The 56,819-nt window shown below is 69.3% G+C and carries 48 protein-coding genes (1 of these 48 only partly in view); 30 read left to right on the forward strand and 18 right to left on the reverse strand.

Annotated features, from left to right (window positions below; all coding sequences use genetic code 11):
* Positions 1-199: 199 nt before the first annotated feature.
* The 3 genes from NJQ99_RS04620 (at position 200) to prfB (ending at position 5,372) form a co-directional block, all read left to right on the forward strand.
* Positions 200-1,468, forward strand: a complete 1,269-nt coding sequence (locus NJQ99_RS04620) for an N-acetylmuramoyl-L-alanine amidase (protein ID WP_269331619.1) — start codon at positions 200-202, stop codon at positions 1,466-1,468.
* A gap of 156 nt (positions 1,469-1,624) precedes the next feature.
* Positions 1,625-4,183, forward strand: a complete 2,559-nt coding sequence (locus NJQ99_RS04625) for a penicillin-binding protein 1A (RefSeq protein ID WP_269331620.1) — start codon at positions 1,625-1,627, stop codon at positions 4,181-4,183.
* Between the two features lie 58 nt (positions 4,184-4,241).
* Positions 4,242-5,372 carry a peptide chain release factor 2 gene (gene prfB, locus NJQ99_RS04630; RefSeq protein WP_269331621.1) on the forward strand — a complete coding sequence of 377 codons (1,131 nt, stop codon included), beginning with the start codon at positions 4,242-4,244 and terminating at the stop codon, positions 5,370-5,372.
* 43 nt (positions 5,373-5,415) lie between these two features.
* Here prfB and NJQ99_RS04635 read toward each other — a convergent pair whose 3' ends face one another.
* The 4 genes from NJQ99_RS04635 to NJQ99_RS04650 form a co-directional block, all read right to left on the reverse strand.
* Positions 5,416-5,838 carry a bactofilin family protein gene (locus NJQ99_RS04635; protein WP_269331622.1) on the reverse strand — a complete coding sequence of 141 codons (423 nt, stop codon included), beginning with the start codon at positions 5,836-5,838 and terminating at the stop codon, positions 5,416-5,418.
* A 19-nt stretch (positions 5,839-5,857) separates the two neighbouring features.
* A complete protein-coding gene (locus NJQ99_RS04640) occupies positions 5,858-7,519 on the reverse strand; it encodes a peptidoglycan DD-metalloendopeptidase family protein (protein WP_269331623.1) in 1,662 nt (553 codons plus the stop codon).
* A 108-nt stretch (positions 7,520-7,627) separates the two neighbouring features.
* Complete coding sequence (locus tag NJQ99_RS04645; RefSeq protein WP_269331624.1) at positions 7,628-8,500, reverse strand: ferritin-like domain-containing protein; 873 nt, start codon at positions 8,498-8,500, stop codon at positions 7,628-7,630.
* Positions 8,497-8,970, reverse strand: a complete 474-nt coding sequence (locus tag NJQ99_RS04650) for a peroxiredoxin (RefSeq protein ID WP_269331625.1) — start codon at positions 8,968-8,970, stop codon at positions 8,497-8,499. Before NJQ99_RS04650 ends, NJQ99_RS04645 begins: the two co-directional genes overlap by 4 nt.
* A 220-nt stretch (positions 8,971-9,190) precedes the next feature.
* Between NJQ99_RS04650 and NJQ99_RS04655 the strand changes: the two genes are divergently transcribed.
* Positions 9,191-12,535: a YhdP family protein gene (locus NJQ99_RS04655; protein ID WP_269332076.1), complete on the forward strand. Its 3,345-nt coding sequence runs from the start codon at positions 9,191-9,193 to the stop codon at positions 12,533-12,535.
* 27 nt (positions 12,536-12,562) lie between these two features.
* On the opposite strand, the gene tyrS is transcribed toward NJQ99_RS04655, so the two are convergent.
* Entirely contained in the window at positions 12,563-13,816 is a 1,254-nt protein-coding gene (gene tyrS, locus NJQ99_RS04660) for a tyrosine--tRNA ligase (RefSeq protein WP_269331626.1), read from the reverse strand.
* An 80-nt stretch (positions 13,817-13,896) separates the two neighbouring features.
* On the opposite strand from tyrS, the gene NJQ99_RS04665 reads away from it, so the two are divergent.
* Positions 13,897-15,066, forward strand: a complete 1,170-nt coding sequence (locus tag NJQ99_RS04665) for an anhydro-N-acetylmuramic acid kinase (RefSeq protein WP_269331627.1) — start codon at positions 13,897-13,899, stop codon at positions 15,064-15,066.
* A gap of 57 nt (positions 15,067-15,123) precedes the next feature.
* Positions 15,124-15,927, forward strand: coding sequence for a class I SAM-dependent methyltransferase (locus tag NJQ99_RS04670; protein WP_269331628.1), 804 nt, complete (start codon positions 15,124-15,126; stop codon positions 15,925-15,927).
* Positions 15,928-15,933: 6 nt separating this feature from the next.
* Here the strand turns inward: NJQ99_RS04670 and NJQ99_RS04675 are convergent, their stop codons facing one another.
* A complete protein-coding gene (locus tag NJQ99_RS04675; RefSeq protein ID WP_269331629.1) occupies positions 15,934-16,596 on the reverse strand; it encodes an alpha/beta hydrolase in 663 nt (220 codons plus the stop codon).
* A 210-nt stretch (positions 16,597-16,806) separates the two neighbouring features.
* Here NJQ99_RS04675 and NJQ99_RS04680 point away from each other — a divergent pair, with 210 nt between their 5' ends.
* The 12 genes from NJQ99_RS04680 to NJQ99_RS04735 all read left to right on the forward strand — a co-directional run bounded on the left by NJQ99_RS04680 (position 16,807) and on the right by NJQ99_RS04735 (position 26,463).
* Positions 16,807-17,286 (forward strand): Rrf2 family transcriptional regulator, encoded by a 480-nt coding sequence (locus NJQ99_RS04680; protein ID WP_269331630.1) that lies wholly within the window; start codon positions 16,807-16,809, stop codon positions 17,284-17,286.
* A 5-nt stretch (positions 17,287-17,291) separates the two neighbouring features.
* Complete coding sequence (locus tag NJQ99_RS04685) at positions 17,292-18,422, forward strand: cysteine desulfurase family protein (RefSeq protein ID WP_269331631.1); 1,131 nt, start codon at positions 17,292-17,294, stop codon at positions 18,420-18,422.
* 93 nt (positions 18,423-18,515) lie between these two features.
* Positions 18,516-19,991 carry a Fe-S cluster assembly protein SufB gene (sufB, locus tag NJQ99_RS04690; RefSeq protein WP_269331632.1) on the forward strand — a complete coding sequence of 492 codons (1,476 nt, stop codon included), beginning with the start codon at positions 18,516-18,518 and terminating at the stop codon, positions 19,989-19,991.
* 3 nt (positions 19,992-19,994) lie between these two features.
* Positions 19,995-20,342, forward strand: a complete 348-nt coding sequence (locus tag NJQ99_RS04695) for a hypothetical protein (RefSeq protein ID WP_269331633.1) — start codon at positions 19,995-19,997, stop codon at positions 20,340-20,342.
* A 5-nt stretch (positions 20,343-20,347) separates the two neighbouring features.
* The gene (gene sufC / locus NJQ99_RS04700; protein ID WP_269332077.1) at positions 20,348-21,100 is read left to right on the forward strand and encodes a Fe-S cluster assembly ATPase SufC; all 753 of its coding nucleotides are present in this window, start codon (positions 20,348-20,350) and stop codon (positions 21,098-21,100) included.
* Positions 21,100-22,392, forward strand: coding sequence for a Fe-S cluster assembly protein SufD (gene sufD / locus NJQ99_RS04705; RefSeq protein WP_269331634.1), 1,293 nt, complete (start codon positions 21,100-21,102; stop codon positions 22,390-22,392). The genes sufC and sufD overlap by 1 nt, the downstream gene beginning before the upstream one ends.
* Positions 22,389-23,639, forward strand: coding sequence for a cysteine desulfurase (locus NJQ99_RS04710; protein ID WP_269331635.1), 1,251 nt, complete (start codon positions 22,389-22,391; stop codon positions 23,637-23,639). The genes sufD and NJQ99_RS04710 overlap by 4 nt, the downstream gene beginning before the upstream one ends.
* Positions 23,639-24,127: a Fe-S cluster assembly sulfur transfer protein SufU gene (gene sufU, locus NJQ99_RS04715; RefSeq protein ID WP_269331636.1), complete on the forward strand. Its 489-nt coding sequence runs from the start codon at positions 23,639-23,641 to the stop codon at positions 24,125-24,127. The genes NJQ99_RS04710 and sufU overlap by 1 nt, the downstream gene beginning before the upstream one ends.
* Positions 24,124-24,510 carry an SUF system Fe-S cluster assembly protein gene (locus NJQ99_RS04720; protein WP_269331637.1) on the forward strand — a complete coding sequence of 129 codons (387 nt, stop codon included), beginning with the start codon at positions 24,124-24,126 and terminating at the stop codon, positions 24,508-24,510. Before sufU ends, NJQ99_RS04720 begins: the two co-directional genes overlap by 4 nt.
* A 20-nt stretch (positions 24,511-24,530) precedes the next feature.
* Complete coding sequence (locus NJQ99_RS04725; RefSeq protein WP_269331638.1) at positions 24,531-24,884, forward strand: HesB/IscA family protein; 354 nt, start codon at positions 24,531-24,533, stop codon at positions 24,882-24,884.
* 13 nt (positions 24,885-24,897) lie between these two features.
* The gene (tenA, locus tag NJQ99_RS04730) at positions 24,898-25,563 is read left to right on the forward strand and encodes a thiaminase II (RefSeq protein WP_269331639.1); all 666 of its coding nucleotides are present in this window, start codon (positions 24,898-24,900) and stop codon (positions 25,561-25,563) included.
* Between the two features lie 156 nt (positions 25,564-25,719).
* Positions 25,720-26,463, forward strand: a complete 744-nt coding sequence (locus NJQ99_RS04735; RefSeq protein WP_269331640.1) for a DUF502 domain-containing protein — start codon at positions 25,720-25,722, stop codon at positions 26,461-26,463.
* 9 nt (positions 26,464-26,472) lie between these two features.
* Here the strand turns inward: NJQ99_RS04735 and recG are convergent, their stop codons facing one another.
* Complete coding sequence (recG, locus tag NJQ99_RS04740; RefSeq protein WP_269331641.1) at positions 26,473-28,560, reverse strand: ATP-dependent DNA helicase RecG; 2,088 nt, start codon at positions 28,558-28,560, stop codon at positions 26,473-26,475.
* A gap of 127 nt (positions 28,561-28,687) precedes the next feature.
* On the opposite strand from recG, the gene NJQ99_RS04745 reads away from it, so the two are divergent.
* Entirely contained in the window at positions 28,688-28,978 is a 291-nt protein-coding gene (locus tag NJQ99_RS04745) for an FAD assembly factor SdhE (protein ID WP_269331642.1), read from the forward strand.
* A 5-nt stretch (positions 28,979-28,983) separates the two neighbouring features.
* Positions 28,984-32,460 carry a transcription-repair coupling factor gene (gene mfd, locus NJQ99_RS04750; protein WP_269331643.1) on the forward strand — a complete coding sequence of 1,159 codons (3,477 nt, stop codon included), beginning with the start codon at positions 28,984-28,986 and terminating at the stop codon, positions 32,458-32,460.
* Between the two features lie 9 nt (positions 32,461-32,469).
* Here mfd and NJQ99_RS04755 read toward each other — a convergent pair whose 3' ends face one another.
* Positions 32,470-33,144, reverse strand: a complete 675-nt coding sequence (locus NJQ99_RS04755; RefSeq protein WP_269331644.1) for a DsbA family oxidoreductase — start codon at positions 33,142-33,144, stop codon at positions 32,470-32,472.
* A gap of 72 nt (positions 33,145-33,216) precedes the next feature.
* Here NJQ99_RS04755 and NJQ99_RS04760 point away from each other — a divergent pair, with 72 nt between their 5' ends.
* Positions 33,217-33,978 (forward strand): SDR family oxidoreductase, encoded by a 762-nt coding sequence (locus NJQ99_RS04760; protein WP_269331645.1) that lies wholly within the window; start codon positions 33,217-33,219, stop codon positions 33,976-33,978.
* A gap of 13 nt (positions 33,979-33,991) precedes the next feature.
* Positions 33,992-35,125, forward strand: a complete 1,134-nt coding sequence (locus tag NJQ99_RS04765) for a CaiB/BaiF CoA transferase family protein (protein ID WP_269331646.1) — start codon at positions 33,992-33,994, stop codon at positions 35,123-35,125.
* Positions 35,126-35,144: 19 nt separating this feature from the next.
* On the opposite strand, the gene NJQ99_RS04770 is transcribed toward NJQ99_RS04765, so the two are convergent.
* The 4 genes from NJQ99_RS04770 to NJQ99_RS04785 all read right to left on the reverse strand — a co-directional run bounded on the left by NJQ99_RS04770 (position 35,145) and on the right by NJQ99_RS04785 (position 40,158).
* Entirely contained in the window at positions 35,145-36,959 is a 1,815-nt protein-coding gene (locus tag NJQ99_RS04770; RefSeq protein WP_269331647.1) for an extracellular solute-binding protein, read from the reverse strand.
* A 79-nt stretch (positions 36,960-37,038) separates the two neighbouring features.
* Positions 37,039-38,826, reverse strand: coding sequence for a monovalent cation:proton antiporter-2 (CPA2) family protein (locus NJQ99_RS04775; protein ID WP_269331648.1), 1,788 nt, complete (start codon positions 38,824-38,826; stop codon positions 37,039-37,041).
* Positions 38,827-38,944: 118 nt separating this feature from the next.
* Positions 38,945-39,604, reverse strand: a complete 660-nt coding sequence (locus NJQ99_RS04780) for a ChrR family anti-sigma-E factor (protein ID WP_269331649.1) — start codon at positions 39,602-39,604, stop codon at positions 38,945-38,947.
* On the reverse strand, positions 39,601-40,158 hold the full coding sequence (locus NJQ99_RS04785; protein ID WP_269331650.1) for a sigma-70 family RNA polymerase sigma factor: 558 nt from the start codon (positions 40,156-40,158) through the stop codon (positions 39,601-39,603). Before NJQ99_RS04785 ends, NJQ99_RS04780 begins: the two co-directional genes overlap by 4 nt.
* Positions 40,159-40,437: 279 nt before the next feature.
* On the opposite strand from NJQ99_RS04785, the gene NJQ99_RS04790 reads away from it, so the two are divergent.
* Genes NJQ99_RS04790 through NJQ99_RS04805 form a run of 4 tightly spaced genes read left to right on the forward strand, consistent with a single transcriptional unit; the run spans position 40,438 to position 44,534 of the window.
* Positions 40,438-41,790 (forward strand): NAD(P)/FAD-dependent oxidoreductase, encoded by a 1,353-nt coding sequence (locus NJQ99_RS04790; protein WP_269331651.1) that lies wholly within the window; start codon positions 40,438-40,440, stop codon positions 41,788-41,790.
* Positions 41,787-42,602 carry a DUF1365 domain-containing protein gene (locus NJQ99_RS04795; RefSeq protein WP_269331652.1) on the forward strand — a complete coding sequence of 272 codons (816 nt, stop codon included), beginning with the start codon at positions 41,787-41,789 and terminating at the stop codon, positions 42,600-42,602. Before NJQ99_RS04790 ends, NJQ99_RS04795 begins: the two co-directional genes overlap by 4 nt.
* Positions 42,599-43,924 carry an MFS transporter gene (locus tag NJQ99_RS04800; protein WP_269331653.1) on the forward strand — a complete coding sequence of 442 codons (1,326 nt, stop codon included), beginning with the start codon at positions 42,599-42,601 and terminating at the stop codon, positions 43,922-43,924. The genes NJQ99_RS04795 and NJQ99_RS04800 overlap by 4 nt, the downstream gene beginning before the upstream one ends.
* Before the next feature lie 19 nt (positions 43,925-43,943).
* The gene (locus tag NJQ99_RS04805; RefSeq protein WP_269331654.1) at positions 43,944-44,534 is read left to right on the forward strand and encodes a DUF3833 domain-containing protein; all 591 of its coding nucleotides are present in this window, start codon (positions 43,944-43,946) and stop codon (positions 44,532-44,534) included.
* A gap of 4 nt (positions 44,535-44,538) precedes the next feature.
* Here NJQ99_RS04805 and NJQ99_RS04810 read toward each other — a convergent pair whose 3' ends face one another.
* From NJQ99_RS04810 to NJQ99_RS04835, 6 genes are all read right to left on the reverse strand, one after another.
* Positions 44,539-44,979, reverse strand: a complete 441-nt coding sequence (locus NJQ99_RS04810) for a nuclear transport factor 2 family protein (RefSeq protein ID WP_269331655.1) — start codon at positions 44,977-44,979, stop codon at positions 44,539-44,541.
* Positions 44,976-45,758 carry an SDR family NAD(P)-dependent oxidoreductase gene (locus tag NJQ99_RS04815; RefSeq protein ID WP_269331656.1) on the reverse strand — a complete coding sequence of 261 codons (783 nt, stop codon included), beginning with the start codon at positions 45,756-45,758 and terminating at the stop codon, positions 44,976-44,978. Before NJQ99_RS04815 ends, NJQ99_RS04810 begins: the two co-directional genes overlap by 4 nt.
* The gene (locus tag NJQ99_RS04820; RefSeq protein ID WP_269331657.1) at positions 45,755-46,477 is read right to left on the reverse strand and encodes a DUF6134 family protein; all 723 of its coding nucleotides are present in this window, start codon (positions 46,475-46,477) and stop codon (positions 45,755-45,757) included. Before NJQ99_RS04820 ends, NJQ99_RS04815 begins: the two co-directional genes overlap by 4 nt.
* Before the next feature lie 88 nt (positions 46,478-46,565).
* The gene (locus tag NJQ99_RS04825) at positions 46,566-49,841 is read right to left on the reverse strand and encodes an error-prone DNA polymerase (protein WP_269331658.1); all 3,276 of its coding nucleotides are present in this window, start codon (positions 49,839-49,841) and stop codon (positions 46,566-46,568) included.
* Positions 49,838-51,463, reverse strand: a complete 1,626-nt coding sequence (locus NJQ99_RS04830; protein ID WP_269331659.1) for a Y-family DNA polymerase — start codon at positions 51,461-51,463, stop codon at positions 49,838-49,840. The genes NJQ99_RS04825 and NJQ99_RS04830 overlap by 4 nt, the downstream gene beginning before the upstream one ends.
* The gene (locus NJQ99_RS04835) at positions 51,348-52,232 is read right to left on the reverse strand and encodes an ImuA family protein (protein WP_269331660.1); all 885 of its coding nucleotides are present in this window, start codon (positions 52,230-52,232) and stop codon (positions 51,348-51,350) included. The genes NJQ99_RS04830 and NJQ99_RS04835 overlap by 116 nt, the downstream gene beginning before the upstream one ends.
* Before the next feature lie 186 nt (positions 52,233-52,418).
* Between NJQ99_RS04835 and NJQ99_RS04840 the strand changes: the two genes are divergently transcribed.
* The 4 genes from NJQ99_RS04840 to NJQ99_RS04855 form a co-directional block, all read left to right on the forward strand.
* A complete protein-coding gene (locus NJQ99_RS04840; protein WP_269331661.1) occupies positions 52,419-53,267 on the forward strand; it encodes a hypothetical protein in 849 nt (282 codons plus the stop codon).
* Between the two features lie 74 nt (positions 53,268-53,341).
* Positions 53,342-54,814, forward strand: a complete 1,473-nt coding sequence (locus tag NJQ99_RS04845; protein WP_269331662.1) for an aldehyde dehydrogenase family protein — start codon at positions 53,342-53,344, stop codon at positions 54,812-54,814.
* Between the two features lie 323 nt (positions 54,815-55,137).
* A complete protein-coding gene (locus NJQ99_RS04850; protein WP_269331663.1) occupies positions 55,138-56,481 on the forward strand; it encodes a substrate-binding protein in 1,344 nt (447 codons plus the stop codon).
* 100 nt (positions 56,482-56,581) lie between these two features.
* Positions 56,582-56,819: the 5' portion of a branched-chain amino acid ABC transporter permease gene (locus NJQ99_RS04855; RefSeq protein ID WP_269331664.1), read on the forward strand. The gene runs 791 nt beyond the window's last position; the window shows 238 of its 1,029 coding nt (coding positions 1-238); it begins with the start codon at positions 56,582-56,584; its stop codon lies beyond the right edge, outside the window.

Consider the following 56,819-nt stretch of genomic DNA (forward strand, 5'->3'; position numbering starts at 1 on the left):
AAGCCATGCAGTCTGCCACCAATGAGCCCCATTGGAAGCCGCGGCACTATAGCGAGTGCAATGCCGCCGTCACAACGATCTTCTGCACTGTTGCAGCAACAGGGTGAAAAAATCGTGATTATCCGGGCGGCAGACGGTTGCCTGCATTGCCGAATGTCGGCACGTTCCGATGTCGGTTCAAGGGGTTGCGAATCAGGTGATGCTTCTTCGCAGGTGGCTCGTGCGCGCGGTTTTCGCGCTGGCAATGATGGCCGCGGCCGTTCCGGCGGCGGTTTCGCAGGCCGCGATCCCCGTGCCTCAGCCCAAGCCCGCGAGCGAGGGGCCGGCAGTCCCCAGGGCAAAGCCGGTCACGGGTGGCGAGGCAGCCAGCATCGCGGTCCAGGACGCCCGCCTCGGCGTTAGCGGGGGACGCACGCGCTTCGTTCTCGACCTCAGCGGGCCGGTGCCATACCGGGTTTTCCAGCTCGCCGACCCCTACCGCGTCGTCATCGACATGCCGGAGATCGTCTTTCTGCTCCAGACCGGGGCCGGGGAGCAGACGGGCGGCCTCCTGAAGCGGTTTCGCTACGGTCTCTTCCGGCCGGGGAATTCGCGTGTCGTGCTCGACCTCGACGGTCCGGCCGAGGTCGCCTCGGCCTTCGCCCTGCCGCCGAAGGAAGGCAATGGACACCGGCTTGTGCTCGACCTGAAGCCGACCGACCGGGAAACCTTCATGAAGGCCGCGGGCTGGCCCAGCGATCCACCCTTCGCAACGCCGGGCCAGGACGTGCCGCTGGGCATGGAACCGATCCGCCGGCTGGTTGTCCTCGATGCCGGACACGGCGGCGTCGACCCGGGGGCGGTCTCTCCGCGCGTCGGTTACGAGAAGCACATCGTGCTCGACTTCGCCCGTGCGCTGCGCACGGCGCTGGCGCGCCGCGATGTCGAGGTCGTGATGACCCGCGACGAGGACGTGTTCATACCGCTGGCCGACCGGGTGCGGATCGCGCGGGAAGCGCGCGCGAGCCTGATGCTCTCGATCCATGCCGACGTGATCGAGGATCCCGACATTCGCGGCGCCTCCGTCTACACCATCTCCGAGCAGGCTTCGGACGCAGAGGCTGCCGCTCTCGCCAGTTCGGAGAACCGCTCCGACGTGATTGCGGGCGTGGATCTGCGGGAGGAGGGCGACGAGGTCGCGAGCATCCTGATCGATCTCGCCCGCCGCGAGACGAAGAATGCCTCGGTCGATTTCGCGCGCCACCTCGTCCCCGCGCTGGAGCCGGTCACGCCGCTGCTCAGCAAGCCGCACCGGGAGGCAGGATTCCGGGTGCTGAAGGCCCCCGACGTGCCGTCGGTTCTCATCGAACTCGGGTTTCTTTCGAACCACCAGGATGCGGAGCAGCTCGTCCAGGAGGCGTGGATGACGGACACCGCCGAGGTGATGGCCGACGCCGTCAGCGTCTGGCTCGAGACGCGGCCGCAGTAGCACGCGCGCATTGCCTGCGTGGCCCGGGTGCCACAAAATGACCGCAGATTGCGTGCGATATCAGCCTCTGGGGCGCCTCGGCGATTGGCAGCGGTGGCGTGCTCGGCTATGGCTTGCCGGGGCCGCGACGGCGGGCAGGCTTGGGTGGAGACGGTGATGAGTGATGCTGGCGACAATGCCCTGATCCCCGAACCGCGCGAGGATCGCGGTCCGGCAGCCGGGGCCGCGCCGGACCGCGCCGCCCGAAAGGCTGCCAGGACAGCGGCCCGCAAGGAGAAGCGCCCCCGCAAGGCGAAGCGCCGCGGCGGCGGACTCCTGGGGTTTCTCGGATGGGCGTTCGGGCTCGCCTGCCTCATGGTGCTGGGTGGCGCGATCATCGGGCTCTTCATGGTCTGGCACTATGAGGAGGACCTGCCCGATTACGCACAGCTTGCAGAGTACGAGCCGGCGGTGATGACTCGCGTCTACGCGGGCGACGGTGCGCTGATCGGCGAGTTTGCGCGCGAACGGCGGCTCTACACGCCCATCGACGCGATACCGCGCCCACTGATCCATGCCTTCCTCAGCGCCGAGGACAAGAATTTCTACGAGCATCCGGGCGTCGACTTCGTCGGCATCGCGCGCGCGGCGTTGCAAAACGTGGAGAACGCACTCGAAGGCCAGCGGATGCAGGGCGCATCCACGATCACGCAGCAGGTCATCAAGAACTTCCTGCTGTCGAGCGAGCGCAAGCTGGAGCGCAAGATCAAGGAGGCGCTGCTGGCCCTGCGGTTCGAGCGGGCGTTCACCAAGGACCGCATCCTCGAGCTTTACCTGAACGAGATCTATCTCGGCGCCGGGGCCTATGGCGTGACGGCGGCGGCGCTGACCTACTTCGACAAGCCGCTGGACGAACTGACGCTCGAGGAGATCGCGTTCCTCGCCGCGCTGCCCAAGGCGCCTTCCGACTACCACCCGGTACGTAACCGCGACCGCTCCGTCGCCCGGAGGAACTGGGTGATCGAGCGGATGCTCGAGAACGGTTACGTGACGGCAGACGCCGCACGCGCCGCCCGGGCGCGTCCGCTCGAGGTGACGCTCGGACTTGGCCGAGACAGCCTGGAAGCGACCTATTTCGTCGAGGAGATCCGACGCCAGCTGGCGGACCGGTTCGGCAGCGAGACCCTGTATGGCGGCGGCCTCGCCGTGCGCTCCACGTTCGATGCCCGCGTGCAGGACGTGGTCGGGGCCGCGCTGCGCAAGGGGCTGATCGACTATGACGAGGCCGCCGGCTGGCGCGGTCCGCTGGCAAATGTCGGAACCGCCTCCGATGCGCGGGCGGCCCTGGAGGCAGCGGAACTCAGGGTTCCCGCGGACCTCAAGTCTTGGCGCCTGGCGGTCGTGCGGGAGACGGCGCGCGATGCCGCACGCATCGCGGTGATCGGGCGCGATGGCGTGAGCGACGGCCGGATTTCCCTGGAGACCACCGGCTGGGCGAACCCGGTGGATGCGGAGGGCAACCGCGGGCCGGCGCCCAGGTCCATGGCGGATGTGCTGAGCGCGGGCGACGTGGTCTATGTCGAGGCCGCGGAAAAGGAGGGCGCATGGCTTCTGCGCCAGGTGCCGGAGGTGAATGGCGCCGCGGTCGCCATGGACCCGGAAACGGGCCGGGTGATCGCGCTTCAGGGCGGCTTCAGCTTCGGCGTCAGCGAGTTCAACCGTGCAACCCAGGCCGCGCGCCAGCCGGGCTCCTCGTTCAAGCCGTTCGTCTATGCCGCCGCGCTCGACAATGGCTACACGCCGTCGAGCATCATCGTCGACGCGCCGGTCGTGATCGACCAGGGCGAGGAACTGGGCGCGTGGAAGCCGTCGAACTACGGCAACCGGTTCTATGGTCCCTCGACATTGCGCCTCGGCGTGGAAAAGTCGCGCAACCTGATGACTGTGCGCCTGGCGCAGGCAGTCGGCATGGACAAGGTGGTCGACTATGCACGCCGCTTCGACATCGACCGGAAGATGGAGCCGGTGCTCTCGATGGCCCTGGGGGCCGGGGAGACGACGGTGATGCGGATGACCGCGGCCTATGCCGCGCTCGCCAATGGCGGGAAGAAGGTGACGCCGACGCTGATCGACCGCATCCAGGACCGGTACGGGGACACGATCTGGCGGCACGATCCCTTCGTGTGCGAGGGGTGCGACGGGCAGGCGGTCCCGCAGACCGTCGACCGTCGGGAGCGCATCCTGGATGCGCGCACGGCCTACCAGATGGTGTCGATCCTCGAAGGTGTGGTGCAGCGGGGGACGGCGACGAGCCTGAAGCGCCTGGGGCGCCCGGTCGCGGGCAAGACCGGCACGACGAACGAGGCCAAGGACGCCTGGTTCGTGGGCTTCACGCCTGAACTGGTGATCGGCGTCTATGTGGGCTTCGACGAGCCGCGCACGCTCGGCAAGAATGCGTCCGGCGGCTCGATCGCCGCGCCGATCTTCGGCGATGCCATGGCAGGGGCGATGGAGGGTGTGCCGCCGAGCGATTTCGCGGTGCCGCCCGGGGTCGACCTGCTGACCGTGGACGCCCGGACGGGGCAACTCGCCAGGGAGGGCGCGAAGGGCACGCTCGTCGAGGCCTTCAAGGAAGGCGAGAAGCCCGGCGACGGCATCTCGCTGGAGAATTACACGTCCGAACGGGTCGGCGGCTCCGACGTGCTGCTGACGACCGGATCGGGAGGGCTTTACTGACGGCGCGGGCTTCGCTACGCAAGGCGCAAATCCGCTCCAACACACGGTTCCCGATCCAATGCGTGCCGAAGCCGAAACCCTCGCCCACGACATCCGCCAGTCGATCACGCTCTTGAAGAAGCGGCTCGACTGGGACCGCGCGCTCGACCGGCTGGAGGAGTTGAACGCCCGGGTCGAGGATCCGTCGCTCTGGAACGACCCCACCCAGGCGCAGGAGATCATGCGCGAGCGGCAGCGGCTCGATGCGGCCATTGGCGCCTGCAAGCGGATCGAGGCGGAGCTGGACGACCAGATCGGCCTGATCGAGCTGGGCGAGGAAGAGGGCGACCAGTCCATCGTCTCCGACGCCGAGAACATGTTGCGGAGCCTCAAGGACGATGCGCGCCGCCGCGAACTCGAGGCGCTGCTCTCCGGCGAGGCGGACGCCAACGACTGCTACCTCGAAGTTCATGCGGGGGCTGGCGGCACGGAGAGCCAGGACTGGGCCTCGATGCTTCTGCGCATGTACACGCGCTGGTCCGAGCAGCACGGCTACAAGGTCGAGTTGATCGAGGAGACGGACGGCGAGGAAGCCGGCATCAAGTCCGCGACGATCCAGGTCAAGGGCGACAACGCCTATGGCTGGCTGAAGACGGAATCGGGCGTGCATCGTCTCGTCCGCATATCGCCCTACGACAGCCAGGCCCGCCGGCATACTAGCTTTGCGAGCGTCTGGGTCTATCCGGTGATCGATGACCGGATCGAGATCGAGGTGCAGGACAAGGACGTGCGCATCGACACCTACCGGGCAAGCGGCGCGGGCGGCCAGCACGTCAACAGGACGGACTCCGCGGTGCGCATCACGCACATCCCGACGGGTATCGTCGTGCAGTGCCAGAACGACCGCTCCCAGCACAAGAACCGGGAGCGGGCTTGGGAAATGCTGCGCGCCCGCCTCTACGAGCGCGAGCTGCAGATCCGGGAGGAAGCCGCGCAGGCGGTCGAGGACACCAAGACCGAGATCGGCTGGGGCCACCAGATCCGGTCCTATGTGCTGCAGCCCTATCAGATGGTGAAGGATCTGCGCACGGGCGTGGAGAGCACGAGTCCGTCCGACGTGCTGGACGGCAAGCTCGACCCCTTCATGGCGGCGGCGCTCGCGGCGCGGATCGAGGGCCAGACGGCGGCGGTGTCGGAGGATCTCGACTGAGGTTTACACGGGGCTGACGGCCCCGCGCCCGGCGTGCGGTCTGTCAGCCCTGCTGATCGCGGGTGGCGAGGCGTGCAACGGGGGCGGGGGCCGCGGCTGCAGCCGGGACGTCGCCAGCCTGTGCGTCGCGGGCGGCCACGGTCTTGGCGTTCGACACATTGCCGGAGAAATGGGCGCCATCCTCGATGGTGATGGATTCGTTGATCACGTCGCCATCCATGTGCGCGGTCGCCGTAAGCCGCACCTTTCGGCCGGTAATGCGCCCGTCCACACGGCCATGGATCATGACCTGCTCGGCGGTGATCTCACCCTCGACGGTGCCGGACTTGCTGACGGTCAGCACGGCGCAGCGGATGTTGCCCTTGACCGCGCCATCGATCTGAACCTCGCCCGCCGACAGGATGTCGCCATGCACGGCCATGTCCGCGCTGACGATCGAGGGCGGTGCGTTGCGCACTGCCGACACGCCGGAAGCCTTCCCGGACCTAGCGTCCTGTCCCGCTGGCTGCGGCTTGCTGGACCTTGAAAACATCGCGCCCTGCCTTGATGAAGTCCTCGGGATCGTAGAACTCACCGTTGAAGGTGACCTCGTAATGCAGGTGGACGCCCGTGCTGCGGCCCGAGGTGCCCATCTTGCCGATGGCCTGCATGTAGCCGACCTCGTCACCGACCTCCACGCTGATGGAATCGAGGTGCGCATAGCGCGTTGTGATCCCGTGCCCGTGGTCGATCTCGACGAAGCGGCCATAGGCGCCCTTGCGCCCGGCGTGGACGACCTTCCCCGGTGCCGTCGAATGAACGGGCGTGCCGCGCGCCGCGGCGAAGTCGAGGCCGGAATGGAAGGCGCTGCGCTTCGTGAACGGGTCCTTGCGGTACCCGAAACGGCTGGTCAGGCGGTATTCCTCGACCGGCACGGCGAGTGGCAGGCTGTTCAGCGCGATCCGCAGCCACGAGAGCCGGTTGAGCTTCACGGTCAGGCGGTTGATGCGGGCGGAAAACTCGGGGCTTTCCTCGTTGATCTCCCGGATGCGGCGCATTTCGGACAGGTCCATGAACGGACCGCCCAGCGCGGCCGCCGTCGGCTCCAGCGAGTTCAGAAGTTCGCCCACCTTGAGGCCCGTCCGCTCGATCACGCCCTCGAGCATGGAGAGGTTGCCCTCGGCGGAGGATTCGAGCTGCGCGATCAGGCCGCGCTGCACGTCCATCAGCGTGTCGAGGCGCGTTTCCATCTCCGAAACCTCGGCCGCATTTCGCGGACTGTCTTCGGACGCCTTGCGGTGCTGCGTCGACGAGATCTGCTGGCTGACGCGCTTCAGTTCGCTTTCCAGCAGGCCGGTGTGAGCGAGCTGCGTGCTCATGTCCTCGCTCATGATCGAGACGCGCGCACCCAGTTCCTTGACCTTCTGGAGCGCCTCGTCACGCTCCTGCGTCACGGTCCGCAGGCGCGCTTCCGCAGCCTGGCGCGCTTCGACCGCGGCGCGGTAATCGGCACGCAGACGGTCGATGTTCGCTTCGCGCTCGCCCAGCGACTGCTCGAGCGCAGCGATCTTGAGATCCGCGCTCCGGCGTGCCTCGGCCTCCTCGGCGCGGGCGCGGGCAAGCTGTGTTTCCGCCGCGCGCCGGGCATTCTGCGCATCGGCGAGCGTCTTCTCGAGCCCCGCGATGCGGCCGGTGTCGGCCTGCTCCGCCGCCTCCGACGCGGCGATGCGGGCGCGCAGAAGGTTCAGTTCCTCCTGAAGGTCCTGCACGCGCGATGCCCGTGCGTCGGCGTCCTGCTGCAGCTTCTCGATGTTCGTCCGCCGCTCTTCCGCCGCGGCCAGCGCGGTGCCGGACCGGGCGCGCAGGCGGGCGATCTCCTCCCGGAGGGCGCCGCGCTCCGCCTCGAGGCGGGCAAGATCGGCGGCATACTCCGCATCCGGGCCTTGCTGGAGGGTGGCGGTGCGGGGCGTCGAAAGGCCGGCCCCAAGGTGAACCCCAAGTGCGCCGGTTGCCAGCACACCTGCGAGCGCGGCGGCGCAGACGCCCAGCTGGACGCGGTGGCTCAGGGTAAAGTAATGCACCTCGCCGTGCGTGCGGACGAGTATCTGCCGGTCCGGAAACGTCTTCTTCAAACGCGCCGCCGCCCGGGCGAGTGCCCCCCGATCCATCAGTCCCCCGCACTTTGTCGCTGCGATCCCACGCGCAGTCGCCGTCATAGAAACGGAAAGCCGCAGGCGGATCAAGGATTACGTAACCATCTGCCCGTTAACACATTGCTAAGACGACCGCAGCGGCGGACTATTCCGGCCGTCCCGGAAATTTTCTGCTGCCTCCATCGCCTCGGCCCAGGCATAGAAGTCCGGGGGCATGCCGGCCGACGAGCGCGCCTCGCGGTTGAAGGGCGGCTTCAGGCGCCCGCGGAAGCCGGTCTCGACGATCTCGTGGAAGGCGTGGACGGGGTCGAGGCCGCGTGCCTCCGCCTCCGCCCGGAACCAGCGCAGGCCGGTGGCGACATGGCCCACCTCCTCGCAATAGATCACGCCCAGCGCCTCGGCGCTCCCCGCGTCGCCCTCCCGTTCCATGCGCGCGATCATCTGCGGGGTCACGTCGAGGCCGCGCGCCTCCAGCACCAGCGGAACGATGGCAAGGCGGGCCAGCAGGTCGTCCGCGGTCTGCGCCGCGGCGTCCCACAGCCCGTCATGCGCATCGAGGTCGCCATAGACCGCATCGTACGCGGCGAGCCGGCCTGCCACGAGCCGGAAGTGGCGGGCCTCCTCGGCACCCACACGGACCCAGTCGGCGTAGAAGGCGTCCGGCATGGCGGGTCCCGAAAAGCGCGCGATCATGTCCCAGGCGAGGTCGATCGCGTTCAACTCGATATGCGCGACGGCATGAAGAAGGGCGATCCGGCCCTTGCGGCCCCGCGCCCGCCGGGGCACGGAGGTCGGCGAGACGAGACGCGGGCGCAGTGGCCGGGCAGGGCGGACGGGCACTGGCCCCGGCGCGCGGGCAGGGGCGAGCGTGCCCGCCTCCCACGCCGACGCGACCGCAAGCGCGCAGGCTGCCTTGGCGTCGGCGTCCGCGGTTTCGAGAACGCTGCAGGCGGCGTCCTCGAGGCTCGCATGCAGAGGTGCCGGACCGGCGCTCACGCCAGCGCCTGCACCGCCTTCAGCACGGCTTCTGCGTGGCCCGGCACCTTCACCTTGCGCCACACCTCGCGGATCGTGCCGTCCGGACCGATGAGGAAGGTTGCCCGCTCGATCCCCATGTACTTGCGTCCGTACATGCTCTTCTCGACCCAGACGCCGTAGTCCTCGAGCATCTTGCCGTCCTCGTCGGAGACAAGCACGAGGTCGAGGCCGTGCTTGGCCTTGAACTTGTCATGGCTCGCCACGCTGTCCTTCGAGCAGCCGACGACGACAGCCCCCGCCGCGGCGAAGTCCGCGGCCTTCCCGGTGAAGGCGATCGCCTCCTTCGTGCAGCCGCTGGTGTCGTCCTTCGGGTAGAAGTAGACGACGACGGTCTTGCCGGCAGCGTCCGCCAGCGAGAAGGTGCCGCCGCCGTCGCGCGGCAGCGTGAAGGCCGGGGCCTTGTCGCCGGTCTGGGGTGCGTTCGCCATTGCGGTGGATCTCCTTGCCTTCGCGTTGAGCACTGTCCTTGCGGCGTCTCGCCGGGATTGCGGCGCACGCCGCCGCCTGAAATAGTCCGCACCGGGGGGCGTTGCCAACACCTGCAGGCCGATGGAGCATCAAACAGCCGATCAGACCGACACGCCAACGCCGCCCGCCCGGAAGCTCCGGCGGCGGCGCGGACCGGTGCATGGACTCGCCCGCGTGCTGATGGGGGTTCTGCTGTTGCTCGCCCTGGCGGCCGGGGGGGGTGCATGGCGGCTGTCGCAAGGCCCGGTCGACCTCTCGGGATTCGAGGATCTGATTGCAGGCGGTTTGCAGCGTGCCGCCCCGGGCAGCCGCGTGCTCGTCTCCGGCGTCACGCTCGCCTGGAACACCGCCGAACAGCGCCCCACGCTGGCGATTTCACGGCTGACCGTATGGCGGCCCGACGTGGGACGGCCGCTGCACCTGCGCGGGCTCGACCTCGAGGTGAGCAAGCGGGCCCTCGGACTCGGGCGCATCGCGCCTGCGCGCGTGCGGCTCGACCGCCTCCGGCTCGAGATCGAGCGGGATGCCGGCGGCGGCCTCCGCCTTTCTGCGCTTGCCCCTGCAGCGGACGGGCAGGAGGGGCCGGCCGGAAGTGCACCGGAACCCGAGGGCGGGCCGCTGGATCTCATGCGGCTTGCCGACGCGCTGGACGGAGACGCGCTTTTTCCCGGCGCGGCCTGGCTACAGGAAGCCACGGTCAGGGACGCCAGCGTCGTGATCCGGGATCAGGCGCTCGGGCTCAGGTGGGAGCTGGAGGGTGCCCGCGCCTCGCTGCGCCGGACAAGCGGGAATGTGGCGCTCGAGATCGCGGCACCGCGGCTTGGCGAGAACGGATCGCTCGTGCTCGGCGCGAACCTGACGGCGATGGACGGAGCGCTGAAGCTTCGTGCCCGCTTCTACAACACAGCGCTGGGTGCGCTGCCGTCGGTGCTGCTGCCCGGCTGGCTGGATGCGGTACCGGGAGCGCGGCTCGAAGGAAACGCAGAGGTCGAGGTTGCGGCCCCGTTCGATCTGCGGCGCGGCAGTTTCGATATCGCGGTGTCGGGCCTCGACCTTACCCGCACGGTCGAGATCGGCACGCCGCGTGCGTTCCACCTGACGGCCGTGCGGGTGCGGGGCAAGGCAGGCGACGGATTCCGCTCGCTCGACATCGCAGACTGGCAGGTCGAGGGCCAGGGGCGCATGGGCGGTTCGGGCCAGGCCCGCCTGCTGGACGACGGCGCGTGGCGGGCCGAGATGCTGTTCACCGGCGATGCCCTCAATCCTGGCTTCCTGTTCGACCGGCCGCTCGACGTGCGCGACGGGCTGGCGCACGTCACGTGGAGGCCGGCGGACGGGTCGTTGGCGTTGCGGGAACTCGCCCTGCGGGTCGGGAGCACGGGCGTCAGCCTGTCGGGTGAGGTGCAGCCCGGTGGGGCGTACTCGGCGCAAGGCCGGCTCGAGACCGTGACGGTGGAGGATCTCGTTGGGCTCTGGCCGATCGGCCTGCCGGGGAGCGGACGGGCCTGGATCGCCGAGCATGTCGAGGCCGCGCGGGTGCCCGAGGGCCGCTTCACGATCTCCGGCGCGCCAGGCGCGGAGCCGGAGATCGACCTGCAGTTCGGCATCGAGGGTGCGCGCGTGCGCTATGTCCCGACGATGCCGCCGCTCGAGGAGGCGCGGGGGCAGGGACGGCTGACCGCCCGCACGCTGGAGATCGACGTGGAGGAAGGCCGGATCGCCGATCTCTCCATCCGGGAAGGGCACTTCGTGATCCCCGAGCTCGGTGCGCAGCCTGCCCTTGGAGAGATCGCGCTGGCTGCGGAGGGGGCCGCGGCAAGCCTGTTGCGCGTCCTCGATGCACCGCCGCTCGGCCTGCCGTCGAAGGTCGATCTGGCGCCCGACGCCATCGGCGGGTCGGTGCGCGGGCGGATGAACCTCTCCCTTCCGCTGGTGAAGGATCTGCCGATCGAGGCCGTCCTGCTCGATTCCACGACCGAGGGCCGGGGTCTCAGCCTTGGCCTGGGCGGCGGAGACTACGCGGTGAGCGAGGCCGATCTCGTCTTCAACGCGACACAGGAGAGCCTGCGCGCCGCCGGCCCGGCCAAGGTCAACGGCGTCCCGGTGGAGATCGCCTGGAGCGAACGCTTCTCCGGCCCGCAGCGCGACCGCAGCGTGGTCGAGGTCATGGCGACGCTGGACGACGAGGCGCGCCAGGTGCTCGATATCGATGTCGGCGCCTATGTCAGCGGGCCGGTCGGCGTCCGCGTTGTCAAGCGCGGCTTGAGCGCGACGCAGGGCGCGGTCTCGCTCGAAGCGGACCTGAGCCGCGCCCGTGTCCGCCTGCCGGAGATCGGCTGGACGGCGGCGCAGCGCGGCGATGTGGAGCGGCTGGCGGTGTCGGCGCGGCTCGACGGCGCTCAGACCCTCATCGACACCGTGGATGTGGCAGGGCCGGGCCTGACCGTATCGGCGCGCGATATCGAGCTTGCGGGACGCGAGGTGCGCTCGATCTATCTCGACCGCTTCGTGGCGGAAGGGGCCGCCGACGTTCGAGGGGCGCTGCGCCGGACGCCCGAGGGTGGCGTCTCCGCACGGCTGGAGGGCCGTTTCCTCAATGTGGGCGCGCTGCTGGCCGGGGAACAGGCGGGCGGGCAGGCAAGGGCCGCCGCGCCGCGGGAGGGGGCAGGTGCGACGCCTTACCCGCCGCTCAACCTCGATGCGCGCATCGGCACGGTGCGCATCGCCGAGGGCCTGGTCATGCGGGATGCAGAAATGCGGCTCGCCAACCGGGCGGGCACGCCCGACCTGATCGAGGGAAACCTGACATTCCGCGGTGCATCGCCGGTGCGGCTGACCTGGCAGCGCACCAGCCCGGGCGAGCGCCTGATCGGCGCGGAATCGGAGGATGCTGGCGCGATCCTGCGGGCACTCGATCTCTATGGCGGGCTCGCGGGGGGGACGCTGTCCGTCCGGGCCGCGCTCACGGAGGATGCGGCGGGCGAGACGCGAATCGCCGGGCGTGCCGAGATCGACGGGGCGGTGCTGAAGGACGCGCCGACCTTCGCCAAGGTGCTGACGCTCGCCTCGCTGACGGGGATTGCCAACCGGCTCGCGGGCGAGGGCATCGACGTCAGCGAGATCGAGGTGCCGTTCGCCATTTCCGGCGAGAGGATCGCCATCGACGATGCAATCGCGCGGGGGCCGGCGCTGGGTTTAACGCTGCGCGGTATGGTCGACCGCAGGTCGGACACGCTGGCGCTGGGCGGGACCATCGTGCCCGCCTATGGCATCAACACCCTGGTCGGCAACATCCCGCTGCTGGGCCGGCTGCTGACGAGCCGCGAGGGCGAAGGGGTGTTCGGCATCACCTACCAGGTAACTGGGCCGGTGGCGGATCCGCAGGTCTCGGTCAACCCGCTGTCTGCGCTGGCGCCGGGCATCCTGCGCCGCCTGTTCGACACGCCGGGGACAGCGGCAGGGCCGGGGGACGGGCAGCAGCCCCTCGACATACCCGCCTATCCGGAGGGTGTGGAGGGCAACTGACCGCGCCCGGTGGACGGCAGCCCGGCTTCAGACCGCCTTCAACAGGGCGTGGCGCTTCTTGCCGGAGGAGAGCTTCACGCGGCCTTCCGTATCGAGGTCGGCGGGTCCGATGAGACCCGCCTCGTCGCTCACGAGCGCATCGTTGACGCGCGCACCGCCGCCGCGGACGAGGCGGCGCACCTCGCCCTTCGAGGCGGCAAGCTTCGCCATCACGAAGGCGTCGAGCAGGCCGATCCCCGCCTCGACCTCGGCGCGCGGCACCTCGATCGTCGGTAGGCCCTCCGATGTCTGGCCAGCCTCGAAGGTGGAGCGCGCGGTTTCGGCAGCCTGTCCGGCAGCCGCGCGCCCGTGCGCCATCGCGGTTACCTCGGTCGCGAGGATCTTCTTGGCCTCGTTCAGTTCTGCGCCCTCGAGCGCCTCCAGCCGGGCGATCTCGTCGAGCGGCATCTCGGTGAAGAGACGCAGGAACCTGCCCACGTCGGCGTCGGCCGCGTTGCGCCAGTACTGCCAGTAGTCGTAGGGCGACAGCATGTCGGCGTTCAGCCAGACCGCGCCCGAGGCGGTCTTGCCCATCTTCGCGCCGGATGCGCTGGTCAGCAGCGGCGTCGTCAGGCCGAAGAGGTGGGCCCCGTCGCAGCGCCGCCCAAGCTCGATCCCGTTGACGATGTTGCCCCACTGGTCCGAGCCGCCCATCTGCAGGACGCAGTCTCGCCGCCGGTTCAGTTCCAGGAAGTCGTAGGCCTGCAGGATCATGTAGTTGAATTCGAGGAAGGTCAGCGGCTGCTCGCGGTCGAGACGCAGGCGCACACTATCGAACGTCATCATGCGGTTAATCGAGAAGTGCCGCCCGTAGTCGCGCAGGAACGAGATGTAGTTGAGCCCGTCGAGCCAGTCGGCATTGTTCACCATCACCGCGTCGGTCGGCCCGTCGCCGAAGGTCAGGAACTTCGCGAAGACCTGCTTGATCCCCTCCATGTTGCGGGCGATCTGCTCGTCGGTCAGAAGCTGGCGGCTCTCGTCGCGGCCCGAGGGATCGCCGATCCGCGTGGTTCCCCCACCCATCAGCACGATGGGCTTGTGGCCCGTCTGCTGCAGCCAGCGGAGCATCATGATCTGCACCAGGCTGCCCGCATGCAGGCTTTCCGCCGTGCAGTCGAAGCCGATATAAGCCACGATCGGACCCTTGGCCGCCAGCGCGTCGAGCCCCTCGGCATCGGTCTGCTGCTGGATGAAGCCGCGCGCATCGAGGGCGCGAAGGAAGTCGGAGCGGAACGCGGTCATGGCGAAACTCTCTTCAGGAAGGCACACTGCAAGGCCGGATGAGGCCGGGTGCGACGGATCGGACCGCGAAGGGGTGTAGCATGGGCGATGCAGGGGTCAAGCATGCCGAGACGCAAGGGGCGCCTGCAACGGGCCGGGGCCGCGACGGGCTGTTCCGTGCGGTGGGTCTCATGTCCGGCACCTCGGCCGACGGAATCGACGCGGCGCTGATCGAGACGGACGGCGAAGGGCGCGTGCACGTCATCGCCGGACAGTCGCGCCCCTTCGTGCCGGAAACGCGGGCGAGCCTGCTCGCGGCCATGCGGGCGGCCCGCGCGCAAGGGGCGCAGACGACCGAAACGCCGGAGATCCGCGACGCCGTGCGCCGGCTGACGCTCGCCGCCGCCGAGGCCGTCGGCGATGTGATCGCGCAGGTGGGCCTGACGGCGCAGGCGGTGGACGTGGTCGGCTTCCATGGCCAGACGGTCAATCACCTGCCGGACAAGGGCTTTACCTGGCAGATCGGCGATGCGGACCTGCTGGCGCAACTGACCGGCATCGATGTCGCGCACGATTTCCGCAGCGCCGACGTGGCGGCGGGCGGGCAGGGCGCGCCCTTCGCGCCGGCCTATCACCGGGCGCGTGCGATCTCGGCGGGCGAGGCGCTGCCGGTCGCAGTGCTCAATATCGGCGGCGTTGCGAACGTCACCTGGATCGGGGAGGCGGAGATGATCGCCTTCGACACCGGGCCGGGCAATGCGCTCCTCGACGACTGGGTCCATGCGCATACCGGCCTCAGCTTCGACGCGGGCGGGGCGCTGGCGGGGAGCGGGGCGGTACACCCGGATGTGCTGACCGCGCTGCTCGATCATCCCTACTTCGATGCGCCGCCGCCCAAGTCGCTCGACCGGAACGATTTCGACATCGCCGCGGCGCGCGGGCTCTCGGCGGCCGACGGGGCCGCGACGCTCGCCGCGATGACCGTGGGCGCGGTGGCGCTCGCCGCGCGGCTGCTGCCCGCACCGCCCGTCCGCTGGATCGTGACGGGCGGGGGGGCGCACAATGCGCACCTGATGGGGGAACTCGCCCGCGCGCTGGGCGCGCCGGTGGTGGACGCGGGCGCGGTCGGCTGGGACGGCGACCTGCTGGAGGCGGAGGCGTTCGCCTATCTCGCGGTGCGGTCCATGCGCGGCCTGCCGCTCAGCTGGCCCGGCACGACGGGCGTGCCGGAACCGATGCCGGGAGGGCGGCTGACGCGCGCCAGGCGTTGAGGCCCCGCCAGCCTGGGCGACAGGTGCGGTGCGCGGCGGCAATCGGGAGGGGGCGGCATGAGCGAACGGAAAGGCTTTCAGCTCGCCGGCGGCGCGGCGGTGGCGTACGAGCAGGTGCTGGTGCCGTTGTGGTTCGAAAGATGGGCGCACGCTCTCCTCGATCTCGTGGCGCTGGCGCCCGGAGAAAAGGTCCTCGACGTCGCCTGCGGTACCGGCGTGACGACGCGCCTCGCAAAACGCGCCGTCGGGGCACGGGGACAGGTCGTTGGCCTCGACATCAACGCGCCTATGCTGGCCATCGCGCGCGACCTCGCGCCGGACCTCGACATTGCGTGGATCGAGGCGGATGCCTGCGACACCGGGCTGGAGACCGGAAGCTGCGATGCGGTCATTTCGCAGCATGGATACCATTATCTTCCCGACAAGGCGGCTGCATTGGCGGAGATGCGCCGCGCCCTCGCGCCCGGGGGGCGCATCGCCCTGTCGATCTGGGAGGGACACAGCCCATACACGGCAGCGCTGTGCGAAGCGGTTGCACGCTTCATCTCGGCCGATGCCGCCCGGACGCAGCGGAGCCAGAGGGAGACGCCCGGCCCCGGCGACCTCGCGCAAGCGCTCACGAGGGCGGGTTTCCGTGACGTGGAAATCGTGCGGCAAACCCTCGACATCCGGGTTCCGTCCGCACGAGAGTTCGTGCCCCTGCATCTTGGCGCGATGCCGATTGCGGGCGCTTTCCAGGCGCTGCCAGAGGGGGAACGAGATCGGCTCGTGTCCACCGTCGAGGCCGCCATGGCGCCGTACGTGCGCGAAAACGGACTGGTCTACCCCGACGCCGTCAACGTCATGACCGCCCGCCGTTGAGGAGCGTCAGGAGGCTTCCGCAAGGCGGACGCCGGCGTTGCGGCTGTCGAGGTAGTTCTCGACGGTGCCCAGCATCTCGTCCATGTGCTTCTCGAAGAAGTGGTTGGCGCCGTCGATCAGCGTATGCTCGACCGTGATGCCGCGCTGAAGCTTCAGCTTGTCGGCCAGCTTCTTGATGTCGCCCGGCGGCACGATCTTGTCGGCCGACCCGTTCACGATCAGGCCGGACGCCGGGCACGGCGCGAGGAATGTGAAGTCGTACATGTTCGCGGGTGGCGCGACGGAAATGAAGCCGTTGATCTCTGGCCGGCGCATCAGAAGCTGCATGCCGATCCAGGCGCCGAAGGAAAAGCCCGCGACCCAGGTCTCGGTGGCGTTCTTGTTGAAGCTCTGCAGCCAGTCGAGGGCGGAGGCGGCGTCCGAAAGTTCCCCCACGCCGCTGTCGAACACGCCCTGGCTGCGGCCTACCCCACGGAAGTTGAACCGCAAGACGGAGAAGCCGCGCCGCTGGAACAGGTAGAAGAGGTTGTAGACCACCTTGTTGTTCATCGTGCCGCCGAACTGCGGATGCGGGTGCAGCACGATGGCGACGGGCGCATTCGGGTCCTTGCCCGGCTGATAACGGCCTTCCAGCCGGCCTTCCGGCCCGGCGAAAATGACTTCCGGCATGGGCGTGCTCCTTCAAGCGCTGGCCGCGTCCCGTCGGGAAGAGCAAATACTTGACTGGAATAGTCAGGTACCATACCTGATGCGAGGTATGCGAACGCTCTCCGGCCATGGGCGGACGTGCGTTCATATCGAACAGACGGGTCGATTTTCAAGCTTTACGCACACGGGGCGGTGGGAAATCCGTCCCCGAGGGCCATCGGAACGGATGCGATGAAACTCAGCACCAAGGGCAGATACGCGGTAATGGCGCTGACCGACCTGGCGCGGCACGAGGCGGCGGGACCGGTCTCGCTGTCCGATATCTCGCTGCGGCAGGGGATCTCGCTCGCCTACCTGGAACAGATCTTCGTCAAGCTGCGCCGCGCCGGAATCGTCAGCAGCACGCGGGGCCCCGGCGGGGGCTACGTCCTCAGCCACGGGGCGGAAGGAACGCGCGTCCTCGACATCATGCTGGCGGTGGACGAGCCGATCAAGACGACGCGGTGCGGCGGCGACACGTCGAAGGGCTGCCACGCGGGCTCCGCGCGCTGCCTGACGCACGACCTGTGGGCAGAGCTTGGGCACATGATCGAGATGTTCCTGGCGTCGGTCTCGCTCGCCGACGTGGTGGCGCGGCGCAACCTCAGCCCCTACGGCCTCGACTTCCTGCGCGAGGGCCCGCGCGTCCCGGAAGAGCAGGGGGCCGCGTAGACCCGATGACCCGCGCCCGCACCTATCTCGACGCCAATGCGACCGCGCCGCTGCTTCCCGACGCGCGCGAGGCGATGGTGGCGGCGCTCGACGCGGTCGGCAATCCGTCCTCGGTGCACGAGGAGGGCCGCCGCGCCAAGCGCACGGTCGAGACGGCGCGGGCCGCGGTCGCGGACCTCTTCGGCGCAGCACCGCGCAATGTCGTGTTCATGAGCGGGGGAACCGAAGCGAACCACCTGGCGCTGCGGGGTCTCGGCGGCGTGCGCCGGCTGCTCGTCTCTGCGGTCGAGCACGATTGCGTCATGGCTGCGGCAAAGGCGAGCGGGCGCGCGGTCACGGTCCTGCCCGTCGACGCCCAGGGCCGGGTGAGCGCGCAAGCCGTCTGCGATGCATTGGGCGCGGACGGTGCGGATGCCCTCGTCAGCGTGATGGCGGCGAACAACGAGACGGGCGTGATCCAGCCGATCGCGGAGATCGCGGAGGCCGCGCACCTGAAAGGCGCGCTGATGCACTGCGACGCAGCGCAGGCGCCAGGGCGGATGGCGCTTTCAGGCTGGGCGCACGGGCCCGATCTCGTGACGCTTTCGGCGCACAAGATGGGCGGGCCGCAGGGCGTGGGCGCGCTGATCGTCAAGGACGGGATCGAGCTTGCGGCCCTGCTCACCGGCGGCGGGCAGGAGATGGGCCGACGTGCCGGGACGGAGGCGGTCGCGGTGATCGCGGGTTTCGGCGCGGCTGCGGCGGCCCTGGGTGCGTGGGAGCAGGAGCTGCTCGCGGGCTTGCGAGACCGGTTCGAGACGGCGGTGCGCGAGGCGGGCGGGGAAGTCGCGGGCGCAGGCGTGCCGCGGCTCGCCAACACCTCGTGCGCGATCCTGCCCGGCGTGCCGGCGGAGACGCAGGTGATGACGCTCGACCTCGGCGGCATATCGGTCAGCGCGGGATCGGCCTGTTCGTCGGGCAAGGTGCGCCGGTCGCATGTGCTGGAGGCGATGGGTCTCGACGAGGAACGGGCGGGATCGGCGATCCGGGTCAGCCTGCCGTGGTCGGCGCAGGAAGACGACGTGGAGCGCCTCATCGCCGCATGGAGGGTGATGGCGGCGCGGCTCGCCCCGCGGCATCGGGAAAAGGTCGCGTAGGGCCGTCGGAATACGGCTTGATCGCTTGGGCGGTCCGGCCTAGGTAACGGGTATATTTCTGACTAACGCAGTCAGGTATTGGGATGTGAAGGCATGGCCGAACAGGACACCATCGACCGCGTCGCCTCCGTCGCCGGAGAGCGCTACAAATACGGTTTCGAGACGGCGATCGAGCAGGACATCGCCCCTCCGGGCCTGAGCGAGGACACGGTCCGCTTCATCTCGGCGAAGAAGAACGAGCCGGAATGGCTGCTGAACTGGCGTCTGGCCGCCTTCCAGCGCTGGCTGGAAATGCCGGAGCCGGAATGGGCGAAGCTCACCTTCCCGCCCATCGACTACCAGGCCGCGTCCTATTACGCCGCACCGAAGAAGGCGGGCGATGGGCCGAAGTCGCTGGAGGAAGTCGATCCGGAACTGCTGCGCACCTATGAGAAGCTGGGCATCCCGCTGAAGGAGCAGGAAATCCTCGCGGGCGTGCAGGGGACGGAACGCATGGTCGCGGTCGACGCCGTGTTCGACAGCGTGTCGGTTGCCACGACCTTCAAGGACAAGCTGGAGGAGGCGGGCGTCATCTTCTGCTCGATCTCCGAGGCCGTGCAGCGCGTGCCGGATCTCGTGCAGAAGTATCTCGGCAAGGTCGTTCCGGTCAGCGACAACAAGCACGCGACGCTCAACGCCGCGGTCTTCTCCGACGGCACCTTCGTCTATGTGCCGGAGGGTGTGCGCTGCCCGATGGAACTCAGCACCTATTTCCGCATCAACGCGGCCAACACAGGCCAGTTCGAGCGGACGCTGATCATCGCCGACAAGGGTTCCTACGTCTCCTACCTCGAAGGCTGCACGGCGCCGATGCGCGACGAGAACCAGCTTCATGCGGCGGTCGTGGAACTCGTCGCGCTCGACGATGCGGAGATCAAGTATTCGACCGTCCAGAACTGGTATCCGGGCGACGAGGAAGGGCGCGGCGGCATCTATAATTTCGTGACCAAGCGTGGCCTGTGCGCGGGGCGCAACTCCAAGATCTCGTGGACGCAGGTCGAGACGGGCTCCGCGATCACCTGGAAGTACCCCTCCTGCGTGCTGCGCGGCGACAATTCGGTGGGCGAGTTCTATTCGATCGCGATCACCAACAACCGCCAGCAGGCTGACACGGGCACGAAGATGATCCACCTGGGGCGCAACACGCGCTCGCGCATCATCGCCAAGACGATCTCGGCCGGGCGGTCGGATTCGACCTATCGCGGCCTCGTCTCGATCCATCCGAAGGCGGAGGGCGCGCGCAACTACACCCAGTGCGACAGCCTGCTGATAGGCGACCAATGCGGAGCGCACACGGTCCCCTACATCGAATCGAAGACGCCACACGCGCTGGTCGAGCACGAGGCCACGACGACCAAGCTGTCGGAGGACCAGTTGTTCTACTGCCGCCAGCGGGGCCTGTCGGAGGAAGAGGCTGTGACGCTGCTCGTCAACGGCTTCTGCAAGGAAGTGCTGCAGGAGCTGCCGATGGAATTCGCGGTCGAGGCGCAGAAGCTGGTCGGCATCAGCCTGGAAGGGAGCGTCGGGTGAGCCATGGACGCCCACGCCAGGACGCTGCGCGCGCTCGCCTTCTACGACCGGGCGTGGCCCGCGCTGCAGGCGGCGGGCATCGCGCTGCTGCTGGCACTGATCCTCGCGGTGCTGGGCGTCGTGCTGTTCGGCCTGATGGGCCTGACCATGCGGGTGCCCGGCACCTGGATCGGGGGCACGCAAGGGATGGTGCCCGTGCTGTTGGGGCTCTTCATCGCGGTCGCGGTCGCGCTGGGCCTGGTGCAGTGGCGGCACAGGAGATTGTTCGTCCGGGCGCGGTGCGCCGAGGGACTGTCGAGGGATGAGGCCGCGGCCCTGTGGGACGCGCGCTACGAAGGAACGGATGAGTGAGTGACATGCTGAAGATCGAGAACCTGCACGCCAGCGTCGACGGCAAGGACATCCTCAAGGGCATCTCGCTGGAGGTCGGCCCGGGGGAGGTGCACGCCATCATGGGCCCGAACGGGTCGGGCAAGTCGACGCTCTCCTACGTGCTGGCGGGGCGCGACGGCTACGAGGTCACGCAAGGCACCATCACCTTCAACGGTACCGACATCGGCGAGATGGCGCCGGAGGAGCGGGCGGCGGCCGGCCTCTTCCTCGCCTTCCAGTATCCGCTGGAAATCCCGGGCGTGGGCACGCTGACCTTCCTGAAAACGGCGCTCAACGCGCAGCGCCGCGCGCGCGGAGAGGCGGAACTGGATACCGTGCAATTCATGAAGAAGGTCAAGGGCCTGGCGCGTGAATTGAAGATCGCGGACGAGATGCTGAAGCGCCCGCTCAACGTCGGCTTCTCCGGCGGCGAGAAGAAGCGCATGGAGATCCTGCAGATGGCCTTGCTGGCGCCGCGCTTCGCGGTGCTGGACGAGACCGACAGCGGCCTCGACATCGACGCGCTGAAGGTGGTCTCGGACGGGGTGAACGCGCTGCGCGCGCCGGACCGGTCGTTCCTGGTCATCACGCACTACCAGCGCCTGCTCGACCACATCGTGCCGGACGTGGTGCATGTCCTGTCGGACGGGCGGATCATCAAGACGGGCGGCAAGGACCTGGCGCTGGAGCTTGAGAAGTCCGGCTATGGCGACCTGATCGCAGGGGAGGCGGCCTGATGGCACGCGACCGGCACATCTCGGCCGACGCCTACGCCCGCGCATTCGGCGCGGCGGCAGGCAGGCTTCCGGGGGCGGAGGCCGCGCGCAAGGCCGCGCTCGATGCGCTGATCGAGACGGGCATCCCGACGCGGCGGGTGGAGGACTGGAAGTACACCGACCTGCGGGCGCTGGCGGACACGGCGCTGCCTGTCTCCGGCGTGGGCGAAGGCCCTGTCGACCGTGCGGCGGGCGTCTTCGGCGGCATCGACGCAGCCACGGTGGCAATCGTCAACGGAACGCTGCGGCACGACCTCTCCGACCCCATGCCGGAGGGGGTGACGCTGACGCGCGTCGCCGATCTCCTCTCCGACGGAGGCGAGGCGGCGGCCGATCTTCTGAGCGTCGAGGGGGCAGGCCCGCTTGCGGCGATGAACGCGGCCTTCCTGCAGGACGGCGCGGTGCTGACCGTCGCCAAGGGCGCGGCCGTGGCACGCCCCGTGCGCCTGCTGGTGACGGGTGCGGGGGAGGCGGCGGCAAGCTACCTCCGTCTGCATGTCGTGCTCGGCGAGGGCGCCGAACTGACGCTGCTGGAGGACGTGCTCCCGGCGGCGGGCCACCACCTGAGCGTCGTGGGGCGTACGCAGGTGGGCGCGAACGCGGGGCTCACCCACCTGCGCGCGGTAACTGGTGCGGACGGCGCGCGCGTCGTTGCGGAGATGACGGCGAGCCTTGCCCGCGATGCGCGCTACGGGCTTTTCCTGGGGGCCGAGGCGACGACGCTGTCGCGCATGGATGCATCCGTGACGCTGACGGCGCCGGGGGCCGAGGCGCGCCTTGCCGGTCTCTCGCTGATGGGGGCGGCGCAGCACGCCGACAACACGATCGTCGTGCGCCATGCCGCACCGCACGGGACGAGCACGCAGGTCTTCAAGCACGTGCTCGGCGGGGAGGCGCGCGGCGTCTTCCAGGGCAAGATCATCGTCGACCGCGTGGCGCAGAAGACCGACGGGCACCAGCTTTCCCAGGCTCTGCTGCTGGGCGGCCGGGCGGAGCAGGATTCCAAGCCGGAACTTGAGATCTACGCCGACGATGTGAAGTGCAGCCACGGCTCGACCGTCGGGCAACTCGACCCGGCGTCGATGTTCTACCTGCGCTCGCGCGGTATTCCGGAGGGTGAGGCGCAGGCACTGCTGATCCGGGCGTTCGCGGCCGAGGCGCTGGACGAGATCGCGCACGAAGGCGCGCGCGAGGCGTTGTCGGCCCGGCTCGACGCCTGGCTTGCGGCGCTGCCCAAGGGAGAGACCGCATGAGCGCCGACGCTGCCCTGAAGACTCCCCTGGCGTTCGATCCGCTGAAAGTGCGGGCCGAGTTCCCGATCCTCGCACGCGAGGTCTACGGCAAGCCGCTGGTCTATCTCGACAACGCAGCCTCGGCGCAGAAGCCGGAGGCCGTGCTGGAGGCCTTGCGCCGCGGGTATGCGGAGGAATATGCGAACGTCCACCGCGGCCTGCACTTCCTGTCGAACCGCTCCACGGAACGTTACGAGGCCGCGCGCGCCTCGATCGCCAGGTTCCTGAACGCGGAGCGGGCGGAGGAAATCATCTTCACCAGCGGCTCGACCGACGCGCTCAATCTCGTGGCATCGTCCTGGGCCGAACCACGGATCAAGGCGGGCGACGAGATCGTGCTGACGATCCTGGAGCATCACTCCAACATCGTGCCCTGGCACTATCTGCGCGAACGCCACGGCGCGGTGCTCAAGTGGGCGCCGATCCACGACGACGGGTCGCTGGACATGGAGGCGTTCGAGAAGCTGCTCACCGACCGGACGAAGCTCGTCGCGATCACGCACATGTCGAACGCGCTGGGCACGATCCTGCCGGCGAAGGAGCTGATCGCGATGGCGCACGCGCGCGGCATCCCGGTGCTGCTCGACGGCAGCCAGGGCGCGGTGCACCTGCGACCCGACGTGCGCGACCTCGACGTCGATTTCTACGCGATCACGGGCCACAAGCTCTACGGGCCGTCGGGTATCGGCGCGCTCTATGCCAAGCGCGAGCATCTGGACGCCATGCGCCCCTATCGCGGCGGCGGCGAGATGATCCGCGAGGTGACGATGGAGACGGTGACCTATGCCGACCCGCCGCACCGGTTCGAGGCGGGCACCCCGCCCATCGTGCAGGCGATCGGGCTGGGGGCGGCGCTCGACTGGATGATGGCGCTCGACTGGCCCGCGGCGCAGGCGCACGAGGCAGACCTGATCGCCTATGCCCACGAGCGGTTCGGTCAGTTCAACTGGCTCCACCCGCTCGGCACCACGGCGGAGAAGGGGGCCATCCTCTCCTTCACCATGGACGGCGCGCACCCGCACGACATCTCGACCTTCATCGACCGGCAGGGCGTGGCGGTGCGGGCCGGGCACCATTGCGCACAGCCCCTGATGGACCGCTACGACGTACCCGCCACGACGCGGGCGTCGTTCGCGCTCTACAACACGCGCGAGGACGTCGACCGGCTGATGGACGCGCTGCTGAAGTGCCGGGAGCTGTTCGCCTGATGGACGACGCGCTGCGCGACCTTTACCAGCAGACCATCCTCGAGCATGGCCGGAAACCGCACAATTTCGGCCGGCTCGACCCGCACAGCCATGCCGCGAAGGGATCCAACCCGATGTGCGGCGACCGGGTCGTGGTGACGCTGACGGTGGACGGGGGCCGCGTGGCCGATATTCGCTTCGAGGGGCGCGGCTGCGCGATCAGCCAGGCGTCCGCCTCGATCATGACGGACCTCGTGAAGGGCCGTCCGCTGGACGAGGTCCGCACGCTGCTCGATGCGTTCACGGCGATGGCGACCACGGGCGAGACGCCCGGCGGCGGCCTTGCCGAGGACGACCGGGAGGCGATCCGCCTCATGTCCGGCATCCACGCCTTCCCGATGCGCGTGAAGTGCGCGACGCTCGGCTGGCGCACGCTGGAAGCCGCACTCGACAACCAGTCTCAGACCACGACAGAAGCCCAGCCTGGGAAACAGGAGGCCGCGCGATGACCGACGCCGCAACCGCAAGCACAGCCGACAGCGACGACGACGAGTTCGGCGGGCCGGTGATTTCCGGCAATGTCGGGGACCACCCGATGGGCCGCAAGGTCATCACGGCACTGCGGACCGTCTACGATCCGGAGATCCCCGTGAATATCCTCGACCTCGGCCTTATCTACAGGGTGGATATCGACGAGGCGAACAATGTCGAGGTCGACATGACGCTGACCGCGCCGGGCTGCCCCGTCGCGGGCGAGATGCCGGGGATGGTGTCCGCGGCGCTCGACCCCGTGGAGGGGCTGGGCGACGTGAAGGTGGAGATCGTCTGGGATCCGCCCTGGACGCAGGACCGGATGTCGGAGATCGCCCGCATCGAACTCGGCATGTACTGAAGGTTCCGGGAGGACCGCACATGGCACGCGAGAAACCCAAGGCCATTACCCTGACCGACCGCGCGGCGGACCGGATCAGGGCGATCATGGCGAAGTCCGAGACGCCGCTGGCGGGCCTGCGCCTGAGCGTGAAGAAGGGCGGCTGCGCCGGCATGGAATACACGATGGACTATGCGCAAGCCGCCGAGCCGGGCGACGAGATCGTCGAGGACAAGGGCGTCACGGTGATGATCGACCCCAAGGCGCTGCTTTTCCTGCTCGGCACGCAGATGGACTGGACGCAGGACAAGCTCTCCTCGGGCTTCGTGTTCAACAATCCGAACGTGGTCGACGCCTGCGGCTGCGGAGAGTCCGTCCGTTTCGCCGGGATGTGAGCGCGCACGCCCCATGACCCTGTTCGACACGCTGAAGCGCGCCCGCGCGGACGATTGGCGCGCCTACACCGATCATGCCTTCGTGCGCGGAATGGCGGACGGCACGTTGCCCGAGCCGTGCTTCCGCCATTACCTCGTGCAGGACTACCTGTTCCTCATTCATTTCGCGCGGGCCTACGGGCTGCTCGCCTTCAAGTCGGAACGGCTCTCCGACATGCGGGCGGCGGCGGCCACCATGCATGCAATCCTCGACCAGGAGATGCAGCTCCATGTGAAGCTCTGCGCCGAATGGGGGATTTCGGAGGCCGAGATGGAAGCCGCGCCGGAAGCCGGCGCGACCATGGCCTACACCCGCTATGTGCTTGAGCGGGGGCTGTCCGGCGACGCGCTCGACCTGCAGGTGGCGTTGAGCCCCTGCGTCATCGGCTATGGCGAGATCGCGGCGCGCCTGATGGCGGACCCGGGCACCAAGCGCGAGGGCAACCCCTACATGGTCTGGATCGGCGAGTACGCGGGCGAGGCCTATCAGCAGGTGGCCGCCGACGCCATCGCCGCGCTCGACCGCGGTGCGGAGGGGCGCGTGACGGAGGCGCGGATGCCCTCGCTCGCCCGCACCTTCGGGCAGGCGACCCGGCTCGAAGCCGCATTCTGGCAGATGGGCCTCGACCGCTCGCCCTGATGGAGAGCGCTGCCTCCGCAAGTCGCGCTGCGGCTGTGCGCCGCGGGCGCGATCTGCTCCAGAACCCCTTTGGCCCTTGTTCGCGGGCGCAAAATATCCGCAATTAATGCGTGCTATTCTCGTGTAGAGGACAGGGGCGAGGGCAGGCAGGACAAGATGGCGGAAACGCAAGGCAGGGCAGGGGGCGGGGGCAGGCGGCGGAAGATCAAGCCGCCGCGTACGCCCTTGCTGAACCGCGCGCGCAACTATTTCCTGACGGGCCTCGTGGTCGCGGCGCCGGTCGGCATCACGATCTACCTCACCTGGTCGTTCGTCAGTTTCGTGGACAACCACGTCAAGCCGCTGATCCCGGCGGCCTATAATCCTGAAAGCTACCTGCCGTTCTCGGTGCCGGGGCTGGGGCTGATCTTCTCCATCCTGTTCCTGATCGTGCTGGGCTGGTTCACGGCCAAGACCTTCGGACGCACGCTCGTCACCTGGGGCGAGAACCTGGTCGACCGCATGCCCATCGTGCGCTCGATCTACAACGGGTTGAAGCAGATCATCGAGACGGTGCTCTCGCAGCAGAGCGCGTCCTTCCAGAAGGTCGCGATGATCGAATATCCGCGCAAGGGGCTTTGGGCGCTTGTGTTCGTCACGAGCGAGGCGAAGGGGGAGGTCGCGCACGCAACCAGGCAGGAACTCGTCGCGGTCTTCCTGCCGACGACGCCGAACCCGACGTCAGGCTTCCTGCTCTATGTGCCCAAGGAAGACCTGCACGTCCTCGACATGACGGTTGAGCAGGCGGCCAAGCTGATCATCTCAGGCGGCATGGTGGTGCCGCCCGCACCCGGAACGCCGGAGGCCGCGGCGGCCGCGGCGAAGGCGCGTGCCCGGCGCAAGCCGGTGGCGGCTGGCTGATCCCCCAGCCTAGCCGGAGCGCAGGTAGCGGATCGCGGCGTCCCGCTCGAACAGGTAGAGCAGCACGCGCACCGCGCGGCCCCGGTCGGTCTTCAACTCCGGATCGCGCTCGAGGATCAGGCGGGCGTCGTCGCGCGCGGCCTGGATCAGGTCCGCGTGCAGGTCGAGGGATGCGAGCCGGAACTCCGGGTCGCCGCTCTGCCGCGTGCCCAGCACCTCGCCCGCGCCGCGCAGCCGCAGGTCTTCCTCGGCGATGCGGAAGCCGTCCTCGGTCTCGCGCAGGATGTTGAGGCGCGCCCGCCCGCCCTCGGTCAGCGGCGGATGGTAGAGCAGGAGGCAGGTCGACGCCTCCCCGCCGCGGCCCACGCGCCCGCGCAACTGGTGAAGCTGGGCAAGGCCGAAGCGTTCTGCATGCTCGATCACCATGATGGTCGCTTCCGGCACATCGACGCCGACCTCGATCACCGTGGTGGCGACGAGGATCGACAGGTCGCCGCGCGCGAAGGCGCCCATGACGCGGTCCTTCTCGGCGCCCGCGAGCCGCCCGTGGACAAGGCCGACGCGCCCCGGAAACAGGCGGTCGAGGTGGGCGAAACGCTCCTGCGCGGCGGCGACGTCGAGCGTCTCGCTCTCCTCCACCAGCGGGCAAACCCAGTAGACGCGCGCGCCGTTCGCGGTCGCGCGCCGGACCGCGGCCACCACGTCCTCCAGCCGGTCGAGGGGGACCGCGCGGGTGGCGATGGGCTTGCGGCCCGCAGGCTTCTCGCGGATGACGGTCACGTCCATGTCGCCATAATGGGTAAGCGACAGCGTGCGCGGGATCGGTGTCGCGGTCATCAGCAGCACGTTCGTGCCTCCGCCGCCCTTGGAGGAGAGCTTGAGGCGCTGCTCCACGCCGAAGCGGTGCTGCTCGTCCACCACGACGAGGCCGAGGTCGCGGAAAGCCACCTCGTCCTGGAAGAGCGCGTGCGTACCGACGATCAGGTCGATCTCGCCCGCGGCGAGACGGGCGAGCGTCTCGGCCCGCTCCTTCGCCTTGTCGCGGCCGGTGAGGATGCCGAGACGGATGCCCGCGGCGTCCGCCAGCGGCTGCAGGCGCTCTGCATGCTGGCGGGCGAGGATCTCCGTCGGGGCCATGAAGGCGCCCTGCGTTCCGGCCTCGATCGCGGTCAGCAGCGCGAGGAAGGCGACGAGCGTCTTGCCCGCGCCCACGTCGCCCTGGAGGAGGCGGAGCATGCGGCTGCCGCTCGCCATGTCGGCGCGAATCTCCCCGATGGCGGCCTGTTGGTCGCCGGTCAGGCCGAAGGGCAGGGCGGCCAGCACCTTCTCCGACAGGCGCCCGTCCCCCGCAAGCGAACGGCCCCGCGCGCCCCGGATCGTGCGCCGCACGAAGGCGAGCGCGACCTGGTTCGCCAGCAATTCGTCATAGGCGAGGCGGCGTCGGGCAGGGGCCGCGGGGTCGATGTCGGCGGCGGTCTTCGGGGTGTGCGCGGCGCGAATGGCATCGCGCCAGTGCGGCCAGGCGTGGCGGGTGAGCCAGGCCGCGTCCTGCCATTCGGGCAGGTCGGGCGCGCGTTTCAGGGCGGCGCGGATCGCCTTGCGGAGCACCCGGGGACCGAGACCGGCGGTCATGGGGTAGACGGGCTCGAATGCCTCGATCTCGTCGGCCTGCGCGGGGCTCACCACATGGTCGGGGTGCACCATCTGCGGCACGCCGTCGTAGAGGTCGAGGCGGCCGGACACGATGCGCACCTCGCCGGGCGGCAGCATCTGGGCGACGCGCGCGCTGCGGGTGTGGAAATAGGCGAGGATCAGCGGGTGGCCGTCCTCGGTCTCGGCGTAGACGCGGACGGGCGCGCGCGGGCTGCGGCCGGTCTGGATGTCGCCAATACGCACCCGCGCGGTCACAACATGGCCAGCGTGCGGGACGAGCGAGCCTGTCACGGCCCGCCGGTCGATCAGGCCCGCCGGCAGGTGGAACAGCAGGTCCGCGACGCGCGTTCCCGCCACCTTGGCGATCAGGTCGGCAAGGCGCGCGCCCACGCCCGGCAGGCTGGCCGTCTCGGCGAACAGGGGAAACAGGATTTCCGGCCGCATCTTGCCCCTTGAATTGATCGATCCTGGCCGCCCGGCGGCTGACAGGACGCCCTCAGGGGTCTATATCACGCACGCGGCGCGGCGCGAGGCCTCGCGTTGCAGGCACAACCCGACACGGAGACGACCCATGACCCAGGCCGAGACCCAACCGGACGCTGCGGAGACGCGGCTGAAGCGCCTGCGTTTCCGGGCGTGGCACCGCGGGATCAAGGAGATGGACATCATCCTCGGCTCCTTCGCGGACAAGGAACTGGCGGGGCTCGGCGCGGACGACCTCGACCGGTTCGAGGCGTTGCTCGAAGTGCCGGACACCCAGCTCTACAACTGGGTGAGCGGGCGCGAGCCCGTGGAGGACGCACACGATCACGACCTCTTCCGCCGCATCTGCGCCTTCGAAGACCTGTCCAGCCGGATCTGAGACCCGTGGATACGCGCATCGTTGAAGCATCCGGGCGGCTGACGCTCGCGGGCGTGCCCGAAGGGGCCGACGCGCTTCTGCTCGCCGACATGGCGCGGGCGGAAGGCGGCCCCGTGCTGCACCTGGCGCGCGACGCCTCCCGCATGGCCGCGACACTCGATGCGCTGCAGTTCTTCGCGCCCGATGTCGTTGCACTCGCCTTTCCCTCCTGGGACTGTCTGCCCTACGACCGCGTGAGCCCCAGTCCTGAGATCGCGGCGACGCGGCTTGCGACGCTCGCCCACCTCGCCACGGGCAAGCGCGTGCCGACGGTGGTGGTGGCCAGCGTCAATGCGTTCCTTCAGCGCGTGCCGGTGCCGGAGACGTTGGCGGGGTCCACGCTCGCGCTCGCCGCGGGCAATGTCATCTCGACGGACGAGCTGATGGGGTTCTTCGCGCGCAACGGCTACGGCCGCGTCGGCACGGTGCGCGCGCCGGGCGATTTCGCGGTGCGCGGCGGCATCGTCGACCTGTGGCCCGCGGGGCTGGAGGAGCCGATCCGCCTCGACTTCTTCGGCGACACGCTGGAGACGATCCGCACCTTCGACGCCGACAGCCAGAAAACGACGGGCCAGGTCGCGCGGCTGATGCTCGCGCCCGCGAGCGAGGTGCAGCTGACAGAGGAGACGATCCGCCGGTTCCGGCGCGAATATGTCTCGCTGTTCGGCGCGGTGACGGGGGCCGATCCGCTCTACGAGGCAGTGAGCGCGGGCCAGCGCCACCAGGGCATGGAGCATTGGCTGCCGCTCTTCCACGCGGAGATGGGCACGCTCGCCGACCATGTGCCGGGCGCCCCCGTCACGCTGGACTTCCAGGCGGCGGAGGCGCGCGACGAGCGTATCCGCGACTACCGCGACTATTACGACGCGCGCGCGGCCTATGACACGGGCAAGGGCGGCATTCCGGCCTACCGCCCGGTGCCGCCGGAACGGCTCTACCTCGACGCTGACGAGTGGGAGGCGGTGCTCGCGGACCGGCGCGTCCGTCAGATTCACCCGCACGCCATGCCGGAGAGCGGGACGGTCATCGACCTCGGCGGCCGTCCGGGCCGCGACTTCGCGCCGGAGCGGCGGCAGGAAGGCACAAATGTCTTCCATGCACTGGTGGATCATCTGAAAGATCTCGCCCGCGGAGGACGCAATGTCTTCGTGGCAAGCTACAGCGAGGGGGCGCGGGAGCGTCTGACCGGCCTTCTGAAGGACCACGGGGCGGAGATCGTCGTCCCCGTCGACCGGTGGGAGGCGGACGGCAGGCTGCCCAAGGGCGGCGTCGGCGTGATGGTGCTGGGCCTCGACCACGGCTTCGAGACGCCCGGTTTCGCCGTGGTGTCGGAGCAGGATGTGCTGGGCGACCGCCTTGTGCGCGCGGGCCGCAAGCAGCGCCGGGCGGAGAACTTCCTGCAGGAGGTGTCGAGCCTGCACCACGGCGACCTCGTGGTGCACGTCGACCACGGCATCGGGCGCTACCTCGGCCTCGAGACGATCACGGTCATGGACGCGCCGCACGACTGCCTGATGATCGAATATCACGGCGGCGACAAGCTCTATCTGCCGGTCGAGAACCTGGAGCTTCTGACCCGCTACGGCTCGGAGGAGATGGACGTCACGCTCGACCGCCTCGGCGGCGGCGCGTGGCAGGCCCGCAAGGCCCGCCTCAAGGAGCGGATCAAGGAGCTGGCCGACCAGCTCATCAAGGTCGCGGCGCTGCGCGCGCTCAAGACGACGGAGGGGGTGGCTCCGCCGCACGGCCTGTACGAGGAGTTCTGCGCCCGCTTCCCCTACGAGGAGACCGAGGACCAGCAGCGCGCCATCGCGGACGTTCTCACCGACCTCGGTTCGGGTCACCCGATGGACCGCCTCGTCTGCGGCGACGTGGGTTTCGGCAAGACGGAAATCGCGCTGCGGGCGGCCTTCATCATGGCGATGCAGGGCCGCCAGGTCGCGGTCGTGGTGCCGACAACTCTGCTCGCGCGCCAGCACTACAAGGGCTTCGTCGAACGCTTCAAGGGCTGGCCCGTGCGCATCGGCCAGCTTTCGCGCATGGTCGGCGCGAAGGAGCAGGCGGCGACCCGCGCCGGCATCGCCGACGGCACGGTCGACATCGTGATCGGCACGCACGCGCTGCTGGGCAAGCAGGTCGCGTTCAAGGACCTCGGTCTTCTCGTCATCGACGAGGAGCAGCACTTCGGCGTCCAGCACAAGGAGCGGCTGAAGCAGTTGCGTGCCGACGTGCACGTCCTGACGCTCACCGCGACGCCCATTCCGCGCACGATGCAGCTTGCCATGACCGGCGTTCGGGAGCTGTCGATCATCGCCACGCCGCCGGTGGACCGGCTGGCGGTGCGGACCTATGTCGCGCCCTTCGATCCCGTGACGGTGCGCGAGGCGCTGCTGCGCGAGAAGTACCGCGGCGGGCAGAGCTTCGTGGTGGTGCCGCGCATCGCCGACCTCGCCGCCATGGAGGCGTTCCTGAAGGACGAGGTGCCGGAGGTGCGCTATGCCATTGCGCACGGGCAGATGGCGGCTGGCGCGCTCGACGAGATCATGAACGCCTTCTACGACGGCGCCTACGACGTGCTCTTGTCGACGTCGATCGTGGAATCGGGCCTCGACATCCCGACCGCGAACACGATGATCGTGCACCGGGCGGACATGTTCGGCCTGGCGCAACTCTACCAGATCCGCGGGCGCATCGGGCGGGCCAAGGCGCGCGCCTACGCGCACCTCACGACGGTGCCGAACAAGAAGCTCACGCCCGCGGCGGAGCGGCGGCTCAGGGTGCTGCAATCGCTCGACACGCTGGGGGCGGGGTTCTCTCTGGCAAGCCACGACCTCGACATTCGCGGCGCGGGCAATTTGCTGGGCGAGGAGCAGTCGGGCCACGTCAAGGAGGTGGGCTTCGAGCTTTACCAGCACATGCTGGAGGAAGCGGTCGCCCAGATGCGCGCGGGCGAGCTCGACCTCGAACTCGACACGAAATGGTCGCCGCAGATCAATCTCGGCGCGGCGGTGCTGATCCCGGAGCACTATGTCTCCGACCTCGACCTGCGGCTGACGCTCTACCGCCGCCTCGCCGATATCGAGGACGACGCCGGGATCGAAGCCATCGCGGCGGAGATGATCGACCGCTTCGGGCCGCTGCCGCCGGAGGTCGCGCAATTGCTGGAGGTCGTGCGCATCAAGGCCGTCTGCCGTCGCGCGGGCATCGCCAAGATCGACGCGGGGCCGAAGGGCATCATCGTCAGCTTCCGCGAGGACCATTTCGCAAATCCGGCGGGCCTCGTGGAGTTCCTGGCGCGGGAGCGGGGCGGGGCGAAACTGCGTCCCGACCACAAGCTGGTGCTGGCGCGCGCCTGGGAAAGCGTGGCCGAGCGGCTGAAAGGCACGCTCAACGTCGCCCGCACGCTCGCCGGGATCGCGGAGGCCGCGCAGGCGGCGGCCTAGACAGGCGCGTCAGTTCTCGCCGCCGATGTCGTCGTCGTCCTGCGCGCGGATCTGCAGCAGCAGGTCCTCGATCTTGTCGAACACCTCGAGGAAGACGGAGGTGTCCTGCGCGCCCGTCACGAGGATGCGGTCCTCGAAGATGAAGGCGGGAACGCCCTGGATGCCCATCTGCCGGGCGGTCCGGTCCTCCGCCTCGATGGAGTCGCGGTCGGTCCCGTTCGCCAGAAGCTCCGCCACCAGAACGGGGTCGAGGCCCGCTTCGCCTGCGGCTGCCACCAGAACCTCGGGGTCGCCGATGTCCTCGCCCTCCTCGAAATATTTCTGGAAGAGCAGGGTGACCATCGCGTCCTGCTGGCCCACGCCGCGCGCCCAGCGGATCAGCCGGTGGCTGTCGAGCGTGTTGGGCGTGCGTGCGATCATGTCGAAGCGCAGATCGAGGCCTTCGCCCTCGGCCGCCTGGCGCACGGGGGCGTAGGCGGCACGCGCGCCGGCCTCCCCGCCGAACTTGGCCTTGAGATAGGTCTCCCGGTCCATGCCGCCGTCGGGCATCTCCGGGTTGAGCTGGAAGGGCCGCCAGGTGATGTCGAAGTCGATCTCCGGCCGCTCGGCGCGGGCGCGGTCGAAGCGCTGCTTGCCGATGTAGCACCAGGGGCAGATCGTGTCGGAAATGATGTCCACTTTCATGTGCGCCTCCTTGGGCTTTCGGCTAGGGTCCATGCCACGTAATGCTGACAAAAGGCAATGGGAGGGGATGTGATGGGCTTTTCTGCCGATCTTTCGGGAAAGATCGCGCTGGTGACGGGCGCGACGAGCGGCCTGGGGGAGCGGTTCGCCCGCGTTCTGGCGAAAAACGGCGCGGCCGTCGCCATCACGGGGCGGCGCGTCGAACGTCTGGAGAAGCTGAAGACGGAGATCGAGGCGGCGGGCGGCAAGGCCTTCATCCACCCGCTCGACGTGACCGACGTGGGCTCGATCCGCGCATGCGTCGACAATGTGTGGGAGCAGTTCGGCCCCATCGACATCCTCATCAACAATTCGGGCATCGGGGAGCCGACGCTCGCCACGGATTTCACGCCCGAGCACTATGACAAGGTGATGGATACCAACGCGCGCGGGGCGTTCTTCGTGGCGCAGGCGGTCGCAAAACGCATGATCGCCGCGGGCCGGCCGGGCAAGATCACGACGGTCGCCTCGCTCGCCGCCATCGACGTCGTGAAGGGCCTGTCGGTCTATGCCATGTCCAAGGCGGCCGCCGCGCACATGACGCGGGCGCTGGCGCTCGAATGGGCGCGCTTCGGCATCGACGTGAACGCGATCTGCCCCGGCTATATCGTGACGGAGATCAACGAGGGCACCTGGGAGACCGACCTCGGCAAGAAGATGATCGCGGGCTTCCCGCGAAAGCGCATCGGCAAGCCGGAGGATCTGGACGGCCTGATCCTGCTGCTGTCCTCGCCGGACAACGGCTTCATGACCGGATCGGTCATCGTGGTCGACGACGGCCAGTCGCTGGGTTGAGGGGAGAGGTGCAATGGCTGGACCGTTGAGCGGGCTGCGCATCATCGAGATGGAGGGGCTGGGACCGGGGCCGTTCTGCGGCATGATGCTGGCCGACCAGGGGGCGGAGGTCCTGCGCATCTCGCGCAAGGGCGCAGGCGCCAAGCTGGGACGCGAAAAGGGCGACGTGATGGCGCGCGGACGCCGCGTGGTGCGCCTCGACCTCAAGAAGCCTGAGGCGGTCGAGGCAGTGCTCGCGCTGGCCGAGGCGGCCGACGGCCTGATCGAGGGGTTCCGCCCCGGCGTGATGGAGCGGCTGGGGCTCGGCCCCGACGCCATGCTCACCCGCAACCCGCGCCTCGTCTACGGCCGCATGACCGGCTGGGGGCAGGACGGGCCGCTCGCCCACACCGCGGGTCACGACATCAATTACATCGCGCTGACCGGCGCGCTGCACGCCATCGGCACGGCGGAGACGCCGGTCGTGCCGCTCAATCTCGTGGGAGACTTCGGTGGCGGGGGCATGATGCTCGCCTTCGGGATGGTGTCTGCGCTCCTCAACGCCGCGCGCACCGGCAAGGGGCAGGTGGTGGACGCGGCCATGACCGACGGGTCGGCGGCGCTGATGGCCATCATCCACGGCTTCCATGCCCAAGGCGCGTGGGAAGACCGGCGCGCGGCCAACATGCTGGACGGCGGCGCGCACTTCTACGGCGTGTACGAATGCAAGGACGGCAAGCACCTCGCCGTAGGATCGATCGAGCCGCAGTTCTACGCCATCCTGCGCGACAAGCTGCGGCTTGCCGGCGCCGACTTCGACGACCAGCACGACCGGGCGAAATGGCCGGCGCTGAAGGAGAAGGTGGCCGCCGCGATCCGCACCCGCACGCGCGACGAATGGGCGGCGGTGTTCGCCGACACGGACGCCTGCGTGGCGCCTGTGCTCTCGCTGGAGGAGGCACCCGCGCACCCGCACAACGCCGCGCGCGGCACCTATGTCGTGGTCGACGGCGTGGTGCAGCCTGCGCCCGCGCCGCGCTTCTCCGCCACGCCTGCAGATGTGCCGAGGGCCGCACCGGGTCATGGGGAGAGCGATCTTGCCGCACTGCGCGACTGGGGCCTGGCGGGGGAGACGGTTGAGAGCCTGAAGGCCGCGGGGGCCGCGTGAGACGGCGGTGGAGGGACGGTCAGCGCCCCTCCGCGCTCCACCAGGTATCAAGCATCATGCCGTAGAGCGATGTTGTTTCTGGCCTTTCGAGCCTGCCGGCGTGCGCCACGAGGTCGGCGTCGAGATGGAAGAGCGGCAGCACGTACCAGCCCGCCAGCAGGGCGCGGTCGAGGGCGCGCACGGCAGCCTCGAAATCCTCGCGCGTTCGGGCGGCGAGGAGCGCCGCGATCATCGCGTCCACCGCCTCCGACCGGACGCCCGGATAGTTGCGCGTGCCGGGCGTCCCGGCGGCCTGCGACGACCAGTAGAAACTCTGCTCGTTGCCGGGCGACAGCGACATGCCCCAGTCGTTGACGATCATGTCGAAGTCATACTCCTGCCGGCGCAACTGGTACTGCGCGCTGTCGACCGTGCGGACCTGCACCGCGATCCCGATGCGCTTGAGCGCATCTGCCCAGGCGAGCGCCAGACGCTCCCAATCGGGTTCCGCCAGCAGGATTTCGAACTGCGCCGGGCTGCCGGAGGGGGTCAGCAGCGTGCGCCCCTCGAAGCGGAAGCCCGCCTCCTGCAGCAGACCGACCGCGGCCCGCGCACGCTCGCGCAGCGCGCCCGGACCGCTGCCGTCCGGGGGCGCGAAGCCTTCTGCCATCACATCGGGGTCGAGAGTTTCGGCGTAAGGCACCAGCAAGGCTTGCTCTTTCGGCGTCGGCGCATCCTTTGCGGCTAGCGGCGTGTTGTCGAAATAGGACCGGGTGCGGACATAGCCGCCGGCGTAGAGCGTCCGGTTCACCCACTCGAAGTCGAAGAGCCCGGCCAGCGCCTTGCGTGCCCGCGGATCGGCGAAGATCTCGCGGCGCGTGTTGAAGACGAGGCCCAGCATGCCGGACGGACGCCCATGCGCGATCTGCTCCCGCACCATCCGGCCGTCGCGCATCGCCGGGAAGTCGTAGGCGCTGGCCCATTGGGCGGGGTCCTGTTCGATCCGCAGGTCGACAAGCCCCGCCTTGAAGCCTTCGAACAGCGCATTCGCGTCGCGGTAGTAGTCGATCCGGATCTCGTCGAAATTGAACCGCCCCCGGTTCGCGGGCAGGTCGCGGCCCCACCAGTCCGGATCGCGGGCGAACGAGATCGAGCGATTGGTGTCGACCTCCGCGACCGTGTAGGGGCCCGAGCCGACGGGCGCCGAAAGCGTCGTCTCGCCGAACGTTTCCGCATCGGTGGCGTGCGCGGGCAGGATCGGCATCAGGCCCATGATGAGCGGCATCTCCCGGTCCGAGCCCGCCTCGAACACGAAGCGGACGGTGTGCGCGTCAGGGGCCGTCGCCTCCGCCACCTTGCCGTAGTAGAAGCGGTGGTTGGGGCGGCCCTTCTCCTTCAGCAGCGCCCAGGTGAACAGCACGTCTTCTGCGGTCAGCGGCTCTCCATCGGAAAAGTGTGCGTTTTCATTGAGATGGAATGTGATGCTGCCACGGTCGTCGGGCACCTCCACGGCCTTCGCCACCGAGGCATAGAGCGTGAACGGCTCGTCGAAGGACCGCGCGAGCAGGCTCTCGTACACATACTCGCGGATGCCGGCTGCCGCCTGTCCCTTCACGATCAGCGGGTTGAGGCTGTCGAAGCCGCCAAGCTGGCCGAGTACCAGCCGCCCGCCCTTTGGCGCAGCCGGGTCGGCGTAGGGGAAATGGGCGAAGTCCGGGGGCAGCGCCGGTTCCCCGTGCATGGCGATGGCATGGCGCGGCTCCGCAGCGGCGGGCGCTGCGGCGAGGGTGAGCGCGGCAAGTCCGGCGAGGGCCGGTCTCACCGCGCGCGTCAGTGATTCCCATGTGAGTCTCATGCCGCGATGATGGCAGAAAGCCCATGGCAACACATGGGCATTGCATGGGAAAACGCATGGGCAGGGCAGCAGGGCGGGCTCAGCGGTCCTTGCCCGCGATGTCCTTCTGGATCAGTTCGGCCAACTCGTCGGCGGCCTTCCGCGTCAGCTGGCGGCGCTTCTCGAAATCGTCCTTGATCTCGTAGTGGGTGGCCAGCAGGTGCTCGTCGTGCTGGCGGAACGTGTCCACGGTCAGTTCAGCCGCCCGGTCCGGCAGGCCAAGACCACGCAGCACGCTGCGTGCAAGGTGCAGCGAGCCGCGGAAGGTCTCCCGCTCGATCAGGCGCACGCCGAGGTCCATGAGGCGGTAGGCGTGCTCCCGGTTGATCGCGCGGGCATAGATCTCGAGCTTCGGAAAGGCCTGGCGCACGGTCGCCGCGATCTTCAGCGAGGCCTCCATGTTGCCGACCGCAAGCACGAAAACGGCCGCCTTGTCCGCACCCGCCGCCCGCAGCAGGTCGACGCGCGAAGCGTCTCCGAAATAGCTCTTGTTGCCGAAACTCGCGACCAGCTTGACCTGCCGCGGGTCCTTCTCCAGCCCGACGAAGGGGATGCCGCGTGCCTTGAGGATGCGGCCAACGATCTGCCCGACCCGTCCGAACCCGGCGATGATGACCTGCGGGGCCTCTTCCTCCAGCGCCGCCATGTCCTCCTCGGCGTCCTCTGTCTTCTCGTGGCTGCGCGATTCCTCGTAGAGGTCGAGCAGGAGGAAGGCGAGCGGGGTCAGCGCCATCGATATCGTCACCGAAACGACCAGGATGTCCACGACGGCCGGGCGAAGTGCCCCCTCGGCGATTGCCACGGTGAAGATGACGAACGCGAACTCGCCGCCCTGCGACAGGCCGATGGCGAGCGTGCGCGTCCCGTGCCTGCCAAGCGTGAACCACCAGCCGAGAGCCGCGAGGATCGTGCCCTTGAGCAGCATCAGGCCGAGCGCGATGCCGATGACCGCAACGGGCGCTTCGAGCGCGGTATCGATGTTCGCCGACATGCCGACCGCGATGAAGAACAGGCCGAGCAGCAGCGCCTTGAACGGCTCGATGTCCGTCTCGACCTGGTGGCGGAACTCGGAGTCCGCGAGCAGCACGCCCGCGAGGAAGGCGCCGAGGCCCATCGAAAGCCCCACCGACTCCATCAGAAGTGCGGTGCCGATCACGATGAGCAGGGCGAGCGCGGTCAGCACCTCCGGCACGTCCGCCGCCGCGACCGCGGAGTAGGCCGCGCCGACGATGAACCGGCCGCCGACGACGACGACGAACAGCGCGCCCAGCGCCTGCACGATCTTGGCCGGATCGGCAATCTCCTCGACCGGTTCGAGCCCCGTTGTCAGGAAGGGAATGAGCGCAAGGATCGGGATGACGGCGAGGTCCTGGAACAGGAGGACGGCAAAGCCCGTACGGCCCTGGCGCGTCGTCATCTCGCCACGCTCGGCCAGGATCTGCAGTGCGAAGGCGGTGGACGAGAGGGCAAGCGCCAGGCCGACGATGATCGCCTCCTGCAGCGCCAGTCCGAACGCGAGGCCGATCGCGCCCAGCGCCAGCGTGGTTGCCGCCATCTGGCCGCCGCCCGCGCCGAGGATCGCGCGCCGCATGACCCACAGGCGCGAGGGCTGAAGCTCCAGCCCGATGATGAAGAGGAGAAGGACCACCCCGAACTCGGCGAAATGCAGGATGTTCTCGGGCTCCGCGATGAAGCCGAAGCCGAACGGGCCGATCAGGACGCCGGCCGCCAGGTAGCCGATGATCGAGCCAAGGCCAAGCCGCTTCGATACCGGCACGGCCAGCACCGCTGCGACGAGAAAGATGGCGGCTTCGCCGAGAAAATACATTATGGGTCCGATGCGCAGGGACAGGCGACCAGACCTGTTTTGCGCCCCGGACCGGACAATTCAAGGCTCAATTGCAGATAGGGCGGATGCGTCCGCGCGAAATCCCCCGCGCGCCCCCTCAGATCCGGATGAAGGGGTTGAGATAGCGTCCGATCGGGCCCGTCAGGCGCAACGGCGCGCTGGTGACGGCCAGGCAGATGCACTCCCCGTCCGCGTCGGCGACCGGCTGGTGGTCGTCGTCCGGACCGGCGATGGCCACGTCGCCGCGCACGAAGTGATTCCCCCGGTCCGTGAATCCGCCAGCGAGGACGAGTGTCATCTCCGCACCCTCGTGCGTGTGCCGCGGCATCACCGCGCCGGGCGCAATGCGCATCAGGCGGGTCGTGAAGCCCGGCCGGCCCTTCAGGAGCTCGACCTCCTTCAGGCCGATCATCGAGCGCCAGCCAAGTCCGCCGAAGCTTTCCCCAAGATAGCGCGCAAGCGGCATCGGCACCGCGAACGGCGCATCTGTTGCCGGGCGCGCACCTGCCTGCGGAGCAAGCTCCGCAGCATCGTCAAGGCAGTCGAGCACGCGGTCGAGAAGGCTTTCGGACACGGGCTCCGGTCCGATTTCCTCAAGCATCGCGCCACCCAGCGTCTCGAGGCGCGCGGCCTCCGCACGGCACGCGGGGCACAGTGTAAGATGCGTCGCGACCAGCAGGGCCAGCGGCTCAGGCATGGAGCCTGCCGCATACTCCAGAAGCAGGTCTTCACCCGGATGATGGATGGGTCCGGTCATGCAATATGCTCCAGAACGCTCTTCAGCCTGGCCGTGGCCAGCCGTAATCTCGATTTCACCGTGCCGAGCGGAAGGTCCATCCGCTCGGCGATCTGGCTGTGCGACAGGTCCTCGAAGTAGGCGAGCTTCAGAAGCGAAAGCTGACCTTCTGGAAGTCCCTGCATCGCGCTGTGCAGCCGCTCTCCCATGTCCGCCGCCTCGAGCGCATCGTCCGCCGCGGGCGGCGCGTCCGCGACCAGCGCGGGGTCTTCCGGGTCGATTTCCGGCCGCCGTTCCCGCCGCAGCACGTCGATCCGGCGGTTCCGTGCGATCGTGAAGATCCAGGTGCTGGCCGAGGCCTTTGCTGGATCGAACTGAACTGCCCGGCGCCAAACCGTCAGCATGACGTCCTGAACCAGGTCTTCCGCTACCTCGTCCGTGGCGCCGAGGCGACGCAGATAGGCCTTGATCCGCGGCGCCATCACGCGGAACAGCGATGCGAACGCACCGCGATCGCGGTCCACCGCAATCGCTGCCATCAGGGATTGAAGGTCGTAGGCGTCGGACAGGGTCACGGTCTCCGAAGTCTTCGGGCCATTTGACGGAAGGACACGCCCTCCCGCAACCCCGATCCCGGGGCGGCCTTGACGTTCGAGAACCCGCACGCTGTCCACGCGACCTCGCTTCCCTCGCTTGTAACGAACCGTTTTACGCAAGCCCCCGCATGCCGGATCACTTGGGCCGCAGCCGCGTATGATCCGCCTGTGCGCGGGGCGCGTATTCCGATAGAGCTTGTTGCCGGCCCTCCACTCCGGGTGGCCGCCGATCCCCCGGACGAAAGGGCAGTACCCCGTATGAGAATTGCAGTCATCGGCAGCGGCGTGAGCGGTCTGTCGGCAGCGTGGGCGCTTTCGCGCGTGCACGACGTTGCCCTTTACGAGGCCGAGCCGCGCCTTGGCGGTCATGCCAACACCGTCACCGTCATGGACCGCGGGCGCGAGGTGCCCGTGGACACTGGCTTCATCGTCTACAACGAGCACAATTATCCCAACCTCGTACGCTTCTTCGATGCGCTGGGCGTACCGACGCAGGCGAGCGACATGTCGTTTGCCGTTTCCGCCGACGGTGGGGCGTTCGAATATGCAGGCGACGTCCGCGGTCTCGTTGCGCAACCGGCGAACCTGTTGCGCCGGCGTTACTGGCGGATGCTGGCCGACGTGGTGCGCTTCTACCGGTCGGGGGCCTCCGTGCTGGCAAGGTTGCCTGACGCCCGCCACGATGCGCAGGCGCCGACGCTGCGCGATATCCTGGAGGACGGGGGCTATTCGCAGACCTTCGCCGTGGACCATTTGTTGCCGATGGCAGCCGCGATCTGGTCGTCGACTGTGGAGAAGATCCTCGATTTTCCGGCGGAGACGTTTCTCAACTTCTTCGTCAACCACGGCCTGCTGAACCTGGGGGAGCGGCCGCGCTGGCGCACGGTCACGGGCGGCAGCCGGTCTTACGTGGAGAAGGTGGGCGCCCACCTCGGCCAGCGGGTGCGCCTTGCCACGCCTGTCGCCGAGGTGCGCCGCACGCCCGCGGGCGTCGTCGTGATCGACCGGCAGGGGCATCGCGACACCTTCGACGAGGTGATCCTCGCCACCCATGCCGACCAGTCGCTGGCCCTTCTGGGCGCGGGCGCGACGGTGAGCGAGCGCGGCGTCCTCGGCCGCTTCCGCTTCCAGCCCAATCTCGCGATCCTGCACACCGATCCCTCGCTGATGCCCCAGCGCCGCATGGCGTGGGCCAGCTGGAACTATATCTCGGCAGGCGCCGAGGACCGGTCGCGGCACGTCACGCTGACCTACTGGATGAACCGGCTGCAGGGGCTGGAAACGCAGAAGCCGCTGTTCGTGACGCTCAATCCGCTGAAGCCTCCCGCGCCGGAGACGGTCGTCACGCGCACCATGTACCGCCATCCGGTCATGGACCGCGAAACCCTCAAGGGGCAGGGGGAGTTGCCCTCGATCCAGGGGCTCGACGGCATCTGGCATTGCGGCGCATGGTGCGGATACGGGTTCCACGAGGACGGCGCGCAGGCGGGCTTCGCGGTCGCCGCCGCGCTGGGCGCACCCGTGCCGTGGGCGGACGCCATCCGCGAGATGAGCCCGGCGGGCAGCGCCGCCCTGCCGCGCCGGCGGGAAGGGATCGCGCTCACGGGATGACCGGAACCGCACGCCAGCGCGCCTCGGCACTCTACCGGGGCGAGGTGATCCACCGGCGCCATGCCGCGCCGGCGCACGAGTTGCGCGCCAACGTCTATTCTCTCCTGCTCGATCTCGACGAGCTTGAGGACCTCACCCGGGAGCTTTCGCTCTTCGGGCACGGGAAGCGGCGTCCCTTTTCCTTCCGCGACCGCGATCACGGACCGCGCGACGGCACGCCGCTCAAGGCCTGGATCGTGGAGGAACTGACCCGCGCCGGACTGTCCGCCGAACGCTGGAGCATTCGCCTCCATTGCTTCCCCCGCGTACTCGGCAGCGTGTTCAACCCGCTCTCGACCTGGTTCGCCCATGACGAGACGGGCGCTTTACGCGCCATTCTCTACGAGGTGTCGAACACCTTCGGGCAGCGGCACGGCTATCTGGTGCCCATCGACCCGGAGGAGGGTGCCGCGCACCGGCACACGGCGCAGAAGACCTTCCACGTCTCGCCCTTCTTCGACGTCGCCGGCACCTATGCCTTCCGCACGGCGGTTCCGGGGGAGCGTCTGAACCTGATGATCCGCTACGACGGACCGGAGGGGCCGCGCCTCACCGCCACGCACACCGGCGAGCGCCGGGCTCTGACGGACACGGAGTTGCTGAAGGCCGCCGCCGCCTGCCCGTACCTCACCTTCCGCGTGCTGCGCGGCATCCACTGGCACGCGCTGAAACTGTGGCTGAAGGGCGCGCGCTATCACGCCCCGCCCGCACCGCCCGCGCGTCTTGTCGAGGTGGTGAAGGGCCCGGACGCGCTGGCCGGTCCCGCGGAATGACCCGGCCCGCCACCTGGGGGCGGGCGCTCGCCTACGGGCTGCCGGGCCTGCCGCTCGCGGCGCTTCTCTTGCCGCTCTATGTCTATCTGCCGTCCTTCTATGCCGAGGACATGGGGCTGGGGCTCGCCGCCGTCGGCACGGTCCTTCTCGCCGCGCGGCTGTGGGACATGGGGACCGACCCGGTCGTCGGCTATTTCTCCGACCATATCCGGACGCGCTTCGGGCGCAGGCGGCTCCTGATGGCGGCGGGCGCGCCGGTCCTGCTCGTCTCGACCTGGGCGTTGTTCGTGCCGCCCGAGGGGGCGGGTCCGCTCTACCTGCTGGTCACGAGCATGGGGGCCTATCTCGGCCTGACACTCGTCCTCCTGCCGTTCAGCGCGTGGGGGGCGGAGCTTTCGAACGACTACGACGGGCGCACCTCGCTCGCGGCGGGGCGCGAGGGGTTCACGCTCGCAGGCACCCTGATCGGCGTCGGCGTGCCCGCAGCACTCGGCCTGACGGGTGGAGATGCACTCGAACTGATCGCTTTGGGCCTTCTCATCGTATTACCGGCATGTCTGTTCGTGACCTTCCTTTCGGTGCCGGAACCGCCGGCCCATCGGCAGACCTTGCCACCCCTGTCGCAAGGGGTGCGGGTGCTGGCGCGCAACCGGCCGTTCGTGAAGCTGCTCGTGGCCTATGTGCTCAACGGCTGCGCCAACGGCCTGCCGGCGACACTGTTTCTCCTGTACGTCAAGCATGTCCTGCAAGTGCCCGACATGTCAGGACTTCTTCTTCTGATTTATTTCGGGTGCGGGGCGGCGTCGGTGCCGCTGTGGGTCTGGGTCAGCAAGCGCACGGGAAAGAAACCCGCCTGGATCGGCTCGATGATCTGGGCGGCCGTGATCTTCGCATTCGTGCCGCTTCTGGGACCTGGCGACGTGGGCTGGTACATTGCGATCATCGTGGCGACAGGCATCGGGCTTGGCGCGGACCTGGCGCTTCCGGCATCGATGCAGGCGGACGTGATCGACCTCGACCGGGTGGAAACGGGGACGGAGCGTGCGGGCCTCTATTTCTCGCTGTGGGGCATGGCGACCAAGCTGGCGCTGGCGCTGGCGGTCGGCATCGCCTTCCCGCTGCTCGACCTTGCGGGCTTCGCGCCGGAGGCGGAGGCGAACGGCCCACAGGCGCTGACGGCGCTGGCGTTGCTTTACGCCTTCGGACCGTCGCTTCTGAAACTCGCCGCCGTCGCGGTGGTCTGGACCTATCCGATCGACGCGGCCGCGCAGGCGGAGATCCGTGCGCGGCTAACGGACGGGGAAGCCGCGCGGCATGCATGACCGGCAGAGGGAGCATTTCATGTCCTGGTCTCGTCTCGGGCTGGCGGGTCTGCTCGCCCTCGTTCTCGCAGGGTGCGGCGGCATGAACGTTCAGGACTTCAAGGGCCGCGAGCCGCGCCTGGTGATCGAGGACTATTTCGCGGGCCGCACGCTCGCCTGGGGCATGTTCCACGACCGCTTCGGCAATCTGCGCCGCGAGTTCGAGGTGACCATCGACGGCACCTGGGACGAGGCCAAGCAGACCCTGACCCTCGTCGAGGACTTCGTCTATGCCGACGGGGAGGAGGAGCGGCGCGTCTGGACCATCGTCAAGACCGGCCCCGACACCTACACCGGAACCGCGGACGGCGTCGTCGGCACGGCGGAGGGGGAGGCGCAGGGCAACACGCTCAACTGGCGCTACACCTTCGCGCTGCCCGTGGGCGAAAGCGTCTGGAACGTGCAGTTCGACGACTGGCTCTATCTCCAGCCGGGCGGTGCGCTGCTGAACCGCGCGGTGGTCAGCAAGTTCGGCCTGACGCTGGGGGAGGTGTCGCTCGCCTTCGTGAAGCCGGAGAAGCTGTCGGCTGCCGCGGGGAATGAGCCGATGCAGACGGCAGCCGCGGAATAGGGCGTCAGGTCTTCAACGCCAGGCGGCGGCGCACGACACGCACGAGCGGGCCGATCAGCGGCAGCTTCGCATAGAACTCAGCCCCCGAATCCCAGTGATCGAGGTGGCGGACGATGCGGCCGCCTGCGTCGATCTCCACCTCGCTCATGCCCGGGATCTCCCAGTCGCGGCCGAGCGCGCGGAAGCGGAATACCCAGCGGATGTAGCCCGCGCGCGCGGTCAGCGCCTGGTCCAGCACCTCGAAGCGCGGGTTCTCCGTATCCTCGAACATGTGCGCCAGGATGCGCTTGTACGCCTCCACCCCGCGCACGTCGTTGAACGGGTCGGTGAAATGGATGTCGGGCGCGCACAGCGTATCGAGCGTGCCGAGCGTTTCAGGACTCAGGGTCTCGAACAGCCGGGCATAGGCCCCAAGCTTCGCCGCGCGGGCGTCATGGCCGCTCACGCTGTCGCGCGGGCCGCCTTGGCGGCCTCCTCCGGCACCATGCGGCGGGCGAGCATCAGCGCCAGCGGGTAGGGCAGCATACGGTAAAGCTTCATCAGCCAGCCGAAGACGCGGGGGAAGACAATCTCGAAGCGGTCCGACATCAGCCCCTTGTAGAAGGCGTCGGCGGCGTCTTCCACCTCGATCAGGAAGGGCATGGGGAAATCGTTCCTGGCGGTCAGCGGCGTCTTCACGAAACCGGGGCAGACGAGTTGCAGACGAATTCCCATCATCTCCGCCTCGGGGCGCAGCGCCTCGGTGAAATTGATCAGCCCCGCCTTGGTCAGGCCATAGGCCGCCGAGGTCGGCAATCCTCTGTATCCCGCGACCGAGGCCACGACCGCGATCTGACCCACGCGGCGCGCCTTCATCGCGGCGAACACGGGCAGGAAGCCGTTGAGCGTGCCGAACACATTGACCTCGACAAGCTTGCGGAACGTGTCCGCCTCGAGGTCGGCCGCGTGCACCGGCTGGTGCGTGCCCGCGTTGAAGACGGCGATGTCGATGGCGCCCAGGTCCGCCTCGATCCGCGCGACGGTATCGGCCATGGCGTTCGCGTCGGTCGTGTCGCAGGGGTAGGGGACGATGCGTCCGTGTGCGGCTTCTCCGGCTACCTCTGCCAGTGCTCCCTCGGAGCGCGCGGTGATCGCGACGCGCCACCCCTCGTGCGCCATCTTCAGCGCCAGCGCGCGGCCCAGGCCGCTGCTCGCGCCCGTGATCCAGGCGAGGCCGGTGGTCATCGGGGCAGTTCGGTGGGCCGGTATTCGAAGCGGTCGCCATCGATCGAGAAGGCGAGTTTCGCCCAGTCGCCGGATGGCGTGTACCAGATGTCGAGGTCGAGGTCGCCAGAGAGCTTCCATTCCATCGCCCGGCGGCGCATCTCGCCCGTGCCGACCGTGTCCTCGCGCACCGGCTGGGCGGTGACGCTCAGCACGCGGCCGTTCTGCGTGTCGAGAAGCGTGTCTGCCTCCACGAATGCATTGCGCCAATACGTCGTCGGCACGACGTCGCCGTCCACGGTCTTGCGGCCCTGCGGCCCGTCGATCACGACCTTGCCGCCCTCGCGCCGGGCGGTGACGCTCAGCTTCTCGCCATTGTCGTTGGTTTGCGCGTCGAGGGAGAGGAGCCGTCCGTCCGGGCCCACGATCTCCACGGCCTCGTGCCGGTAGGTGTAGAGCGGGATGAAGCCCAGCTTGACCTTCAGGTCGATGGTCACGCGCGCCTGCCGGCGTCCGTCGGGCAGCCGCTCAACGCGCACGGTGTGCGTGCCGATGGGGCTGCCCTCGCGGTAGACGTCGAAGCTGTAGACGGTCGCGTCCTGCGTGCGCTCTGCCTGCGGCGCGGCCTCGAGCGAGGCCATCTGCACGCCGCTCGCGCCCGCGGGCGCACCAAGCCCCGCACCGAGCATGAGGGCCAGCCCGGCGGTCGCGATGGTGAGGCGTGTGGTTGTGTGTCGCATGAACATGATACGCGCCGAACCCGCTCATGGTTCACGATGTCCCAACAGTTTGTGCGAGGGCGCGCCCGTGCGCAAGCGGAACGCGCCTTCACCGGAAGTTGCGCCCGCGCGGCATGGCGCGGACCGGGCGCTTCACCTCGTCGGCGTGGGCGAGGCTCTGGACCCGCGTGTGCGCCTCGCCCAGCGTGGCCAGCAGGTCGCTCGCGTCCTCCAGTTTCTCCGCGATCAGGTGAACGATGCCCGCCTCCGACTGCAGCCGCCCGCGCACGACCAGCAGGCGCGCGCCCAACGTCTCGGCCCGGTACGCCTCGAAGAGCTTGGGCCAGACGATCACGTTCACCGTGCCCGTCTCGTCCTCCAGCGTGAGGAAGATCACGCCCCGCGCGGAACCGGGACGCTGACGCACCAGGACGAGGCCCGCCGCCGCCGTCAGCGTCCCGTCGCGCATCCGCTCCAGCGCCTCGGCGGGCTGGGCGCGCAGGCCGGCGAGGCGGCCGCGCAGGAAGCTCACCGGGTGCGCGCGCAGGCTCAGGCCCAGGTGACGATAGTCCTCCGCCACCTGCTGGCCGGGCGGCATGGGCGGCAGGGCTGCGTCTGGCTCGCGCGCGGGGCCCGACAACGCCCGCAGCAGCGGCAGGTCGTCGGCATCCCCCGTCCGCCCCAGCCCCCGCACGGCCCAGAGCGCATCGCGCCGCGCGAGGCCGAGGCCCGCGAACGCATCCGCCTCCGCCAGGCGTTCGAGCGCGGCGGGCGACAGTCCCGTGCGCAGCCACACGTCGCGCACGCTGTCGTAACCCGCGCCCCGGTGCGCGACGAGCGCCTCGGCCGCCGCGTCCCCAAGCCCCCGCACGGTGGCGAAGCCCAGGCGCACGGCGCGCGCGGTCCGCATCTCTACCGCCATCCAGGCGAAGCGCGGGTGGGGCGCCGCACCGTTCTCTGGGCGGTCCTTCGGCGCGAGCGGTTCGAGCGTCGCCTCCACCCCGCTCGCGTTCACGTCCACGGCACGCACCGCGACCCCGTGCTCGCGCGCGTCGCGGACCAGTTGCGCGGGCGCATAGAAGCCCAGCGGCTGCGCGTTCAGCATCGCGGCGAGATAGACGTCCGGATAGCGGCACTTCGCCCAGGCCGACGCATAGACCAGCAGCGCGAAGCTCGCCGCGTGCGACATGGGAAAGCCATAGGTGCCGAAGCCCTCGATCTGGCGGAAGCACTGCTCGGCGAAGGCGCGGTCATAGCCGCGTTCGGCCATCCCCTCGACCATCTTGTCGAAGAAGGTGTGGATCGTCCCGACCCGCTTGAAGGTTGCCATGGCGCGGCGCAGGCGGTCGGCTTCCTCCGGCGTGAAGCCCGCGGCCACGATGGCGATCTTCATGCACTGTTCCTGGAACAGCGGCACGCCGAGCGTCGGGCCCAGCACCTCCTCCAGCTCGCGGGAGGGGTAGGCGACCGGGTCGATGCCCTGGCGGCGGCGCAGATAGGGATGCACCATGTCGCCCTGGATCGGGCCGGGGCGCACGATCGCCACCTCCACCACCAGGTCGAAGAACCGCCGCGGTTTCAGCCGCGGCAGCATGTTCTGCTGCGCCCGGCTTTCCACCTGGAAGAGGCCCACGCTGTCCGCCCGGCACAGCATCTCGTAGACGGCGGGCTCCTCCTTCGGGATCGTGGCGAGCGTGAGGTCTTGCCCGTACTCCTCTGACATGAATGTGAAAAACCGCCTCAGCGCGCTCAGCATCCCGAGGCCCAGGATATCCACCTTGAGGAAATCCAGCGCCTCCAGGTCGTCCTTGTTCCACTCGATGACCGTGCGGTCCTCCATCGCCGCGTTCTGGATGGGGACAAGTTCGTCCAGCCGGTCGCGCGCGATCACCATGCCGCCTGTGTGCTGCGAGAGATGCCGGGGAAAGCCGATCAGGTCGCGCGCCAGCGCCAGCACCAGCGCGAGGCGCGGGTCGGCGGCGTCGAGACCGGCGCGGGCGGCGTCCTCCGCGTCCACGCCCTCGCGCGACCAGCCCCAGACCGAGCCCGACAGCGCCGACAGCGTGTCCTCGCTCAGCCCGAAGGCGCGGCCCACGTCGCGCACCGCCATGCGCGCGCCATAGGTCACCACGGTCGAGGTCAGCGCCACCCGCGCCCGTCCATAGCGGCGGTAGATGTATTGCAGCACCTCCTCGCGCCGCTGATGCTCGAAATCCACGTCGATGTCGGGCGGCTCCCCGCGCGCGGCGGAGATGAAGCGTTCGAACAGCAGGTCGTGTTCGATGGGATCGACCTCCGTGATGCCGAGGCAGAAGCAGACGACGGAATTCGCAGCCGATCCGCGGCCCTGGCAGAGAATTCCCTCGCGCCGCGCGAAGCACACGATGTCGTGGACGGTCAGGAAATAGGGTGCGTAGCCGAGCCGGCCGATCAGCGCCAGTTCCCGCTCCATCGTCGCCGCCACCGCCGCCGGCACGCCCGCGGGATAGCGCCGCCGCGCCCCCTCGCGCGCGAAATGTTCGAGCGCGGCCTGCGCGCTCCCGAACCCGGCGCGGGCCTCGTCCGGATACTGGTAGCGCAACTCCTCCAGCGAGAAATGAAGCCGGTCGAGCAGGCGCAGGCTTTCGCCCACGGCCTCGGGAAGGTCCGCGTAGAGCCGCGCGGTCTCGGCGGGCGTCTTCAGGTGGCGCTCGGCGTGGGGGGCGAGCCGCGTTCCGGCCGCGTCGAGCGTGGTGTGCAGGCACACGCAGGTCAGCACGTCGTGCAACGGGCGGCGTTCCGGCGCGTGGTAGAGCGCGTCATGGGTCGCGAGCAGGGGCACGCCCGCCGCAGCCGCAATCTCCCGCAGCCGGGCGAGGCGGCGGCGGTCCTCGCCGCCCATGCGCAAGGGGGCTGCCAGCCAGACCGCGCCGGGCCGCGCCGCCGTCAGCGTGGCGAGCGTTTCCGGCGTCTCCCTGCCCGGCTTCTCGGGCGGCATGAGGATCAGCGACAGGCCGTCGGCCCACGCCAGCAGGTCGGGGAGGTCGAGATGACATTCCCCCTTGGGCGCGCGCCGGTTGCCGTGCGTCAGCAGGCGGCAGAGGCGGCCATAGGCGGTCCGGTCCTCCGGGTATGCGATCACGTCCGGAGTGCCGTCGCGGAAGACGAGGCGGGCGCCCACCGCGAGTTTCAGGCCCTTCTCCCGCGCGCCCGTCTCGCGCCAGGCCATGTGCGCGCGCACCGCGCCCGCCAGCGTGTTGCGGTCGGCGATCCCGATACCGGAAAGGCCGAGGCGCAGGGCTTCGGCCACCATCTCCTCCGGGTGCGAGGCGCCGTGCTGGAAGGAGAAATTGCTCGCCGCGGCAAGTTCGGCGAAGCGGGGCGGGAGGGAGGACGGCGTACTCATGCGAAGAGCCCGTGCAGGTACCAGCGCGGGCGCATGGTCTCGTGGCCATAGAGGCCTGCGCGGAACAGCCAGAAGCGCCGTCCGCGCGCATCCTCCACGCGGAAATAGTCGCGCGTCAGGTCGCCGTCGGCGGCGTGCCACCATTCGGGCGCGATCCGCTCCGGCCCCTCCGCGCGCACCACGTCGTGCACCACGCGCCGCCAGCGGAAGCGGATCGGCGGCCCGTCCGGCACGGCCGCCAGCGTCTCCACCGGCTGCGGCGGATCGAACAGGCAAAGGGGGCGCAGGGGCGGCGCGCCCGCCTCGCGCCGGCGCGGCCAGGCGGGCAGGGCGCCTGTGTCGAGTGCGCTCAGCGCCAGCGCCTCACGCTCCGGCACATGGGTGTCGCGGCGGGTAAAGCGCAGGACATGGGTGCGCCCGACGCGCGCGGCCAGCCGCTCCACCAGGGCGGCGAGGTCGTCGGCGGTATCGGTGCGCCCGGCCAGCGTCTCCTGCCGGGTGCCGAAGGGCGCGGCGCGCAGCACGGCAAGGCGGATCGTGTCGAAGCCGAAGCCGGGGTCGAGCGGATCGGCGAGCGCCTCCAGCCGCTCCCGGAAGAGCCGCGCCATCACGTCTGGATCGCGCAAGGCGCGCGCCGTCTCCACCGTGCAGCGCCGGACCTGCCCGTCTGCGCGGAAGAACGCGGCCTCCAGCGCGCGCGCGCCTTGGCCGCGGCCCTCCAGCATGTCCTTCAGGTCGCCGGCGAGCATGGCCAGCGTGGCGAGCAGCGCGTCGATGTCCGTGAGCGGCTCGGCGAAGCGCCGCTCTGCCGTCATCAGGGGCGCGGGCCGGCGCGGCGCGATGGGCGGACGGGTCCGGCCGAGGAGCGCGTCGAGCCGGTCCACGAGATCCGCCCCGAACCGCGCGGCGAGGGGCGCACGCGGGCGGTCCGCCAGTTCCCCGATGGCGTGGAGCCCCATGCGGTGCAGCGCGGCCTGCGTCTCCGCCTCCGCCCGCAAGGCCGCGACGGGGAGGGGGCGCACGGCCTCCGCCTCGCCGCCCGGCGGCACGATGGGGGCCGAGGATGTCCCCGAATCTCCGCCCCCGAACCGGGCAAGCGCATGGGCCGCGGGTCCGTTGCCCGCAATGGCCGCGCGCACCGCGAAGCCCTGCCGGAGGAGCGCCCGCAGCGCCTGTTGCAGCAGCGCCGTCTCGCCGCCGAAGAGGTGCGCGCAGCCCGTGATGTCGAGCGTCAGCCCGTCCGCGCCGTCCAGCGCCACGAGCGGGGTGTAGCGGTCGCACCAGTCCGCTACCGCGTCGAGGCAGGCGCAGTCGGCCGCCGGATCGTGGTCGGCGGTGCGGATGTCCGGATGCCGCGCGCGCGCGTCGGCCAGCGCCATGCCGGGGAGGAGCCCCAGTGCGCGCGCCGCCCGGTCCGCCGCCGCGATGCGCAGCGCGCCGCCGGCCTTCGCCACGAAGACGAGGGGGTGGGCGGCGGCCCTTGCGTCCGTTTTGTCCGCGCGCGCCTCATCCTGCGCGCCTGAGAGGCCGGAAGAGGGGTGCACGGGCGTCTCCCCATGCGCCCCCCGGTCCCGCCGCCGCAGCCGGTCGGCCGGCAGGTCCGGAAACCACAGGGCGAGCATGCGCCTCGATGTCGCGGAAGCGTCCGCCATCGCTGTCCCAGTCCAGAATCCATGTTCCTGACGGCCCCGCCCGGTTGCGGGTGAGCGCGGCCTCGAACGCGGGGCGTCCCGGCGCGCCCGCCACGCTGTCCGCCGAGGGGCCTGCGCGGATCCGCCAGCGTGTCGCCGCCGCGCTGGGCCCCGGTTCGGCGCCGAGCCGCAGGGCGATCGCCGTCGCGCCCGTCCGCCCCGCCGCGAGCCCCAGCCGCCGCGTCGCCGTGAGGCCGTAGAGCCGCGCCTCGCCCCAGAGGTCGAGGATCGCCGCCCCGACACCGGGGCAGGCCAGCGCCTCCTCGCCCGCGCGCAGCACGCCGCGCACGTCCTTCGCCCGCACCAGGACGACGCAGCCCGGGTCGAGGCCGAGGTCGGCGAGCCCCGCGGGGTTGAGCCGCCCGGCCTCCGCCTCCGTCATCGCGTCGCGCACCCACACCGCCGCCTGGCCGGAACCGCCGCCTGTGAGACGCGCCGCCAGCGCCACGGCAAAGCCGAGCGGGGCCGCCGTTTCCGACGCCTCCGCGCCATAGACCTCGTGCAGCGTGCCGCGCGCGAGCCCGCCGCCGAGCGCTGCATCCGCCGCCGCGCAACCCAGGGAGAGGTGGTCCGGCCCGTCGCTGCCTTCCGCGCGTGGCGACGCCCCGATGCGGGTGACGGCGGCCTGAAGCGCCGCGCGCGTGCCTGGGCGCGTGCCCTTGCCCTTGCCCTTGCCCTCGCCTGTGTCCGCAACCTCCATGGCCGGTTCCTGCGCGCCCTTCGTGTTCCTAATATGTTCTCATTGAAACGAGGCCGCACGCGCCTGTCAAGACGGCAGAGGCACCCTCGGGGGGCGAGGGTGCCCAAAGGGTGGCCGCGGTGGACGCCGCCGCGCTGAGTCTGCTATTCAGAACGACGTCAGATCCCTTGCCGAAGGACACCGGTCATGGCCGATGCGTCCGTGGCCCATGCCGAACCGGCTGCCGCCACAAAGGAACGAGCCGCCGCGCTCAAGCCGCTCGACACGCTGAGCCCGCGCGCCCGCCGCATCGCGGAGCACGTGGCCGCCCGCGTCGCCGGCGTGGCCGTGGAGGATGTGCCCTACGAGAACTTCTACCTGGAGGACGCCTTCCCCGCCGACATCTATGCGGAGATGCGCCGCCGGATGCCGCCGCGCGAGGCCTATCTGCCGCTCAACATCAAGCGCTGGAAGAACGCGCAAGGCACCTCCACGCGCGATCGCCTGCGCCTGTCGGAGGGAGAGATCGCGCGCATCCCGGATGCCGAGGCGCGCGCCTTCTGGCAGGACGTGACCGACGCGCTGATGTCCGTGACGGTGCAGCAGGCGGTCTATGCGAAGCTCGCAGGCGACGTCGCGCGCCGCCTGGGCTGCCGTCCGGAGGAGGTGACGGACAAGCAGGCGTGGCCTACCGCCATGCTCGTGCGCGACTTCGCCGAGTACAAGCTGAAGCCGCACCCGGACGGGCCGCCGCGTGTCGTGACGATGATGTTTTATCTCGCCGACCCGGGCATGCCGGAGGATCTGGGCACCTCGGTCTACCGGCGCACGTCCGCGCTGCAGCGGCTGATGGGCCGCCGGTTCGAGGAGGTGAAGCGCTTTCCCTTCCGTCCGAACAGCGCGGCGACCTTCGCCGTCAACGACCTGCCCGACCGCATCAGCCTGCACGGGCGCGAGTTGATCACCGGGCCGGAGATCGTGCGCGACAGCCTGATCGTTGCATGGCTGTCGGAGGACTTTCCGGAGTTCGGCGCCAAGCACAACGACGCCTACTGATCCCGCGCCGGAGACAGGGCCCGGGACCGAGCGGACAGGCGCGCCGCCTGACAGCCGGCGGGCCCGGGCGAAACATGAAGAAGAAGGGCGAAACGCACATGACGAGGACGACTGAATTCTACATCGACGGCGCCTGGGTGACGTCCACCACGGGCAAGACGCTCGACGTCATCAATCCCGCGACGGAGGAGGCGTGCGCCACCATCGCGCTCGGCGGACAGGCCGACGTCGACAAGGCGGTCGCTGCGGCGAAGCGCGCGTTCCAGACCTGGGGCTACACCGATCCGGCCGAACGCATCGCGCTGGTGGAGAAGCTGGCGGCCGTCTACGAGCGCCGTTCGGGCGAGATGGCGCAGGCGATCTCGCAGGAGATGGGCGCGCCGATGAAGCTCGCCACCAACGCGCAGGCCGCAGCCGGCCTCGGCCACATCAAGGCCTTCCTGCGCGTGGCCAAGACCTTCGTGTGGGAGCACCCGCTGCGCGAAGGCGCGGAGGCCGAGCACATCGTCTATGAGCCGATCGGCGTCTGCGGCCTCATCACGCCGTGGAACTGGCCGATGAACCAGGTCACGCTGAAGGTCGTGCCGGCGCTTCTCGCGGGCTGCACCATGGTGCTGAAGCCGTCGGAGGTGGCGCCGCTCTCCTCCCTGCTGTTCGCCGAGATGCTCGACGAGGCGGGCGTGCCTGCAGGTGTCTTCAACCTCGTGAACGGCGACGGGCCCGGCGTGGGCGAGGCGCTGGCCCGCCATCCCGACGTCGACATGATGTCGCTGACGGGCTCGACCCGCGCGGGAACCGCGGTCAGCAAGGCCGCCGCCGACACGATCAAGCGCGTCTCGCTGGAACTGGGCGGCAAGGGCCCGAACATCGTCTTCGCCGACGTCGACGTGGACAAGGCCGTCGCGCGCGGTGCCGCGCACTGCTTCCAGAACACCGGGCAGTCGTGCAACGCGCCGACCCGGATGCTGGTCGAGCGTCCGATCTACGACCGTGCGGTCGAGGTGGCGGCAAGGACCGCCGAGGCGACGAAGGTGGGCGAGCCGTCGGAGGACGGAAACCACATCGGCCCGCTGGTCAGCCAGGCGCAGTTCGACAAGGTGCAGGACCTGATCCGGAAGGGCATCGAGGAGGGTGCGCGCCTCGTCGCCGGCGGCCCCGGCCGGCCCGAGGGCTTCAACCGCGGCTATTTCGTGCGCCCGACCGTCTTTGCGGACGTCAGCAACAACATGACCATCGCGCGGGAGGAGATCTTCGGTCCCGTGCTCTCGATCATCCCGTTCGAGAGCGAGGACGAAGCCATCGCCATCGCCAACGACACGGTCTACGGCCTTGCCTCCTATGTGCAGAGCGGCGACCAGGCCCGGGCCCAGAAGGTGGCCCGCAAGCTGCGCGCCGGCATGGTCCAGATCAACGGTGCGGGGCGCGCCTCGGGTAGCCCGTTCGGCGGCTACAAGCAGTCCGGCAACGGCCGCGAGGGCGGCGTCGAGGGGCTCAAGGACTTCCTCGAGGTGAAGGCGGTCTCCGGCTGGGATCCGGCCGCGGCCTGACCGCGGAGCGGGACGGCCCGGACCCGACAGACGAGCATTTGGAGGGCCTCGCGGGTGTCGCACCGCGAGGCCCTTTTGCATGCGCGAGATAGGCGCTGCATCGCAAGCGCCAATAAATGGGGGCAAATGGTGTAAATAAAACTTTCGTATTAAGCCTTATGGCGCATGTTGATCGTCGCATAATTGTGCGCTGCAAAATATAGACCTTTCAATACATTAGTATCATTGCCTCACCGGGTGTTTTTCGGGACGTTGCCTGACGGGTCAGAACCCAGGAGCTTTCGCGTGCGCGTCTGCTCGACAAGAACCTGAGGGAGGACGTCATGTCTGAATTCACGATCAATCGCCGCGGTCTGCTGAAGACCAGCGCCATCGTGGGCGCCGGCCTTGCCATGCCGACGATCTTCACGAGCGCGGCGCGCGCCTACACGAACGAGCCCAAGGGCGGCACCGTGACGCTGGGCTTCAACGTTCCGCAGACGGGCGCCTATGCCGACGAGGGCGCTGACGAGCTGCGCGCCTATCAGCTTGCCGTCAAGCACCTCAATGGCGAGGGCGATGGCGGGATGCTCAACACCTTCTCCTCGAAGGTGCTGAAGGGCAACGGCATCCTCGGCAAGAAGGTCGCCTATGTGACCGGCGACACGCAAACGAAGTCGGACGCCGCGCGCGCCTCGGCCCAGTCGATGATTCAGAAGGACGGCGCGGTGATGATCACCGGCGGCTCGTCCTCGGGCGTCGCGATCGCGGTGCAGGGCCTCTGCCAGGAGGCGGGCGTCATCTTCATGGCGGGCCTCACGCACTCCAACGACACGACGGGCAAGGACAAGAAGGCGAACGGCTTCCGGCACTTCTTCAACGCCTACATGTCGGGCGCGGCGCTCGCACCGGTGCTGAAGGCCAACTACGGCTCCGACCGCAAGGCCTATCACCTGACCGCCGACTACACCTGGGGCTGGACGCAGGAAGAATCGATCGCGGCCGCGACCGAGGGCCTCGGCTGGGAGACGGTGGCGAAGGTCCGCACGCCCCTCGGCGCGGGCGACTTCTCGCAGTACCTGACGCCGGTGCTGAATTCCGGCGCGGACGTGCTGATCCTCAATCACTACGGCCGCGACATGGTCAACTCGCTGACCCAGGCGGTGCAGTTCGGTATGCGCGACAAGATGGTCAACGGCAAGAAACTCGAGATCGTCGTGCCGCTTTACTCGCGCCTCATGGCGCAGGGTGCCGGCAAGAACGTGAAGGGCATCTTCGGCTCGACCAACTGGCACTGGTCCCTGCAGGACGAGGGCAGCAAGGCCTTCGTGAAGTCCTTCGGCCAGGAATACGGCTTCCCGCCGAGCCAGGCGGCCCATACCTGCTACGTGCAGACGCTGCTCTATGCGGATGCGTGCGAGCGGGCGGGCACGTTCAACCCCTGTGGTGTCGTCAAGGCGCTGGAAGGGTTCGAGTTCGACGGCATGGGCAACGGTCCGACCCTCTACCGGGCCGAAGACCACCAGTGCTTCAAGGACGTACTCGTGGTGAAGGGCAAGGAGAACCCGGAATCGCAGTTCGACCTGCTGGAAGTCGTCGACGTCACGCCGGCCGCGCAGGTCACCTATCCGCCGGATCATCCGATGTTCGCGGGCGGCAACCTCGGCACCTGCAGCGCGGGCGCCTGATCGTCCTTCCATGACTGCGGCCGCCCGGGGGTCCGGGCGGCCGGCCTTGTCCAGCCGCATCGGGCGGCGGATGCGCGGCAAACCTTGAGCGGGTAGGGGCATGGACGCGGTCCTTCTGCAAATCCTGAACGGGCTCGACAAGGGCAGCGCCTATGCGCTCATCGCCCTTGGCCTGACCCTGATCTTCGGAACATTGGGCGTCGTGAACTTCGCGCACGGCGCGCTGTTCATGATCGGCGCCTTCTGCGCGGTCGTGGTCCAGAAGACGCTGACCCTGTCGAAAGTGGTCCTCAGCGAGACCGAGAAGACGCCCTGGGGCACGCCGAAGGAGATCCACA

The sequence above is a fragment of the Futiania mangrovi genome, from assembly GCF_024158125.1.
Classification (GTDB): Bacteria; Pseudomonadota; Alphaproteobacteria; order Futianiales; family Futianiaceae; genus Futiania; species Futiania mangrovi.

What these genes read in the sequence shown, in the direction of transcription:
- NJQ99_RS04620 (WP_269331619.1), top strand. Translation starts at nt 200, where the DNA reads ATGCTTCTTCGCAGGTGGCTCGTGCGCGCGGTTTTCGCGCTGGCAATG.
- NJQ99_RS04625 (WP_269331620.1), top strand. Translation starts at nt 1,625, where the DNA reads ATGAGTGATGCTGGCGACAATGCCCTGATCCCCGAACCGCGCGAGGAT.
- prfB (WP_269331621.1), top strand. Translation starts at nt 4,242, where the DNA reads ATGCGTGCCGAAGCCGAAACCCTCGCCCACGACATCCGCCAGTCGATC.
- NJQ99_RS04640 (WP_269331623.1), bottom strand. Translation starts at nt 7,519, where the DNA reads ATGGATCGGGGGGCACTCGCCCGGGCGGCGGCGCGTTTGAAGAAGACG.
- NJQ99_RS04650 (WP_269331625.1), bottom strand. Translation starts at nt 8,970, where the DNA reads ATGGCGAACGCACCCCAGACCGGCGACAAGGCCCCGGCCTTCACGCTG.
- NJQ99_RS04655 (WP_269332076.1), top strand. Translation starts at nt 9,191, where the DNA reads ATGGGGGTTCTGCTGTTGCTCGCCCTGGCGGCCGGGGGGGGTGCATGG.
- tyrS (WP_269331626.1), bottom strand. Translation starts at nt 13,816, where the DNA reads ATGACCGCGTTCCGCTCCGACTTCCTTCGCGCCCTCGATGCGCGCGGC.
- NJQ99_RS04665 (WP_269331627.1), top strand. Translation starts at nt 13,897, where the DNA reads ATGGGCGATGCAGGGGTCAAGCATGCCGAGACGCAAGGGGCGCCTGCA.
- NJQ99_RS04670 (WP_269331628.1), top strand. Translation starts at nt 15,124, where the DNA reads ATGAGCGAACGGAAAGGCTTTCAGCTCGCCGGCGGCGCGGCGGTGGCG.
- NJQ99_RS04675 (WP_269331629.1), bottom strand. Translation starts at nt 16,596, where the DNA reads ATGCCGGAAGTCATTTTCGCCGGGCCGGAAGGCCGGCTGGAAGGCCGT.
- NJQ99_RS04680 (WP_269331630.1), top strand. Translation starts at nt 16,807, where the DNA reads ATGAAACTCAGCACCAAGGGCAGATACGCGGTAATGGCGCTGACCGAC.
- NJQ99_RS04685 (WP_269331631.1), top strand. Translation starts at nt 17,292, where the DNA reads ATGACCCGCGCCCGCACCTATCTCGACGCCAATGCGACCGCGCCGCTG.
- sufB (WP_269331632.1), top strand. Translation starts at nt 18,516, where the DNA reads ATGGCCGAACAGGACACCATCGACCGCGTCGCCTCCGTCGCCGGAGAG.
- NJQ99_RS04695 (WP_269331633.1), top strand. Translation starts at nt 19,995, where the DNA reads ATGGACGCCCACGCCAGGACGCTGCGCGCGCTCGCCTTCTACGACCGG.
- sufC (WP_269332077.1), top strand. Translation starts at nt 20,348, where the DNA reads ATGCTGAAGATCGAGAACCTGCACGCCAGCGTCGACGGCAAGGACATC.
- sufD (WP_269331634.1), top strand. Translation starts at nt 21,100, where the DNA reads ATGGCACGCGACCGGCACATCTCGGCCGACGCCTACGCCCGCGCATTC.
- NJQ99_RS04710 (WP_269331635.1), top strand. Translation starts at nt 22,389, where the DNA reads ATGAGCGCCGACGCTGCCCTGAAGACTCCCCTGGCGTTCGATCCGCTG.
- sufU (WP_269331636.1), top strand. Translation starts at nt 23,639, where the DNA reads ATGGACGACGCGCTGCGCGACCTTTACCAGCAGACCATCCTCGAGCAT.
- NJQ99_RS04720 (WP_269331637.1), top strand. Translation starts at nt 24,124, where the DNA reads ATGACCGACGCCGCAACCGCAAGCACAGCCGACAGCGACGACGACGAG.
- NJQ99_RS04725 (WP_269331638.1), top strand. Translation starts at nt 24,531, where the DNA reads ATGGCACGCGAGAAACCCAAGGCCATTACCCTGACCGACCGCGCGGCG.
- tenA (WP_269331639.1), top strand. Translation starts at nt 24,898, where the DNA reads ATGACCCTGTTCGACACGCTGAAGCGCGCCCGCGCGGACGATTGGCGC.
- NJQ99_RS04735 (WP_269331640.1), top strand. Translation starts at nt 25,720, where the DNA reads ATGGCGGAAACGCAAGGCAGGGCAGGGGGCGGGGGCAGGCGGCGGAAG.
- recG (WP_269331641.1), bottom strand. Translation starts at nt 28,560, where the DNA reads ATGCGGCCGGAAATCCTGTTTCCCCTGTTCGCCGAGACGGCCAGCCTG.
- NJQ99_RS04745 (WP_269331642.1), top strand. Translation starts at nt 28,688, where the DNA reads ATGACCCAGGCCGAGACCCAACCGGACGCTGCGGAGACGCGGCTGAAG.
- NJQ99_RS04755 (WP_269331644.1), bottom strand. Translation starts at nt 33,144, where the DNA reads ATGAAAGTGGACATCATTTCCGACACGATCTGCCCCTGGTGCTACATC.
- NJQ99_RS04760 (WP_269331645.1), top strand. Translation starts at nt 33,217, where the DNA reads ATGGGCTTTTCTGCCGATCTTTCGGGAAAGATCGCGCTGGTGACGGGC.
- NJQ99_RS04765 (WP_269331646.1), top strand. Translation starts at nt 33,992, where the DNA reads ATGGCTGGACCGTTGAGCGGGCTGCGCATCATCGAGATGGAGGGGCTG.
- NJQ99_RS04770 (WP_269331647.1), bottom strand. Translation starts at nt 36,959, where the DNA reads ATGAGACTCACATGGGAATCACTGACGCGCGCGGTGAGACCGGCCCTC.
- NJQ99_RS04775 (WP_269331648.1), bottom strand. Translation starts at nt 38,826, where the DNA reads ATGTATTTTCTCGGCGAAGCCGCCATCTTTCTCGTCGCAGCGGTGCTG.
- NJQ99_RS04780 (WP_269331649.1), bottom strand. Translation starts at nt 39,604, where the DNA reads ATGACCGGACCCATCCATCATCCGGGTGAAGACCTGCTTCTGGAGTAT.
- NJQ99_RS04790 (WP_269331651.1), top strand. Translation starts at nt 40,438, where the DNA reads ATGAGAATTGCAGTCATCGGCAGCGGCGTGAGCGGTCTGTCGGCAGCG.
- NJQ99_RS04795 (WP_269331652.1), top strand. Translation starts at nt 41,787, where the DNA reads ATGACCGGAACCGCACGCCAGCGCGCCTCGGCACTCTACCGGGGCGAG.
- NJQ99_RS04800 (WP_269331653.1), top strand. Translation starts at nt 42,599, where the DNA reads ATGACCCGGCCCGCCACCTGGGGGCGGGCGCTCGCCTACGGGCTGCCG.
- NJQ99_RS04805 (WP_269331654.1), top strand. Translation starts at nt 43,944, where the DNA reads ATGTCCTGGTCTCGTCTCGGGCTGGCGGGTCTGCTCGCCCTCGTTCTC.
- NJQ99_RS04815 (WP_269331656.1), bottom strand. Translation starts at nt 45,758, where the DNA reads ATGACCACCGGCCTCGCCTGGATCACGGGCGCGAGCAGCGGCCTGGGC.
- NJQ99_RS04820 (WP_269331657.1), bottom strand. Translation starts at nt 46,477, where the DNA reads ATGCGACACACAACCACACGCCTCACCATCGCGACCGCCGGGCTGGCC.
- NJQ99_RS04825 (WP_269331658.1), bottom strand. Translation starts at nt 49,841, where the DNA reads ATGAGTACGCCGTCCTCCCTCCCGCCCCGCTTCGCCGAACTTGCCGCG.
- NJQ99_RS04830 (WP_269331659.1), bottom strand. Translation starts at nt 51,463, where the DNA reads ATGCTCGCCCTGTGGTTTCCGGACCTGCCGGCCGACCGGCTGCGGCGG.
- NJQ99_RS04835 (WP_269331660.1), bottom strand. Translation starts at nt 52,232, where the DNA reads ATGGAGGTTGCGGACACAGGCGAGGGCAAGGGCAAGGGCAAGGGCACG.
- NJQ99_RS04840 (WP_269331661.1), top strand. Translation starts at nt 52,419, where the DNA reads ATGGCCGATGCGTCCGTGGCCCATGCCGAACCGGCTGCCGCCACAAAG.
- NJQ99_RS04845 (WP_269331662.1), top strand. Translation starts at nt 53,342, where the DNA reads ATGAAGAAGAAGGGCGAAACGCACATGACGAGGACGACTGAATTCTAC.
- NJQ99_RS04850 (WP_269331663.1), top strand. Translation starts at nt 55,138, where the DNA reads ATGTCTGAATTCACGATCAATCGCCGCGGTCTGCTGAAGACCAGCGCC.